Here is a 53,762-nt window from a genome sequence, read left to right as displayed (position 1 = left end):
GTAGCGGGCAATCAGGGCGAGGACTCGACCTACGGCGCGCTGCGGACACTGCGCGCGGCCGTCGTGCAGGACCTGAACAAGCGCGGCGCCGGGCTGGCGTCGATCGCGACATTCAACTTCAAGGCGAATCTTCCTGCGCTCGTGCTCGCGCAGCGTCTCTATCGCGACCCCAGCCGTGCGGACGAGCTCGTAGCGCAGGCTGATCCGGCGCACCCGGCATTCATGCCACAGACGTTCAAGGCGCTTTCTTCCTGACGATGGCTGATGATCTAACTTTGATGCTCGACGGTTCGAACGTATCGGGCTGGGAGCGCATTCGCGTAACACGCGGCATCGAACGACTGCCGAGCGAGTTCGAGATCGAGATGACGGACCTGTTCCCGGGCGACCTCGAATCGATCAGCGCGATACCCGGGCAGAAGTGTCAGGTGGCGCTCGGAGGGGACGTTGTGATCACCGGTTATGTCGATCGCGTCATTCCCGGTGTGGCGCCGGAACGCCACTACATTCGCGTGATCGGTCGCGGCAAATGCGAGGATCTGGTGGACTGCAGCGCGGTCTGGCCCGGCGGCCAGATCAGTGGTTCAAATGCGCTGCAGATCGCGCAGAAGCTTGCGAAGAGCTACGGCATTGAGGTGACGAGCGACGGCAACGAAGGGCTGAGTATCCCGCAGATCAATCTGATGATCGGCGAATCGGCCTTCGAGGTCATTGAGCGGGTTTCGCGATACGCTGGCCTGCTCGCCTATGACCTGCCGGACGGCAATCTGAGACTCGCGCGCGCCGGCGTCGATGCGCACACGTCGGGGTTCGTCTACGGTGAGAACGTCGAGGAAGCGGAGTTCGAGTGGGCGGCGGATCTCCGTTATTCACAGATCGATGTGTATCTGCTCACGATGCAGACGATGGGCGACGCGGGCGTGAATCTAGTGCCGGTCGCAACGGCCACCGACGCGACGGTGGATCGATTTCGCAATCTGTATATGGTCTCAGAGCAGGTGCAGGCGGGCCGAAACATTGCGCAGGAACGCGCGAACTGGGAGGCGGCGCGTCGGGCTGGGCGATCGCAGGCTGTTCGCGTGCTGACCGATAGCTGGCGAGACGGCAGCGGGACCCTCTGGACGCCGAACACCCTCGTTCCAGTAACGATCCCGCCGCTCAAGATTCCGGATGAGACCTTTATGTTGATTTCCGAGGTCACGTATTCGCTCGACGAAGAGGGTGGAACGCATGCGTCGCTTCTCCTGATGCCGCCAGAGGCATTTACGCCGGAACCGACAATCCTGCAGCCGTTGTCTCCGGACGTCGTGCGCGGTGCACCGGATGCCCCATGAGCAGCTATCTGAACCGCACAGCGCGGCGAGTATTGAACACGTTGGCCCGTGGCATTTTGCAACTCGTGGCGGACGGCGGCGACGTTCAGCGGATGCAGGTCAAGTTCAGTCCGCTCGAGACGACAGACAACATCCCTCGCTGCGCCGAATACGGCTTTGTGTCGAATCCGCCCGATGGGTCGGACGCGGTGGTGATATTTGGCGCCGGCGACCGCTCCAATGGTGTGGTCATCGCGACGGGAAACGCCACCTATCGTCTCAAGGCGCTCGCGAGCGGCGAGGTTGCGATTCACGACAGCCGCGGCCAGTACGTCTATCTGACCGAATCCGGCATCAAGGTCGATGGCGGCGGAAACCCGGTACTTTTCACGAATCTGACGAAGCTGCGAGTGGAAGCACCGATCGAAAGCACTGGCGATATCACCGACAACGTCGATACGACGGGACGCAGCATGTCCGCTGATCGTGTGATCTATGACGGTCATACGCACGACATCGTGAACATCCAGACCGGCGGCAGCACGCGCACGTCGAACGCCCCGAATCAGCCGGAGTAACCGATGTCCGACATCACTATCGTTTGGGACGTCGACAACAGCAGGGGAGACTGGCTGCTCGTCGGGCCCGCGCTCGCCACGGGTAATGATCTCGACAACGGCATTCTCATCAGCCTGTTCACAGATCGCACGGCGAACACCGACGACGCGATACCGGATGGCACAAACGATCCGCGCGGATGGTGGGGCGATATCGGGGAAGACGTGCCCATCGGATCGCGCCTCTGGCTTCTCAGCCGCGCGAAGCAAACGCAGGAAACGCTCAACAACGCCGTCGATTACACGCGCGAAGCGCTTGAATGGATGATCGACGACGGCGTGGCGGCGCGCATCGACGTGTTGGCGCAATGGGTCCGATCATCGTTTTTGGGCTTGCAGGTCACTCTCTATAAACAGGACGGCACCACGGTAGCTTCGAAGAGCTACGCATGGGCCTGGAACCAGATCTCCTGACATGCCATACGCACGCAAGACATTCGCGCAGATACGCTCTGACGCGATGGCCGATATCGCGGCCGCGCTCGAAGGATCGGACCCGCTGCTGCGCTTCGCCGCGCTGAAAATTATCGGCGTCGTGCTCGCGGGCATGACGAACGAGGAGTACGGCTATCTCGACTGGATTGCCAAGCAGACGAATCCTTTCACGGCCGAGGGCGAATACCTGCAGGCATGGGGTGCGCTGAAGAAGGTCTATCAGAAGGACGCGAGCGCAGCGCAGCTGTCGGCCACATTCCAAGGCACCAACGGCAAACCATTGAGCGCCGGCACCGCGATCGTTCGAGGCGACGGCGCCACATACACAGTGATGACGACGCAAACGGTGTCTGGCGGATCGGTGACCGTCACGATCGTCGCGGACGTCGCAGGCTCGGCCGGTAATGCGGATGCCGGCACGGTGGTTTCCCTCGATGTCGCGGTCGATGGCATCCAGTCGACGGGTGCGGTAGCGGGAACCGTGGCATCGGGTGCCGATATCGAAGATCAGGAAGAGTTCCGCGATCGTGTGCTCGAGGCGTATCAGCAGACGCCGCAGGGTGGGGCGGCGCCGGATTACGTGCAATGGGCCGAGGCTGTGGCTGGAGTGACACGGGCGTGGTGCGCGCCGAACGGATTCGGCGCCGGCACTGTCGTTGTCTATGTGATGCTGGACGAAGCTCAGGCGGCACATGGTGGATTCCCGCAGGGCACGAATGGCGTTTCCCAAAATGACAAGGGGCCTGGGGGCCTGCCACGCGCTACCGTTGCGACAGGCGATCAACTGGTGGTCGCCGACGTCATCGTATCGAAGGAACCGGTGACGGCTCTCGTATGGATCTGCTCGCCGATCGCGAACACACTTTCGTTCGTACTCTCGGGCACGTCGAGCTGGTCGACGGCGACCAGAACTGCAGTGGAAGCTGCGATCTCTGATGTGCTCTTCAGAAACGGTGATCCACGCGGAGGAACGATCGACAGATCAGATATCGATTCGGCGATCGCATCGGTTGCCGGCACAGCGGGCTTCGTGATCACTTCCGTCTCTGGAGTGATTAGCGGCGTCACGACGCCGTACCCGGGGAATATCACAGGCAGCTTCGGCTCGCTTCCCGTCCTCGGCGGCGTCACTTTCAACACCTGATCCATGCTCGCACCGATTCTTACCGACGCGGACTTTCTGACCGTATTGCAGGCGCTCATGCCGCGCGGCCGGGTCTGGCCGCGTGACGCCGACGCTGTCCAAACGAAGACGCTAGCCGGCTGTGCGCCCACTTTCACGCGACTGACGGCACGCGCTAATCAGTTGCTGGTCGATGGTTTTCCCGCATCGACATACGAGCTTCTACCCGAATGGGAATCGTCGCTCGGCTTGCCCGATCCGTGCGCAGGAGCGGCGCCGACGATCGCGCAACGTCAGCAGCAGGTCGTTGCCCGATTCGCAAATAGCGGCGGACAGTCGATCGAGTATTTCATCGAGTTCGCCGCCAATCTGGGTTACGCGATCACGATCGAGCAATACACGCAGGCGCGGGCAGGCATTCTCAAGGCGGGCGATCCGTGCTGCGGCTACGACTGGAATTTCGCATGGAAGATCACAGCGCCATTGAACACGGTCATCCGTGCGGTGGCGGGCGCTATGGCAGCCGGAGATCCACTCGCTGCATGGGGAAATGCAGTGCTCGAATGTGAAGTCAACGCCGTCAAACCGGCACATACCATCCCGATTTTCGCCTACGCATAAGAGGTCACATGTTTCGAATTGACGACGCTACAGCAGCCAATTCGCTTCCCGCGCCGGAAGCGGCGGGAGCGGAAGGCTATTTCACGGAAGGCAACCCGGCCACCGGAACACCCGCGACGAACGTGCGCGGATCATGGCTCAACATGATTCAGGAAGAATTGTGCGCGATCCTCGCAGCGGCCGGAATCGTCCGCGCGAAGACGACCTACAACCAGGTCAACGCGGCGCTGCAGAAGATGTATTCGCCTGTAGTCGGTACTGTGCGCAATATGGTAATGAACGTGAGCACAGCATCTGCGTCGGCAACGCTAACCGCTGATCAGATTGTTGTAGCGACTGCACTTAACGGACAGACGTTCATTCTGTCGAGCGTCAACAAGACGATCAATCTCGCGGGCACGAATGGCGCAGGCGCGATGGATACGGGTTCGGCGCCGGCGAGCGGCTATGTCGCGGTTTATTTGATCTACAACCCGACGACGCAGACCGCCGCATTGCTTGGTGTGAATGCGACGTCGACTGTGGTTTCAGAGATTTACAGTGGTAGCAACATGCCGAGCGGGTACACCGCCAGTGCGCTTGTTTCCGTTCGAGCGACGAACGGGTCGAGTCAGTTCGTCCCATCCTCGCAACGCGATCGAAAGGTATTTTTCCCGGGCGTTAGTCAGACTCTTGTCGTTGCGGCAAGCTATACGTCCAATACGATTGCGGGCTTCGTTCCGAAAAATGCGAAGCGAATTTCTGGTTACATCGGCGCGTCGGTCACTACGTCAGGTAATACGGTGACATTGAACATTGCAAGCGACGCGTTGGGCACTAATCAGAAGCAAATGTCATACGGCGGTGGTCCTACCGGCCTGTCGACACCATACGAGAACCTAGAATTGCTGACTGCTCAGACTTATTACTACCAGATGACTGCCGGGGGCGGTACTTTCACTGCGGCCTGTCCATTCGCCGTGAGCAGCTACGAGTTCTAACATTTATCTTTATGCTGCGAGAGTGCCGATGTTTTTCTTCCGTCCGAGCCTCATCGCCATGGATCTGCGCTCAACGAGGTAGTAGGAGGCTGCGGCGCTCGGTATCCCGACGCCGCAGTTGATAGCAAATACGCTCCAGCCGGTAAGCCCGTATTGCATTGCTGTAACTGCAACCGGGAAATGAAAGAGGTAGAACCCGTAGGAGATCATGCCAAGCCAAACTACGGTTTTGTTCCGAAGCACCGCCTGAACAATGCCACCTTGCGCATAGACGCAGTCGAGTATCAGGACGCACGTCAGTACATACACAGCCGTGTATGTAATGTAGAACCCTTCATGCGAGATCTCGCTCCCGGCGAGAGAGATGCCGATAAGTGCGAGCATGCTGGCTGGCGAGGCATACCTTAGCCAGTTGCATAGCTTGGTGATCGACGATTGATCTATGTGTATCGACGAAAGAACGACAGCAAGAAGCGCACCGCAAAGCAGCCCATCAGCACGCGTGTCGGACCCATTGTAGAGGCGATCAAACGTCGCCTCGTGCGCTGCCATCCAGCAGCGGGTAAACCATGATGCGCAGATCAGAACGCATATCGAAACGATCAGCCATTTACGCCGAAGCGCACGCGTTAGTACGAGAAGTGTCGTAGGCCAGATCATGTAAAACTGCTCTTCGAGGGACAGTGACCATGTGTGCCCGATGTATTTCGGAAAACCGTAGCCCAAGGCGCGCGTCCAATTCGACACATAAAAAAAAGCTGCCGCACTTTCGCGAAGAGCATCGTGCAAAGGAATTGGAACCCCAAATAACGCAGTAAACAGAAGGAAACCGGCGAGCATTATCACCAGCGGGGGGCCAAGCCGTAAAACGCGCTTAAGATAAAAACGCTTATAGTCAAATGAGCCTGTTTCCATCTGCTCACGGATTATGATCGAAGTGATCAGAAAACCACTCAGAACGAAGAACATGTCTACGCCTAACGTGGCGCCAGGAAAGAGGGCTCGGCCAGCGAATACAATGTTTGAGTGGAAGAGAACGACTAGCATCACCGCAAAGCCACGTAGGCCGGTGAGCCCCGGGAAATATCCAGCCGGGGCTGTGTATTTGTCCAGCATGCGCCCTCAGAAATTTCTTGTAAGTAAGGGCGACACTATACGATGAACCCAAGAAAGATGCCCCTACCTTGTTTGTTCAAAACGTGTAGTTGAGCGTGAGCATATGCGCGCCACTCCAGCCGGGCGGCACGTTCATCGCGTTGTAGGTATGTGTTTTCGCAAAGATGTAGTTGTAACGCAGGCTTACCGCGCCGTAAGAAACTGCCGCTCCGACTAGAGCGCCAGCCTCCCATTTCGGCGTATGGTGAAACGTCTCGACCTGGCCTGCGTTCCACCACTGGGAGTCGCTGATCGCCGTCGCGGTTGCATCGTATGTCGAGCGGAAAACGGTTGGGCCTGCCTCAATGCCGAAGCGCCACTTCCGATATGTCCAAAACGGCTCGACGGTCAGGGCGACGGCTTGCATAGTTCCGCCCGATACGAAGCTACGCAAAGGTCCGCAAGGCCCAACGCAAGAGTGTGCGGTGGGGCTGTAGTAGCCGTCATGACCGTTCGGGCCATAGTAACCATCACCTCCATCCGGCGCCGCGAGGCTGCGCACGCTCGCGCGCCCGAAGTTCAAATATGCAAGGTGCATCGCCAGACCCGGCACGAACGAGCCGGGCGTGTGGTCGATTGCGTTGAGCTGGACGCCCACGCGGTAGGCCGGCGCGGATAGATGGGAGTTGTGCGGTAGGCCTTTATTGACCCAGAGGCCGTCTTCGTCGCTATAGCGCGAAGCTCCGATGCCAGCTTCAAACTGGAACCATGACTCGGCGTGCGCAGCCGCAGCTGCGCAACCGAGCAACGTGGCTAGGGCTGCGGATCTCCATCGGAATCCGGGGCGGCGAGCGGATCGACCTTCGCGCCGACCCGGCGCATTTCGGCATACACGGCGTCGATCGTAATCGCGGTACCGCGCAGGGCTAGGATCCGTGCAGCCAGATAGAAGAGCATGTGAAAACTCATCTTCCGTCCGTTCTTCGGATCGTCGGCCAGGGAGGTATATCGGCGGAACTGACGGCCATTCGCCAACCCAACCAGATCTGCCATCTGATTGCTCGAGAAGTTGAGCTCGTCCTTCAGACGGATCAGATCGTCCGCCGTTACGGTTTTGAAATTCATCGAGGACGTTTCCAGGCGCGCGCGCACGACGCGCACGAAAGCACAGTTTCATGTTCATTCCTTTCGGAGTAGCGAACCGCGCGGGAGCGCAGCTCTATAAGACGAATAATGTACCCATCGGGTACGCGGGGTCAAGAAGTAAATGCGGACAAGACCAAGCCATCCATCGGGTGGCTTTTTTTATGCAGCCTTCATGGAGCTAGTTCGTCGATGGCGACTACCGAGGATTTTTCGCTGGTAAAGCTGCTGTCAGGTATATCGGCGTCGCTTGTTGTGTGTTCATCGATCCTGTCGGCCGGCTACATGCGGATGCGCAAGCAGCTCTCCGACCTCAAGAAAGACGAGTCGAGCAACCAGCTCGACATTCGGCGGGATGAAATCGAGGCGAAGAGCCTTGAGAGCCTTGACCGGGCATCGAAGGAATGGGAGTCGCAGTATCACAAGGCGATCGCCCGCGAGACGCGGTACCGTCGACTGCTCGCCGTGTCTGAGGCCCGCTATCGGAAGATGGTTCAGCAGGCGGCCGAAGATCGAATGCAGGACCGGCTAAAGATTGAGGCGCTCGTCGCCAGCCTCGCGGAGAAAGACCGCTTTATCGCGCAGCTGCAGTCTCAAATCGGAGGCCGTCAGCGGACGGATACCCAATGACGAAAGGCGAACACATCAAAGCGGTCTGGCACAGGTGGGACCTCTACGTGATCAACGTGCTGGTAGTGCTGCTCGCCGGAGCCGTCGGCGCGGCGATCATGAACTGGATGAACTCGACCGAGCGAACGTCGCTTGTCGCGCGTTTCCCCGTTGTGCGCGCCGAAGAGAGGGCTGCCTGCACGCGCGAGTTTTCTTCGCAGATCAGCGGTCTCAAGTCCACGCTGGCGGCGCGTGAAGAGATGGACAAGCGCACGGCGGCCGACGTCGCCGATATGAAAGGCCTGATGACGACCACGAATGAGCTCGCGGCTTACACACTTCGATTCCTGGGCGATCGCGCGCGCGTGAACGATCAGCGCACGGCCGCCATGCTCAAGCAAACGAAGGAAGCTGCGGCCGCTGCCACGGCCGCGCAGAAGAGCACGGCGACGGTCGAGCAGAAGGTAACCGACGTCGCCGTAAAGGCCGATGAGGCGGCGAGCACGGCAAAGGCCGTCGACCGCAAGCTGGATCGTGCAACACAACCGACCTTGCCCGCGAAGCCGTGGGCTGGTTACCGCCAGTAGTTCTTCAGTCTGAACTCGCGCGAGTCCTTCGCGCGGAGGATCCCAATGTCTCCCGAAACGCTCGCCTCGGCGCTGCAGATCTCGCTCGCCCGTGCAACCCAGTGGGCAGATCCGCTTAGCGCCGCGATGGCGCTGTATGACATCGATTCACCGATGCGTCAGGCCGCTTTTCTCGCGCAGTGCGGCCACGAATGCGGCCGCTTCGTCTGGCTACGCGAGATCTGGGGCCCCACGCCCGCGCAGCGTCTATATGAGCCGTTCACGCCGAAATCGAAGGCGCTAGGCAACAGCCAGCCCGGCGACGGTTTCCGGTACCGGGGCGGCGGTCTTATCCAGATCACGGGCCGATACAACTATCGGGTGACGGGGCAGAAGATCGGCGTCGACCTCGAGGGAAGTCCCGATCTGATCATCGAGCCGTCGACAGCCGCACTCGCGGCCGCGCAGTTCTGGAGCGACCGCAACTTCAACGCATACGCCGATGCCGGCGCGTTTCTGACGCTTTCGCGCGCGATCAACCTCGGCAATCCAAACAGCGCGGCGATGCCCGAAGGGATGGACGATCGAAATCTGCTCTACACGAGCTGCAAGCAGGCGCTCGGCATCTGATCACCCAATTCGCCGCCTTCATGCGGCTTTTTCACCTGGAGATTGACCTTGAACTCATCGATGTGGGCGAAGTTTCTGGCCGCCGTGCTTCTGTTCGCCATCTGGCTCGCGCTGGTGATTATGAAAATGGTGCCACCCGATCCGCTCGTGTTTGCCATCAGCCAGGCGCTCGTCGGTCTCGGCGTCTATCACGCCTCGACAGAATCGAAGTCGACTGTGGTGCCGGGCAAACTGCTTCGATTCGATCCGGAAAAGGAAGCACCGACAACCGCGACCCTCGGGGAAAAGATCGCGGGCGGATATCAACCGACGTCCGGTGTCATGTCGCCGCCGCCCACACCTAACCCGACGTCGCCGCCCGTGGCGACGCCGCCAACCGTCCAATGATCCGGCTCATGGTTGCGGCACTCATTGCCGCGAGCCTGTCCGGATGCGCGTCGCTCTGGTACGCGGGCATCGCGCGGTATGAGATCGAGCCTATCCCTGACAGTAATCCCCCCAGCTGTTGCGTGCTGCGCGTCTGGAATGGCAAGCAGATGGCCACCGTCGACGCCACGTTCACGCGCACCCCAGCTGGGGACTTCACCATCTCGCTCCGGGAAACAGACGTCGAAGCATTCCAGGGGCAGGCAACCGCCGCTGCTGCGGCATCAGACGTCGCTGCGGCCGCCGCTGGCGCGGCCGTGACGGCAATCAAAACCCTCAAGTAAGAGACCCACATGAAACGACTACGTATGCTGCTTGCGGCAGGCCTCCCCGCGTCCGTCGCCCTGCTCGCGGGCTGTCAGGGCACGGCTCCCTCACTGTCTTTCCAGCAGGCGACCGCGCTCGTCTGCGCAGACGCCAAAACGGCCGTCCAGATCATGACGGACGACGGCGTGTTCACGGGCGGCGCGCTGAACACGCTCAACAACGACTTCAAACCCGCGCTCGACAAGGTCTGCGCGTCGGGCGTGACGGTTACGAAACCGAATCTGCAGGCTCTCGTCGACGTGGGATTGCCGCTGCTGAAAACGCTCGTGGCTGCGTCGAGCCTGCAACAGCAGATGAAGAACAGTGCGAATGCAGCTATCGACGTGGCCACGCTCGCGGTCAATACGGCGATAGCGTTGCAACCAGCGACGACGAGCACGACACCGGCGCCGGATCCAGCTTCGGCGCCGGCGGCCGCGAGCACGGTCATCGCATCATGAAGAAACGGATCCGTGTTGCACTGAGCGGATCCGGCTTTCGCCTCGGCGCGCACCTCGGCGCGCTGCAGGCGATCGTCGATGCCGGCTACGAGATCATCGAGCTTGCGGGCACGTCGGGCGGATCGATCGTCGCGGCCATGTATGCGGGTGGCATGCGGCTGGGCGACATGCACGATCTGTGCATGCGGATGGACTGGTCTCCGATGATGCGCTTCTCGCCGTGGGCAGTACTACGGCATCAAGCGCTGTGCTCGGGGACTGCGCTCGAGGCGTTCCTGCGTGACGGGAGCAAGGGCAAGACGTTCGCGGATCTCGAGCTCGACCTCAAGATCATCGCGGCCGATCTGCTGACGGAGAAGGAATTCCAGTTCTCGCGCGAGACGACGCCGAAGGTGCCGATCGGGATGGCGGCGCGCGCGAGCGCATCGATTCCGATCGTGTTTCCGCCCGTCGACGTCGCCGGTGCGCTGCTCGTCGACGGCGGCACGGCCGACAATGTGCCTGTCAGCGATCTGACGGTCGACGAGGTGCCGCGGCTCGGGATCTATCTCGTATCGGATGACGCGCCGCTGCGGCCGGGCAGGTACGGGTTGCGGACGCTCGCGCCGCGGATCATCGATCTGATGTTGGCGGCGAACGAGACCGCGCACGTCGACCTCGACCAGCGCAGCGGCGCCACGATCGCGCGCATTCCGACGGGCTACGCGAGTTCGTTTGACCGCAACATGCCGCTCGCGACTCGGCGCAGGCTTTACGAGGACGGCTACACGAACACGCAGCTCGCGCTCTCCAGCCTCTAGTCCTTCGGCAGGCTTCCGCCCATCACGCCGAGCCGCACCTTCTCCTCGAGCATCGCGTCGATGACGTGCTGCAGCTTCGCCTTCAGCTCGCCGTCCTCCTTATGCCAGATCGCCAGCTGGGCATCGAGCGCATCCGCGTGCACCTGTCGCATGGCGGCGCGGGCGCGATGCACTTCGAGGATCAGTCGGCGCACGTCTGGATCCCGGAAACGGCGCCAAAGCTCCCTGAGTTCGTGGTCGCTGACGGTCGGAAAGTCGGTTGGGGTGAGGCGCATGGTCTGTCTAAAACACTGTGTTTTTATACAGTATAGCTGACGCTTTCCCGGCCCCGAATTTCGGAATGGGTCTCTGGAAACCCGCATTAAATGGTGGGGTGATCTGCTATATTCGTTCTGACGACCGGTTAGCCATGTCCAACAATGGCGGGGCTGCGCGGGAAATTGACGACTGGATTGTGATTCCTGTCGTCGTGGGTTCGAGTCCCATCAGCCACCCCAAAGAATTCAGCGGCATCGAGAAACGGCACGGCGAAAATCGCGGTGCCGTTTTTGTTTTGGGGGCCATGTTTTCGGGGCCCGTCGCATTCGATGCAGGGCGTCGAACTTGAACCATAGCGCGACGTCACACACGGCACAAAGCCGTTCACTTCTTCCTCAACGGCTCCAGCAAGCTCTTCAAGCCGTTGTGATCGATTTCATGCATCAACGCGAGCAGCCGCCCGATCTCGCCGGGCGGAAATCCTTCGCGCGCGAACCAGTTGAGGTAGTGCCCCGGCAAATCGGCGATCACGCGCCCTTTGTACTTGCCATACGGCATCACACGCGTCACAAGCAACTCGAACTGTTCGACATTCATCGCCAAATCGCATTCAAACAAAGACAAGGACAAAGCACACCGCTTACGTCCGCTTCCGCCGATACCCGCTCACATGCGCGCCCGCATCGCGCTCGAGACCGAACACATCGAAAATCGCGAGCAGCCCGACGACGGCCACCAGCAGGAACGCGACGCTGAAATCGGCCGTCGTCACCGACCGCGTACCGTGTCCATGCAGCCACGCGGCGAGCCGCATCGCGATCGCGCCGAGCGCGACACCCATGCCCATCGTCATCTGCGAGAGCGTGCTCGATAGCGTCGACGCGCCGCTCATCTGCGGCTTCGGCACATCGGCGAAGCTGAGCGTATTGACGGCCGTGAATTGTAGCGAGCGCGACAGGCCGCTCGCGAACAGCACGATACCCGTCAGCACGAGAGGCGTCGAGGCCGTCAGCAGACTCATCGCCGCAATGCTCAGCGCCGCGAGCGCGCCATTGACGAGCAGCACCGTTCGAAAACCGAAGCGCCGCATCACGGGTGTCGTCACGAGCTTCATCGACAGATTGCCCGCGAACACCACGAGCGTCAGCAGGCCCGACTGGAACGCGTTCATTCCGAAGCCCAACTGGAACATCAGCGGCAGCAGAAACGGCACCGCGCTGATCGATACGCGAAAGAGCGAACCGCCGCCCATCGCGACGGCGAACGTCTTCACGCGAAACGCCGACAGATCGACGACGGGATGAGGACTGCGGCGCAGATGAAGCAGCGCGGCCGCGCCCGACGCGAGGCCGCCCGCGAGAAACGCGAGCGCTTCGCGCCACGGCGCGTCCGAGCGGCCGAGCAGTTCCATCGCGTACATGACGGCCGTGCCCGCGATGCCGCACAGCACGAAGCCGGCGCTGTCGAACGGGCGCTTCTGCGTGTCGCGCGCCGCGCCGATGAAGCGCCACGCGAGCACGATGCCGACGATGCCGAGCGGCAGATTCAGAAAGAAGATCCAGCGCCACGACGAGTAAGTCGTGATGAAGCCGCCGAGCGGCGGTCCGATGACGGGCGCGACGAGCCCCGGCCACGTGATGATCGAAATCGCGCGCATCAGGTCGTCTTTGGACGTCGCGCGCAAAACGGCGAGGCGTCCGACGGGCACCATCATCGCTCCGCCGATGCCCTGCACGATGCGCGCCGCCGTGAATTCGACGAGCCCGTTGGTCATCCCGCACGCGACGGACGCCGCCGTGAACACCGCGAGCGCGGCCGTGAACACGTTGCGCACGCCGAAGCGGTCGGCGGCCCAGCCGCTGATCGGGATGAACACGGCAAGCGTCAGCAGATACGACGTGATGCCGATCGACAGATCGACGGCATGCACGCCGAACGAGCGCGCCATTTGCGGCAACGCGGTGGCGATGATCGTGCCGTCGAGGTTCTCCATGAAGAACGCCGCGGCCACGAGCGTGACGATCAGCGACTGCCGGCTATCCGCACGGCCGGATCGCGCAGTCGGCGTATCTGACATCGACATGACACTCCGAAGGTTGTAAGCGCATCGAAACCGGCCGCATCGGCGGCCAACCGACATTCTAGCCACGCACGCGTTTTGCGCGGACGTGGTAATTTCGCGCCTTGCCGTTTTGTCACTCGACAAGACCAGGAACATCAGAAAGAGGGGAACAGTTCGATGGAATATCGCAGACTCGGCGATACGGATGTGCAGGTCAGCCTGATCGGTCTCGGCACGATGACGTGGGGCGAGCAGAACACGGAACGCGACGCGCACGCGCAGATCGACTATGCGCTCGACCAGGGCATCACGCTGATCGACACCGCCGAAATGTACCCCGTGCCGCCGCGCGCTGAAACGCAGGGCTCGACGGAGCGCTACATCGGCACATGGCTCGCGCAGCATCGCAGCGCGCGCGACAGGATCGTGCTCGCGACGAAGATCGCCGGCCCCGCGCGCCAGCCGCACAATCCGCGTCACATTCGCGGCGAGGGCAACCAGTTCGATCGCAAGAATCTCACCGAGGCGCTGCACGACAGCCTCAAGCGCCTGCAGACGGACTACGTCGACCTGTATCAGCTGCACTGGCCCGATCGCAGCACGATGACGTTCGGCCGCCCCGCGTATCCGTGGATCGACGATGCGTACACCGTGCCCATCGAAGAGACGCTTTCCGTGCTCGCCGACTTCGTGAAGGAAGGGAAGGTGCGTCATGTCGGCGTGTCGAACGAAACGCCGTGGGGCGTCGCGCAGTTCCTGCGCGCGTCGGAGAAGCTCGGCTTGCCGCGCATCGTGTCGATCCAGAATCCGTATAGCCTGCTGAACCGCACGTTCGAAGCGGGGCTCTCGGAGTTCTCGCATCGCGAGCATGTCGGTCTGCTTGCGTATTCGCCGCTCGCGTTCGGCTGGCTGTCGGGCAAGTACGAAGGCGGCGCGCGTCCGGCGGGCGCGCGCATCTCGCTGTTCGAGCGCTTCCAGCGCTACAGCAAGCCGCAGGCCATCCAGGCGACGTCGCGTTACGTCGAACTGGCGAAGCGCCACGACCTGACGCCCGCGCAGTTCGCGCTCGCGTTCGTCAACAGCCGGCCGTTCGTCACAAGCAACCTGATCGGCGCGACCTCGCTCGATCAGCTGAAGGAGAACGTCGCAAGCATCGACGTGAAGCTGTCGCCGGAAGCGCTCGCCGAGATCGACGCGCTGCACGAACTGCAGCCGAATCCCGCGCCCTAAGCGTGTTTCGTGTGGTGCGCCGCGGCAAGCATGCCGCGGCGCGCTGATCGAGCGACCGTATGGCAAGACCCAAACGCAACGCTCGCAGGCAAGACTTCCCGGCAAGACACGCGCGGCGGCACATCGCCGTGCAAACTCGCGTACGATAGCGGGCTTACACATTTTCAAGCGCTTTCAAGCGCCTTCGGGACCCCGGCCGTCACAGCGGCCGCCGCGTCCGACCTCCGTTCGACAGCCACTTGCGCGCTCCGAGTGACGTGCGCGACGCCACGCACCCATTCCTGTGCATGGGCCGCGCGCGGCATACAATGCACGATGCTGACCTTGCATGCGCCGAACGGACGGGCACCGGCGCGACATTCAAGCGAAATCCAAGCGAACCGACCACGACGATGAATACCTCGCGCTCCACCACTTCGATCGCCGCCTCGACCTGGCCGATTTTCGTGCTGCTCGCCATTGCCGGGCTTTCCTACGTCAAATGGTTTCCGTATTACAACCGCGCGTTCACCGCGGCTTCGACGCATTCGATCGGCGCGTCGATCCTGATGGGCAGCGCGGCGAGCCCGCCCGCGCCGTCGTGGAGCGCCGCGCTCGGCTACGCGCTCGCGTACGGCAAGGCGATCTGGCAAGCGATGGTGCTCGGCCTGCTGCTCGGCTCGGCCGTACAGGCGCTGTTGCCCGCGCACTGGGTCGCGCGGCTGCTCGGCAAGACGGGGTTCGGCAGCGTCGCGGCAGGCGGCTTGCTCTCGTTGCCCGGCATGATGTGCACGTGCTGCGCGGCGCCCGTCGTCGCCGGATTGCGCGAGCGGCAGGCATCGCCGGGCGGCGCGATCGCCTTCTGGCTCGGCAATTCGGTGCTGAATCCGGCGACGCTCGTCTTCATGGGCTTCGTGCTCGGCTGGCAGTGGGCAGGGCTGCGCATCGTGCTCGGCGCCGCGATGGTGTTCGGGCTCGGCTATCTGGTGAACCGCCTCGTCACGCCGACCGAAGCGCAAGTGGCCGACGCGCGCCTCATCGAGCTCGTCGACGAGCAGCGCTCGGGCAGTCCGTTCGTCCGCTGGGTCACGATCTTCGCGCGGATGGCCGTGCGCCTCGTGCCGGAATACATCGTGCTCGTCCTGCTGCTGGGCGCGGCGCGTGCGTGGTTGTTCCCGCATGTCAGCCCGGAGATCGGCAACGACTTGGTGTGGATCGTCGCGCTGGCCGTCGCCGGCATGCTGTTCGTGATACCGACGGCGGGCGAAGTGCCCATCATTCAGGCGATGCTGTCGCTCGGCATGGGCGTCGGCCCCGCCGGCGCGCTGCTGATGACGCTCCCGCCCGTCAGCGTGCCGTCGCTGGCGATGCTCGCGCGCTCGTTCCGTCCGCGCGTGCTGACGATCGTGGCCGTTTCGGTGGTCGGGTTCGGTATCGTCGGCGGGCTGCTGGCCGTGGCGTTGCGGTTCTGACGAATCGCTTGCCATCAAACCCGGCTTCGCAGTGTCGAATCTCGACCTAAACTGGGGAAACAGGCGCGAGCTGGCACACGGCCTGCTGCACGGTAAGGCGCGTACCGCGCTGCGAGTGGTACGATGGCGCCCCTTGAAGCTGCCTAGCATGCCAATGCGCGTCAACGCGCGGCGACGGCGTGATAGTCGCGTGTCGATCGTGTGGCAAATCGAATGGCAAGTCGCGCCGCAGTGTAGCGCGGTAGCGCCCCAGCAACGCGGTGAACAACCGCCAATCAGTCAATCCAGGACATCGCATGGCCCAACAAAAGACCAATCCGAAGCTCGAGCAGGCGCTGACGCGCGGGGATCTCGCCATCCGTCAGGCCAACTCGGCGCGCGCGACGGCAGTGCTGCGTGCACTGGGCAAGATGATCATCGACGCATCGGCGACGATCGGCGTCGAGGCGCACACGTCGATTCCCGACGGCGACCGTATTTACGATCCCGTCGAGGGCCTGTGGCCGCAGGCGTTGCTGGTCTCGCTCGATGGCCCCGTCGAAGAAGCCGACCCCGAAGAATTGCGCACGATCCGCTTGCGCTCCGACGATCCGGGCACGATGTTTCGCGTTGAGTGGCATCGCGCGGACGGCAAGATCGGACGTCAGGAAGGCGGCCCGTTCGCGACCGTCGAGTTCATCTCCGACGTCGACGTGCCGTGGTCGGACGACGAGGAGTGATCTGATTCGTTCCGCCCGAGGGCGCCGCGTGTGGGTGAACCGCCTGCGCGCGGCGCCCTCAGCGCATCATCCGCCGGCGGAACAGCACCGCCGACACGCAGAACGGCACCACCACATACGCGGCCAGCACGGCCACATGCAATGCGGCATCGTCGAGCGGACGGGCGAGCATCGCCGACCGGATCAGATCCACGGCATGCGCGAGCGGCAGCAGTTGCGCCGCCAGTTGCGCGGCGGGCGGCAACTGCGAGAGCGGGAAGAACACGCCCGACAGCAGCAGCATCGGCGTCAACACCAGCGTCTGATAAAACATGAAGAAATCGTACGACGGCGCGAGCGCTGTCACGATCATCGCGGTGCTGGCGAACGCGAGACCCGCGAGCACGATGACGGGCAGCGCGAACAGCATCGACGGAAAGCTCGCGTAACCGAGCGCGCCCGCCACCAGCATGATCGCGACGCCGGACAGCACGGCTTTGCTGCCGGCCCAGACGATCTCGCCGAGCACGATGTCGCCGAGCGTGAGCGGTGTGTGCATGATCGCCTCCCACGTGCGCTGCACGTGCATCCGCGAAAAGCCCGAATACATCGACTCGAAGCTCGCCGACATCATCACGCTCGACGGGACCGTGCCCGCCGCGAGAAACGCGATGTACGACACGCCGTCGACATGCCCGACCATCAGCCCGAGCCCGAAGCCGAGCCCGAACAGGTAGATCATCGGATCGGCGAGGTTGCCGAACATCGACGCGAGCGCGAGCTTGCGCCACACCAGATAGTTGCGCCGCCACACGGCGATCCAGTTGACGGCGTTCGCCGGCAGCGCGGGGAAGCGCTCGCGCATCGGCTCGGTATGTCCGGGGGTGTCGTAGGTGCGTGCGTCCATTGTCGTGGTGTCGCCTGGTTGTGCGTTACGTTGCGATCGTGGCGTGAGCGTCAGTCTTGCATCTCGCGGCCGGTGAGACGCAAAAACACGTCTTCGAGATTCGCCGGCCGGTGCAGGTAACGCAGCCCCGCGCGCTGCTTCAGCCGCGCGTGAACCGGCTGCGGATCGTCGACATAGCAGAAGAGCGTCTCGCCGCTGATTTCCGTGCGCACCGAGAACGGCGCCAGTTCGTCGCGCAGCGCGATGGGATCGGGGCCATACACCTCGATCACGTCGCAGCCTATTTCGGAAGCAATCAGTTCATTCGGCGCACCTTCCGCAATCTTGCGTCCTTCTTCGATCACGCATAGCCGGTGACACAGACGCTCCGCTTCTTCCATGAAGTGCGTCGTAAGCAGAATCGTCTTGCCGCGTCCGAGCAGCGAGCGCAGCCGTTCCCAGATCAGATGACGCGCTTGCGGATCGAGGCCCGTGGTCGGCTCGTCCATGATGAGCACGTCGGGATCATTGATGAGCGCGCGAGCGAGCGTGAGACGCCGCTTCATGCCGCCCGAAAGTTCGCCGACGCGCGCATCCGCCTTGCTCTCCAGCCGCGCGAATTCGAGCAGCGACGGCACCATCTGGCGGCACTTCGCGGCGGACAGACCGAAGTAACGGCCGAAGACGAGCAGGTTTTCGCGGACTGTGAAGTCGGGATCGAGATTGTCGAATTGCGGCACGACGCCGACGCGTGCGCGCGCGAAACGCGAGCGGCCTGGAATCGGTTCGCCACATAGCCGGATCGTGCCGGCGTCGGGCGCGGCGATGCCGAGCAGCATGCGCAGCGTCGTCGTCTTGCCTGCGCCATTGGGACCCAGCAGTCCGAAACATTCGCCGGCGCGTACGTGAAACGACAAGCCGTCGACGACGGCTTTGCCGCCATAACGCTTCTCGACGCGATGAAACTCGATTGCAGCTTCAGACATACGAAGACGGATGCTCCATGAATGTGCGCGACGGCCGCACGATGTGGTGCAAGGCGCAAGCCGGCTGCCTATTTTAGGGCATCGGGCTCGACGCGTTTGGCGCGTGGATGCGCATCGCTTGCGGATCGTGCGCGATCTTGCGGTGCGTCATGCCCGACTGCGTGCTGCCGCGCACTTAGCGTTTTCCATCCCTTGCATGTCGAATTGCGGCGCACCATGATGCAAGAGAGACCGCGATGGTCGCGGAAGGGGGGAAGCGAAATGGCGAGCTACAAGAAGATTCTGCTGTGCTACGACGGCTCGCGTGAAGGCCGCAAGGCGCTGCGTTGCGGCGCGGATCTGGCGCTCGATCTGAACGCGGAAACGCACTTGCTGTCGGTCGTCGACATGCGTTCGAGCATTGCGCAAAGCGCAGGCCTGCTGACGGATGTCGCATGCGGCAGCTTCGAGAAGACGGCACGCGAGATATTGCAGGAAGGTGTCGACTGGCTCACACAGCGCGGCGTGCGGGCGACGGGGCATTTCGCGTTCGGTCATCCCATCGACGAAATCGCATCGCTCGCCGACGAGTTGCATGTCGACCTCGTCGTCGTCGGGCATCGCTGCCGTACGGGGCTGTCGCGCTGGTGGATGGGCGCGGGCAACACGCCGCTGCTCGATCGCGTGTCGTGCAGCATTCTTGTCGCGTGCTCGTCGCCTGCCGAAGAGGCGCAAGCGGCAGCCTGAAGCGCCGCTCGTGATTCGGTTGAATGGATGCGCGTCAGCCGTTCAGATCGACGGCTGACAGCTTCCAGTTGAAGAGTCCCTGGCGACGTAAGATCGCGGAATAGCGCGTATCGCCGACGCCATGCCGATACGTGACGACGAACTCGTTGATACCGCGATAGCCTGCGCTGGTTTCCGGCGGCTGAGGCGGGGGCGCGCCGTTGGCTGCATTGTTGGCCGCGCTATTTGCTGTGTTCGAACCCGGCGCGGGATGCTGCGCTGAATTGTCGGGCGGCGCGGCGGACGGCGCACCATGTGGCGGGGGCGGGCGCTCGCCCGGCTCGCCGCGCGGCGGCATGCCGTTGAGCAATGCCGCGACGCCATCGGGTGTCGCATACGCATCGACGAGTGGACCGATCAACGCCACGCCGATCATCGCGCCGATTGCGGCAAGCGGATTGCCGTTGTGCCGCACATCGAGCCGGCGCGTCAGCAGTCCCGTCACCTGCAGCTTCAGGCTTTCACGCAGCGCCGGATAATCGACATACTCGTTGACCGTTTCGACATCGCGCGCATCGGCGGCACGTTTGAGCCGATCGAGCGCGATATACGGCGACGCGTACGCGAAGCCCAACGCGACGACGATGACGATCACGATCAGCGTGATCAGCAGCGGCCGGCTTACCCGGCCGTTCATGCGTACCAGACCTGCCATTGTGCGGGACTCTCCGTTTTCAGTGTCGATCTGATGTGGACCCGATCGACGTCAAAACGATCCCGCAAAGTTGAACGTTCGACCGCGTGTTCTGCGGCTTTAACCTTCTACACGCAGCGCATGCATCGCGATTGAGAGTTCGCAATGGTCACACACCAGCTAGCGACTACGCGACGACGACAACGTCACTTGCGCGCATCAAGCCGCTTGCCTCGCCAGACGATCGTCTTCCTCGGCAATCGCGCTATCGATCATCTGGCACACGGCTTCCATCGTGCCCACCATGATCGTGCGCGACGGACCGTGATAGACCCGCACCGGCGCGCGCCGCGCGGGCTCCGCATTGAGCGCGGAGTTCAGCGACACGCGTGCGAACGCCGGTTGCGCGGACGGCAGCGGCTGAGTTTCTTCATCGAACAGCGATGCCGTGCGGCCCTTGATGCTGGATGCGGCATTCGACGCCAACGCGGCGAGCGGCGCGCAAGGGACGAGGCTGCGCAGATGACGCAGACGGCCGAACTGGCGAAAAGGCAGCAAGCGGGCAAGACGGTCCATGAGTCTCTCCAGACAGTGTTCAGATAATTAGAATTCCGTCGGCCGGATCAGCCCGACCGCGATGCCTTCCAGCGCAAATTCCGCGCTACCGGCCTGAACAAAAATATTTTCGTAATCGGGGTTCTCGGCGATCAATTCGATGCCGTTCGGACGGCGCTTGAGGCGCTTCACGGTCACGTCGTCGCCCAGCCGCGCGACGATGATCTGGCCGTCTTTCGCTTCGCTCTTTTTCTGCACCGCGAGCAGGTCGCCGTCGAAGATGCCTGCGTCGCGCATCGACAGGCCGCGCACTTTCAGCAGGTAATCGGGCTTGCTCGAAAAGAGCGCCGGGTCGCAGGTGAAGGTCTGCGAAATATGTTCTTGCGCGAGGATCGGGCTACCCGCCGCGACACGGCCGATTAGCGGCAGCGACAACTGCATGATGCTCGCGTGCGGCAGCGTGAATTGATGCGGCGAGTCGTCCGAGCCCGCGATGAGCCGGATGCCGCGCGACGCGCCTGCCGCCAGTTCGATCACGCCTTTGCGCGCCAATGCCCTCAGATGTTCTTCCGCCGAGTTGGCAGAGCTGAAGCCGAGTTCTGCCGCGATTTCGGCGCGGGTGGGCGGAAAGCCCGTGCGCTCGATGGCGCGGCGGATCAGATCGAAAACCTGCTGCTGTCGTGCGGTGAGTTTGGTCATAGCGCCACTGTATGGATAGACAGGTGACTGTATTTTTATACAGTATTCGGCGCATTTCAAGCTTTACTTTAAGTTCGTCGCGGCGGATGACGTGTGAACGCCGAAAACCGGAGTTGTGGCAACGCACCTCGCGTCGCGGCGAACGGCGAGCAGTTCTTTACCACGTTTGCATATTAAAAAATGAAGAAACATTATTTTTAATGATGAAAGCCCTTCGATAGACTGGCTTCCACTGATGCAACAGCATCGCAGAAGCCGCGCCAAAGCCGCTTCCAGCTTGCGAAGCGGCGAATTTCGGCAGACAGCGGAAGCGCCGGACGAGCGAAATCAAACCAACAAGACGGAGAAGGTCGATGGACAATCGGAATACGGGGTTCGCGAATGCGGTGACGACGGTGCAGGTGCTGCGCGCGACGCTGCACGTGGAGAAAGGCGGCGGCGCGAAGCGGTTCATCGCGGCGCTCGCGCTGGGTGTGGCGTCGGCTGTCGGCATGATCTCGCAGGCGCAGGCTGACACGACGCTGCTGAACGTGTCGTACGACCCGTCCCGCGAGCTGTATCAGGACGTCAATCAGGCGTTCGGCAAGGAATGGAAAGCGAAGACGGGCGAATCGGTCACGTTCAAGCAGTCGCACGGCGGCTCGGGCGCGCAGGCGCGCTCGGTGCTCGACGGCCTGCAGGCTGACGTCGTCACGCTGGCGCTCGCCTACGACATCGACGCGCTCGCCGCCAAGGGCATCGTCGACAAAAACTGGCAGAAGCGTCTGCCCGACAACGCGTCGCCGTACACGTCGACGATCGTGTTTCTCGTGCGCAAGGGCAACCCGAAGCACATCAAGGACTGGGACGATCTCGTGAAGCCGGGCGTGTCGATTGTGACGCCGAATCCGAAGACTTCGGGCGGCGCGCGCTGGAACTATCTGGCCGCGTGGGCGTATGCGGCGCATCAGCCGGGCGGCAACGACCAGAAGGCGAAGGACTTTGTGTCGAAGCTGTACAGGAATGCCGGCGTGCTCGATTCCGGCGCGCGCGGCGCGACGACGAGCTTCGTGCAGCGTGGCATCGGCGATGTGCTGATCGCCTGGGAAAACGAAGCGTTCCTGTCGGTCAAGGAATTCGGCACGGACAAGTTCGAGATCGTCGTGCCGTCGGCGAGCATTCTGGCTGAGCCGCCCGTGGCCGTGGTCGACAAGGTGGTCGACAGGCACGGCACGCGCAAGCTCGCGGAAGCGTATCTGAACTTCCTGTATAGCGACGAAGGCCAGGAGATCGCAGCGAAGAATTTCTACCGTCCGCGCTCGAACAAGGTGCCCGCCGCGCTGACCGCGAAGTTTCCGAAGCTGAAGCTGTACACGGTGGACGACTCGTTTGGCGGCTGGGCGAATGCGCAGAAGACGCACTTTGCCGACGGCGGCGTGTTCGATTCGATTTACCAGCCGCAATGACGTAGCGCGCATTCACGTCGCGTAGCGATGTTGGAACGGGGCGTGCCCGCGAGGCGCGCTTTCGACCGCGTTTCGGCCGCTTTTCGGCATCACGCGGGCAATGAGCAACGAGATGCACGGGCTATCCACCCGCCGCGACGCACAACCCTGAAGGGCATGGAGCATGACGACGTTTAACTTGCGCAAGCCGGGCGCGATTCCTGGCTTTGGCGTGACGCTCGGTATCACGGTGGCGTATCTGAGCCTCGTGGTACTGATTCCACTGGCGGCTACTTTCCTCAAGACAGCGACGCTCGACTGGAGCCATTTCGTGCGCGCCGTCACGTCGCCGCGCGTGCTCGCGTCGTACCGGCTGACGTTTTTCGCGGCGCTCGGCGGCGCGCTGATCAACGCGCTGTTCGGCTTTCTCGTCGCGTGGGTGCTGGTGCGCTACCCGTTTCCGTTGAAGCGGATCGTCGATGCCGTCGTCGATCTACCTTTCGCGCTGCCGACCTCCGTCGCCGGCATTTCGCTCGCGGCGATCTATTCGGGCAACGGCTGGATCGGCCAGTTTCTCGAGCCGCTCGGCATCAAGATCGCGTTCACGCCTGCCGGCGTGCTCGTTGCGCTGACGTTCATCGGCTTGCCGTTCGTCGTGCGCACCGTGCAACCCGTGCTCGAAGAGTTCGAGCGCGAGCAGGAAGAGGCGGCCGCGTGCCTGGGCGCATCGCGCTGGCTGACGTTCCGGCGCGTCGTGTTGCCCGCCGTGTTTCCCGCGATGCTGACGGGCTTCGCACTGGCGTTCGCGCGCGCGCTCGGCGAATACGGCTCGGTGATCTTCATCGCGGGCAACGTGCCGATGAAATCGGAGATCACGTCGCTGCTGATCATCACGAAGCTCGAACAATATGACTACGCAGGCGCGACGGCGCTCGCCGTCGTGATGCTGGTGGTGTCGTTCGTGATGCTGCTGCTGATCAACACGCTGCAATGGTATCTGCAGCGGCGCACGAGCCGCGCGCGCACGGCGCCTTCCGTGCCGGGCGCTGCGACGCATGCCGCCGCGCTGACGGGAGGTGCGCAATGAGCCGGAATTCCGCGGTGATTTCGCGCGCGGCCGTGGGCAACGCGAATGCCGCGCGCCGTCCCGATCCGGTGACGGAGCCGCGCGCCGTGCGATGGCTGCTGACGGGCATCGCGCTGCTGTTTCTCGCGCTCTTTCTCGTGCTGCCGCTCGTCGCCGTGTTCTATCAGGCGCTCGCCAAAGGCGTCGCGTTCTATTTCGAATCGCTCGCCGATCCCGATGCCGTGTCCGCGATCAGGCTCACGCTGCTGACGGCCGCGATCGCCGTGCCGCTCAATCTCGCGTTCGGTCTCGCGGCGTCGTGGTGCATCGCGAAGTTCGAGTTTCGCGGCAAGACGCTGCTGACCACGCTGATCGATTTGCCGTTCTCGGTGTCGCCCGTGATCTCCGGCCTGATCTACGTGCTGATGTTCGGCGCGCAAGGCTGGTTCGGCCCGTGGCTTGCGAATCACGACGTGCAGATCATCTTCGCCGTGCCGGGCATCGTGCTCGCGACGATCTTCGTCACGTTTCCGTTCGTCGCGCGCGAGCTGATTCCGTTGATGCAGGCGCAAGGCAACGACGAGGAAGAGGCGGCGCATGTGCTCGGCGCGTCGGGCTGGCAGATGTTCCGGCGCGTCACGCTGCCGAACGTCAAATGGGGCCTGCTGTATGGCGTGATCCTGTGCAACGCGCGGGCGATGGGCGAGTTCGGCGCGGTGTCGGTGGTGTCCGGGCACATTCGCGGACAGACGGACACGATGCCGCTGCACGTCGAGATTCTCTACAACGAATACAACTTTTCGGCGGCGTTTGCCGTGGCGTCGCTGCTCGCATTGCTCGCGCTCGTGACGCTCGGACTCAAGCTGCTCGCCGGGCGTCATCTGTCGGCGGAACTGTCGAGCGCGCGCGACGCGCCCGCGCAGGCCGGTCCCGTTCAGTCCTCCAGCGCGGCGGCGCCGCACGCGCGGGCGGCACATTCGGTTCAGTAAGGAGAGTGGTCGAAGATGGGCATCACCGTACGCAATCTGCAAAAACGCTTTGGCGACTTCACCGCGCTCGACAACGTCTCGCTCGATTTTCCGCCGGGCGAACTCGTCGCGCTGCTGGGACCCTCGGGCTGCGGCAAGACCACGCTGCTGCGCGTGATCGCGGGCCTCGAATACGCGGATGCGGGCGAGGTCATGCTGCAAGGCCAGGACGTCGCGGAAGTGGGCGCGCGCGAGCGCAACGTCGGTTTTGTGTTCCAGCACTACGCGCTGTTCCGTCATATGACGGTGTTCGAGAACGTCGCATTCGGCTTGCGCGTGAAGCAGCGCAAGGAGCGTCCTTCGGAAGCCGCGATTCGCGAGAAGGTGCACGAGCTGCTGAAGCTCGTGCAGCTCGACTGGCTCGCGCAACGCTATCCGTCGGAGCTGTCGGGCGGGCAACGGCAGCGGATTGCACTGGCGCGCGCGCTGGCCGTCGAGCCGAAAGTGCTGTTGCTCGACGAACCGTTCGGCGCGCTCGATGCAAAGGTGCGCAAGGAACTGCGCAGTTGGCTGCGACGTCTGCACGACGATCTGCATATCTCGACGATCTTCGTCACGCATGACCAGGAGGAAGCGCTCGAAGTCGCGGACTGCATCGTCGTGCTGAATCACGGACACGTCGAGCAGGTCGGCAGCCCGCAAGACGTGTACGATCATCCGCAGACGTCGTTCGTCTACGAGTTTCTCGGCGCGGCGAACCGGCTGCATGGCAGCGTCGACGGCAAGGGCTTCGTCGTCGATGGCGCCGCGCAGCCGATTGCGATCGACGCGCATTTTCAGGGGCCGGCCTTCGCGTATGTGCGTCCGCACGATCTCGCGCTGTATCCGCAGTCGGCGGGGCATCGCGAGGGCATCGTCGTCGGCGTGCGGCGCGTGGTGACGCTGGGCGGCTCGGTGCGCGTCGAGCTCGAAGCGCGCGAAGGCCATGTGCTCGAAGCGGAACTCGATCGCGAAGCATGGCGCGGCCTGCAACTGGCCGTCGGCGATGGCGCGACGGCCGTGCCGCGCGCGTTGCGCGTGTTTCCCGCGCAGTGATTTGCGCATTTGTTTCCCATGATGCAGCTAACAACACATTGACTCTGGCCGAACCGGACACTTCAACATGAATTTCCAGCAATTGCGTTTCGTGCGCGAAGCCGTGCGGCAGAACATGAACCTGACGGAAGTGGCGAATGTGCTGTACACGTCGCAGTCGGGCGTATCGAAGCAGATCAAGGACCTCGAAGACGAACTGGGCGTCGACATCTTCATCCGGCGCGGCAAGCGCCTGACGGGCCTCACGGAACCCGGCAAGGCCGTGCATCAGCTGATCGAGCGGATGCTGCTCGATGCGGAGAACCTGCGCCGCGTCGCGCGTCAATACGCGGACCAGGACAATGGCCATCTCGTCGTCGCGACGACGCACACGCAGGCCCGCTACGCGCTGCCGAAAGTGGTGCGCCAGTTCACCGAGGTCTATCCGAAGGTGCACCTCGCGCTGCGCCAGGGCAGTCCGCAGCAGATCGCGCAGATGATCATCAACGGCGAAGCGGACATCGGCATTTCGACGGAAGCGCTCGACCGTTATCCCGACATCCTGACGTTCCCGTGCTATTCGTGGCATCACGTCGTGGTCGTGCCGAAGGATCACCCGCTCGTGGGCCGCGAGAACCTGACACTCGAAGAGATCGCGGAGTACCCCATCGTCACGTATGACCAGGACTTCACGGGCCGCTCGCATATCGACCAGGCGTTCGCGAAGGCGGGCGCGCTGCCCGACGTCGTGCTGACGGCCATCGACGCCGACGTGATCAAGACCTACGTCGAGCTCGGCATGGGCATCGGCATCGTCGCGGCGATGGCGTTCGATCCGAAGCGCGACATCGAGCTCGTCGCGCTCGACACGCAGCATCTGTTCGAGGCGAGCACGACGCGTGTCGGCTTGCGCAAGGGCGCTTTCCTGCGCGGCTACGCGTATCGTCTGATCGAGATGTTTGCGCCGCAACTGCACGAAGCGGACATCGCGAGCCAGCTGCGCGAAGCGGCATAGGCGTTGCAGGCGTCGCGAGCCTCACACGAACGCTCGCGTTTTCATCGATGGCGGCAGCGGGCGCATCGCTTACAATCGCCGCCATGAATACTTCCACGACTACCTCTACATCGTCCGCGCTGCCGCGCATCGCCGTGCTCGCCACGGGCGGCACGATCGCGGGCGCGGCGCCCGATGCGACCAATACGTCGGGCTATCAGGCGGGCGTCGTCGGCGTCGGGCAACTGCTTGCGGCCGTGCCGTCGCTGGCGACGGTGGCGAACGTGCAGGCCGAGCAGGTCGCGAGCGTCGACAGCAAGGACATGGCGCTCGCGCTGTGGACGAAGCTCGCGCAGCGCGTCGACGAACTGCTGGCCTCCTCCGGGATCGACGGCGTCGTCATCACGCACGGCACCGACACGCTCGAAGAAACCGCGTATCTGCTGCACCTCACCGTGAAGAGCGACAAGCCCGTCGTGGTGACGGCGGCGATGCGGCCGTCGTCGGCGTTGTCGGCCGATGGTCCGCTGAATCTGCTCAATGCGGTGACGGTCGCGGGCAGCGCGCATGCCAAAGGGCAGGGCGTGCTCGTTGCGTTCAACAACCGCATCCATAGCGCGCGCGATGTCGTGAAGACCAGCACCTATGCCGTCGATGCCTTTCACTCGCCGGAAATCGGCGCGCTCGGCTGGGTGCAGGACGGACGCGTCGAGTTTCAGCGTGCCGTCGTGCGGCCGCATACGACGGCGACGCCCTTCGCGATCGCATCGACCGGCGCGCAATGGCCCGTCGTCGAAGTGGTGACGAGCTATGCGGGCGCGTCGCGCATCGCCGTCGATGCGCTCGTGGCCGCGGGCGTGAAGGGCATCGTCGTGGCGGGCACGGGCAACGGCTCGATCCACGCGACCGTGCAGACGGCGCTCGCCGAGGCCGCGGCAAAGGGCGTGGCGATCGTGCGCTCGTCGCGCGTCGGCTCGGGGCACGTGATGCGCAACGGCGCCGCGTCCGACGATACGCTCGGTTTCGTGACGGCGGGCGCGCTCAATCCGTACAAGGCGCGCGTGCTGCTGATGCTCGCGCTGGCGGCGGGACACGCGACGCCCGTTGCATTGCAGCAGGTGTTCGACACTTACTGAACTCCATTTCCCGCAGGGGCATCGCAGGGAGTCGCTCGCCTTTGTGAGGTAAGTAACGGTCCCCGGAATCGGGAGCGGCTACGCTCATGCCATTGATCCGAGACACGTCCGGTCTTGTCCGCAATGAGCGCATCGAAGCTTCAGTCATGGGGGCGTTATCCGTACGCACCCCAACGCAGCAGCTCGCCCCTATGGCGAGATGCCGTACAGTCGGTGCTTGCCCGCGCCCGGGCGGAAAACGTCACCACGTTGCCGTATGGCAATGGGCGCAGTTACGGAGACAGTTGCCTCGGCGCGACCGACCATGTGCTGCATCTTCGCGGCCTCGACCGTTTCATCAGCGCCGACTGGGAGCGCGGCGTGCTGCGCGCGGAGGCGGGCGTCACACTTGGGGAAGTGCTGGACGTCGCGGTGCCGCGCGGCTGGATGCTGCCCGTCACGCCGGGCACGCAGTTTGCCACGCTTGCGGGCGCGATGGCGAACGACGTGCACGGCAAGAACCATCACGTTCGTGGCACGTTCGGCCGTCACGTCAGATGCTTTTCGCTACTGCGCTCCGACGGCACGGCGACCGAGTGCGCGCCCGACAGGAACACGGCGCTCTTTCGCGCAACGATTGGCGGACTCGGCCTGACGGGCGTGATCGAATGGGTCGAGATCCAGTTGATGCGCGTGCGTTCGAGCCGTCTGTCCGTCGTCAGCGCGCGCTTCGAGAATCTCGACGAGTTCTTTCGGCTCTCTTCTGAACTCGATGCCCGTCACGAGTATTGCGTCGCCTGGGTGGATTGCCTGAGCACGGGCGCGTCGCTCGGACGAGGCATCTACATGTCGGGCGATCACGCTCACGACGGCGATCTGTCGCTGACAAGAAAGCGAACGCGAAACGTGCCGTTCGTCCTGCCGTGGTCGCCCGTCAATCAGTACACGCTCAAGGCCTTCAACACGCTTTATTTCAAAAGGCACAGGCAAGAGATCCGGTACAGCGAAACCGACTTGCAGACTTTCTTCTATCCGCTCGACGCCGTTCACAACTGGAATCGTCTTTACGGGCGGCGCGGTTTTCAGCAGCACCAGTGCGTGATTCCCGATGCCGTCGCGCGCGATGCAATGAAGGAGATACTGCGGACGATTTCGCAAAGCGGCTCGGGTTCGTTCCTCGCCGTGCTCAAGCGGTGCGGCACGCTCGAATCGCCGGGTCTGCTGTCGTTTCCGCTGCCCGGCGTTTCGCTTGCGCTCGACTTCCCTCAGCGCGAATCGAAGAACGCCGCGCTTTTTGCGCGGCTCGATGCCGTCGTGCGCGAAGCGGGCGGGCGCCAGTACCCCGCGAAAGACGCGCATATGAGCGGCGCTGATTTTCGCGCGGCTTATCCACGGTGGGAAGAACTCGAAAGGTATCGCGACCCTGCGTTGATGTCGCGTTTCTGGAGGCGGACGACACGATCATGAAGAACATTCTCGTGGTAGGCGGATCATCGGCAATCGCGATTGCGTGCGCGCGTTGCTGGCTGCAGAAGGACTCGGGGGACGGTGTCGGCTTCTTCATCACGGGCCGCAACGCAGCCCGGCTCGAAGCGGTCGCGCGCGATCTCTTCGCTCGCGGCGCGCGAAAGGTCGAAACCTGTGTGCTCGACGTGAACGATCATGGTCAGCATCGCGCGATGCTCGAAGCGTGCAGCACGGCGTTGGGGCGCATCGACATCGCGTTGTTCGCGCATGGTTCGCTGCCCGATCAGGCGCTCTGCGAGCGCGATGCCGACGCGGCCGTGCGCGAGATCGACACGAACGCGGTGTCGACGATCGCACTGCTCACGCGCGTCGCCGATATGTTCGATACGCAGCGGCACGGGATGATTGCCGTGATCTCGTCGGTGGCGGGCGACAGGGGCCGGCCTTCGAACTATGTGTATGGGGCGGCCAAGGCAGCCGTGACGACGTTTTGCGAAGGCTTGCGCGCGCGCCTCTTCAAGCGCGGCGTGGGACTTCTGATCGTGAAGCCCGGCTTCGTCGATACGCCGATGACGGCCGGCCTGTCGCTGCCGGGCGCGCTGGTCGCCACGCCCGACAGGGTGGCCGGCGACATCGTGCGTGCAATCGAAAGTCGCAAGGACACGCTTTATACGCCGTGGTTCTGGAGTGCCATCATGCTGGTGATCCGGGCGCTGCCGCAATTCGTCTTCAAGCGGGCATCGTTGTGAGCGACGGCGCACTGGAAGCACCGCCGGGCGGAGCGCGGCTTGTCGCGTGGTATGCCGCCTTTGCCGCAATTTCGATCGTCGCCAACCTGGGCAGCCAGAAGATCGCGCTGTGTCTCTATCGTGGACCGTACACGGTTGCGCTGTCCGTGTGCGTGGGGACGGCAGTCGGGCTCGTCGTCAAATACGTGCTCGACAAGTCACACATCTTTCGTCACGAAGACCGCAGCCTTGGACACGGCATTCGCACGTTCGTGCTGTACGTCGTCATGGGGATCGGCACGACATTCGTATTCTGGATCTTCGAGTTCGGTGCGGACGCAATCTTCCATACGGAAGCGGCGCGCTTCATGGGCGGCGCGATCGGACTCACGGCCGGCTACTTCACGAAATATCAGCTCGACAAGCGATTCGTGTTCGCATGACGGGGTGCGTTGGCGCACAGAACGCGTAGACCGCGTTCGCTAGCATCCGCTGTGATCGTCGCGTACCGCGCGCAGGCGCGACGCGGCGGTATCCATGACTTTGCGGAGAGTGCTATGGCGAACGCGGCGGTTCCATTGTGCGTCGATCTGGACGGCACGCTGACGCGCACCGATGTTCTCCTCGAAGGTTTTCTGGTTCTGCTCAAGCAACGTCCGTGGGCGATTTTTCTGTGCATCGCCTGGATGCTGCGCGGCAAGGCCTATCTGAAGGAACAGATCGCGCAGCGCGTGACCATCGACGTCGGCCTGCTGCCGTACAACACCCAACTGGTGGACTATCTTCGCGACGAGCGTTCGTCGGGCCGTCCGCTTTACCTGTGCACGGCATCCAATCAGCGTTTCGCCGATCAGGTCGCGAGTCACTTCGGCATGTTCGAAGGGGTATTCGCGAGCAACGGCGAGCGCAATCTGCTGGGCCGCACGAAGGCCAAGGAACTGGTCGACCGCTTCGGCGATGGCGGCTTCGACTATTGTGGCGACGCGCTGGCCGACGTGCCCGTCTGGCGTCAGGCGCGCAGGGCGATTGTGGTCGGTGATCGCCACATTGCGGCGGCGGCGCGAAAGGTCAACGACGCGATCATCTTCTTCGAAAACAGGCGCCGGTTTTTGCCGCTCGTGCTCAAGGAAATGCGCGTGCACCAGTGGGTCAAGAACCTGCTGATCTTCGTGCCGCTGCTGACTGCGCATCGCTTCACCGATGTCCATTCGATCGTCGCGTCGCTGATCGCGTTTGCGTCGTTCAGCCTGTGCGCGTCTTCCGTGTATCTCGTGAACGACATGCTCGATCTCGACGCGGACCGCAGACATGAACGCAAACGCAGCCGGCCCTTTGCGTCGGGCAACCTGTCGCTGTCGTTCGGCATTGTGCTCGCGAGCGTTCTGCTGGTGGGCTCCGCGGGGCTCGCGGCGTTTTTGCCGTTGCAGTTCGCCGCCGTCCTCGTCGCGTACTTCGCCACGACGGTCGCGTATTCGTTCAACCTCAAACGGATCGCACTCGTCGATGTGTTCACGCTTTCGTGCCTCTACACGGTACGCGTGGTGGCAGGCGGCGCGGCGACGGGCATCTTTCTCTCTTACTGGTTGAGCCTCTTTTGCGTGCCGATTTTCCTGAGCCTTGCGATGGTCAAGCGCTACGTCGAACTGGACAGTATCCGGCGCACAGGAAAAATGAAAGCGGCGGGCCGCGGTTACATCACGCAGGACATGTCGATCCTGCGCTCATTCGGCACCGCTTCGGCTTACCTCGCGGTGCTCGTGCTGGCGCTGTATCTGAACTCGCCGGAACTCAAGCTGCTGTACCGTCATCCGAAGGCGCTGTGGGTGATGTTCGCATTGACGCTCTTCTGGGTAAGCCGGATCTGGATGATCGCGTTTCGCGGCCAGATGCACGACGACCCCATCGTCTTCGCTTTCAAGGACAAGGTCAGTTGCGCCGTGATCGGACTTTGCGCAACGACGATGCTGCTGGCCATCTAGCTCTTCCCCTCTCTCGCGGGGCGAGGCGCCTGTCACGTCCCGTTTTCGCGGCGCGTCGAAGCACTGCCTTCACCGATTTCTCATTTTTTCCATTTTGCAAAGGCCGGTTTGCGCCCGTCTTTGCATGCCGCCTTTGCTTGCATCGAGCCGATGGACATTTGTTCGTCGTTTGCTGCGACATCGCCTATAACAGTCAATAGCCAGACGATTGAGGCACGCAGACCTTCATCACCTGAAGCGCCCGAAACGTTCATGTCTTTCCAGTAGTTGCAATTCCAACAAACGACATCACGAACAGTGGGGACATCACGATGAACGCAATTCCGAGGCTTCTGCCGCTCGTCGTCAGCGCGGCGCTCGCGGTTCTGCCCGCTGCGCATGCGGCTCAGGACAACCTCCAGGCGTTGTCGAACTTCAAGACGACGGGCAATACCAGGCCGGCCGAAGTCGTGCCGCAGACAGGCGCGCGCGCCGATGCGCTGCGCGAGAACCTGAAGGCGATCAAGCTGCCGCCCGGCTTCAGGATCGAGCTGTATGCCGTCGTGCCCGAGGCGCGTGCGATGGCGATCGAGCCGTCGACGGGCGTGGTCTTTGTCGGCACATACAAGGATCATGTGTGGCAGGTGACGGACCGGACGAAGCGGCGGGTCGCCGACGATGTCGTGCAGTTCGCGAGTTCCATCAACTTCAAGGTGCCCAACGGCGTGTGCTTCTCGGCAGACGGCGTGCTGTACATCGTCGAGCAGAACCGCGTGCTGGCGTTTCCCGCCGCGCAGTTCTTCGGCGAACGCGGGCCCGACGTCGCGGCCGCCGTCGTCGTGCCGCAAGGCAAGCTGATTCCGACGCAGTTCGAAAGCTTCAACCACGGCGCGCGCTACTGCCGGGTCGGGCCGGACAAGAAGCTGTATATCGCGCTCGGCCAGCCCTGGAACGTGCCGCCGAAGGACAAGCTCGCCGAGCTCGACAGGAACGGTCTCGCAGGCATCATCCGCATGGACCAGAACGGCAAGAACCGCGAGGTCTATGCGCACGGCGTGCGCAATTCGGTGGGCCTCGATTTCAGCCCTAAAGACAAGACGCTCTGGTTCACCGACAACCAGGTGGACGGCATGGGCGACGACATCCCGCCCGGCGAACTCAACCACGCGACGAAGGCAGGCGAGAACTTCGGCTTTCCGTGGTACGGCGGCGGCAAGGTGCGCACGGAAGAGTACAGGAAGGACACGCCGCCCGCCGGCGTCGTGTTCCCCGTGGTCGAATACGCGGCGCACGCGGCCGACCTCGGCATGACGTTCTACACGGGCAAGATGTTCCCGGCGAAGTACCAGGGCGGCATTTTCGACGCCGAGCACGGCTCATGGAACCGGACGAAGCCGATCGGCGCGCGCATCATGTTCACGTCTGTCAAGGATGATGGCACCGTCGGCGAGACGGAGGTGTTTGCGGAAGGCTGGCTCACGCCGAACGGCGAGTACATGGGACGTCCCGTCGACGTGCAGCAGTTGCAGGACGGATCGCTGCTCGTCTCCGACGACTACGCGGGCGCGATCTATCGGATCTCGTACGCGAAATGAAGGCCTCGCCGTGCGGAACGAGGGCGATCTGATCGAAGCGCTGCGGGAGTTCAAAACGGGCGCGTGGCAGAACGGCATGATGTCGATGGTCGCCGATATCGCGTAGCCGGGCGCGTTCTGTCACAGCGTTAGCCTTTGACCATCATGTAGTGCGACAGCCAATCCGACAACAATCGGCTGGATAAGCGGTTCGACAATCCGACAGCAGGACACCCGACGATGACGTCTGACCGACCAAGGCTTCCCCGGCATCGCCGGGTGCCGCTGCGGACCCCACTTGCCGCCCTCAGCCCAGAGCGGCATGATTTGCCCAATCCGATGCGTGCCGCGCGCCGGACCGGGCGCCCCACCTGTGCGCTGCCGTGAATATCGACACGGCAGCTTGCGTTGCCTGCTTCTACCCGGTAAAGGAGGCCCTGACTCAGGCCGCTTTCTGATCGGCAGCGGGCGCCTGCGCGACTTCGAAGTTCGCCATGATTTCGAGCGCGCGGACCATCGCCGAGTGATCCCATGCCTTGCCGCCGTTCGCCGCGCATACGCTGAAGAGTTGCTGCGCGCTCGCCGTGTGCGGCAACGCGATGCCCAGCTTGCGCGCGCCGTCAAGCGCGAGGTTCAGGTCCTTCTGGTGCAGCTCGATACGGAAGCCTGGATTGAATGTGCGCTTCGTCATGCGCTCGCCGTGCACTTCGAGAATGCGCGACGATGCGAAGCCGCCCATCAGCGCCTTGCGCACGCGCTCAGGATCGGCGCCCGAACGCGCTGCGAAGAGCAGGGCTTCCGCGACGGCTTCGATGTTCAGCGCGACGATGATCTGGTTCGCGACCTTGCAGGTCTGGCCCGCGCCGTTGTCGCCGATCAGCGAGACGTTCTTGCCCATCAGGTCGAAGAGCGGCTTGGCGAGATCGAAAGCCTTTTGCGGACCGCCGACCATGATCGTCAGCGTCGCATCGCGCGCGCCGATTTCGCCGCCGGAAACGGGCGCATCCAGATAGTCGCAGCCCAGTTCGTTGATCTTCTTCGCGAACGCCTGCGTGTCGAGCGGGGAGATCGAGCTCATGTCGATCACGAGCTTGCCCTTCGTCAGACCCTTCGCGACGCCGTCATCGGCGAACAGCACGTTCGAGACATCGGGCGTGTCCGGCACCATGACCACGACGATATCGGCAGCCTGAGCAACAGCCGTCGAATCGGCGACGACCGTGGTCGTCTTGGCGAGATCTTCGGGCACCGGGTACGCGCCGTTGACGAACAGCGAATGGCCGCCCTTGATGAGGTTGCGCGCCATGTGCGAGCCCATGATGCCGAGGCCGATGAATCCGATCTTTGCCATTGAATAAGTCTCCAGAAATGAGGTTCGAAAAATGTGCCCGTGTGCTGACGTGGTCAGGCTGCGATTTCAGGCAGACGCATGCGCGCGCTTCACGCCCGCGATGCTTTGCAGCCAGCCGAGGCCTTCCGTGGTCGTCGTGCGCGGCTTGTACTCGCAGCCGACGTAGCCCTGATAGCCGAGCGAATCGAGCAGATCGAACAGGAACCGATAGTTGATTTCGCCCGTGCCCGGCTCGTTGCGGCCCGGGTTGTCGGCGAGCTGGATGTGGGCGATGCGCGCGAACTGTTTCTTGATCGTCGCGGCGAGTTCGCCTTCCATCCGTTGCATGTGATAGATGTCGTATTGCAGGAACAGATTGTCGGAGCCGACGGCGTCGATCACATCGAGCGTTTGCGCCGAGCGGTTCAGCGCGAAGCCCGGAATGTCGTACGAGTTGCACGGCTCGACGAGCAGCCTGATGCTTTCCTTCTTGAGTTCGGCAGCGGCGAAGCGCAGGTTGTCGACGATCGTCGCGCGCGCCTTGTCGGCGTCGACGCCCTTCGGAATGCCGACGAGGCAGTTCAGTTGCGGCACCTTCAGCGTCTTCGCGTATTCGAGCGCGCGGCTCACGCCTTCCTGGAACTCGCCGACGCGGTCCGGCAGCGAAGCGATGCCACGTTCGCCCGCTTCCCAGTTGCCCGCGGGCAGGTTGTGCAGCACGAGCTTCAGCTTGTTCTGCTCGAGACGCTCCGACAGTTCGTTGATCTGATAAGGATAGGGGAACAGAAACTCGACAGCGTCGAAGCCCGCATCCGCGGCCGCGGCAAAGCGGTCGAGGAACGGCACTTCGTTGAACAGCATCGTGAGATTGGCGGCAAATTTCGGCATGTTGCTTTTTCTCTCTGGTCGGTCAAATTGAACAACGTGAACTGCGTGGTAACGATGGACGCGCTTCTTTCGAAGCGCATCCATCCAGGTGAAGCGATGCAGCAGGTACGGCGATCAGTCGAGCAGGCTGACGGCGCTCGGCGCATCGGCGCGCGTCAGGGCGAGATCTTCGAACTCGTTGATCGCGTCGATCTCGGCGCCCATCGAGATGTTCGTCACGCGCTCGAGGATCACTTCGACGATCACGGGCACGTTGAACTCCGAGAGCATCGACTGCGCTTTTTCCAGCGCGGGCTTGATGTCTTCCGGCTTGAAGACGCGGATCGCCTTGCAACCGAGGCCCTCTGCCACGGCGACGTGATCGACGCCATAGCCTTCGATTTCCGGCGCGTTGATGTTGTCGAACGCGAGCTGCACGCAGTAGTCCATGTCGAACGCGCGCTGTGCCTGGCGGATCAGGCCCAGATACGAGTTGTTCACGACGACGTGCACGTACGGCAGCTTGAATTGCGCGCCCACGGCCAGCTCTTCGATCATGAACTGGAAGTCGTAGTCACCCGACAGCGCGACGATCGGGCGCTGCGGATCGGCAGCACGCACGCCGAGCGCAGCCGGAATCGTCCAGCCGAGCGGGCCCGCCTGGCCGCAGTTGATCCAGTTGCGCGCCTTGAACACGTGCAGGAACTGCGCAGCGGCGATCTGCGACAGGCCGATCGTGCTCACGTAGCAGGTGTCGCGGCCGAACACCTGGTTCATCTCTTCGTACACGCGCTGCGGCTTGATCGGCACGTTGTCGAAGTGCGTCTTGCGTTGCAGCGTGCGCTTGCGCGCCTGGCACTCCTCGACCCATGCGCCGCGGTCTTTCAGCTTGCCGGCGGCCTTCCATTCCTTCGCGACTTCGACGAACAGTTCGAGCGCGGCCTTCGCATCGGACACGATGCCGAGATCCGGGCCGAACACGCGGCCGATCTGCGTCGGTTCGATATCGACGTGCACGAACTTGCGGCCCTTCGTGTAGACGTCGATGCTGCCCGTGTGACGGTTCGCCCAGCGGTTGCCGATGCCGAGCACGAAGTCGGATGCGAGCATCGTTGCGTTGCCGTAGCGATGCGACGTCTGCAGGCCGACCATGCCGGCCATCAGCGGGTGATCGTCGGGAATCGCGCCCCACGACATCAGCGTCGGGATCACGGGCACCCCAACCGTTTCCGCGAACTGCACGAGCAGGTCTTCAGCGGCTGCGTTCAGCACGCCGCCGCCCGAGACGATCAACGGCTTTGCGGAATCGTTGAGCATCGCGAGCGCCGCTTCGATCTGCTTGCGCGTCGCCGCAGGCTTGTAGACGGGCAGCGGCTCATACGTGTCGATATCGAACTCGATTTCGGCGAGCTGCACGTCGATCGGGAGATCGACCAGCACCGGGCCCGGACGGCCCGAGCGCATCAGGTGAAAGGCCTGCTGGAACACGCGCGGCACGAGCGCCGGCTCGCGCACGGTGACGGCCCACTTCGTGACGGGCTTCGCGATCGATTCGATATCGACGGCCTGGAAGTCTTCCTTGTACAGACGCGCGCGCGGTGCCTGGCCCGTGATCGCGAGGATGGGAATCGAATCGGCGGACGCGGAATAGAGGCCCGTGATCATGTCGGTGCCCGCGGGGCCAGACGTGCCGATGCACACGCCGATATTGCCCGGCGCGGCGCGCGTATAGCCCTCCGCCATGTGCGATGCGCCTTCGACGTGGCGCGCCAGCACGTGACTGATATTGCCCGCCTTGCGCATGGCCGAGTACAACGGATTGATGGCGGCGCCCGGAACGCCGAAAGCCGTGTCGATGCCTTCTTTTTCGAGCACGAGCACTGCTGCGTCGACGGCTCTCATCTTGGCCATGTGTGTCTCCTGAAGTCTGTCTTGCCGATGTGTCAAAGGGTGTTGGACACACTTTAAAACTGCGTCCAAGGTTTGATAAGATCATTCACGGTCGCTTATTCCAAAACAAAAAGTATGGAATGTGGATGGGGTGCCGGTTGGGTGGGGCGCCGGGGAATGGCCGTGGCATGTGGGCGTGCAGCCGGGCTGCATGGGAGGAGCGTTGCGTGGGGCGGGAGTGAGCGCTGAAGCGCTAACTCCGGCCGACTCGCGTTGCGTGGGGCGGGAGTAAGCGCTAAAGCGCTAACTCCCGCCGACAGGAGAAACGACAATGGACCGCTTCAAACAGATCGAAACGTTCGTGCGCGTCGCCGACGCGGGCAGCCTCGCGTCGGCGGCGCTCGAAGAGGGCGTGTCACCCGTGATTCTCGGGCGGCGCATCGACGCGCTCGAAAAACGGCTCGGCGTGAAGCTGATGTACCGCTCGACGCGGCGGCTCGTCGTCAGCGAAGAGGGCGCCGCGTTTCTCGAGCGCTGCCGCGGACTGCTCAGCGAATGGGATCAGGCGGAAAACGAGCTGATGGCGGGGCGGCGCTCGGTCAACGGACATCTGATCGTGTCGGCGCCCGCAGCGTTCGGACGCAAGCATGTCGCGCCGCTCGCGCCCGTATTCCTGAAGGACAAGCCGGAACTGCAGATATCGTTCAATCTCACCGACCGCGTCGTCGATCTGGTGCGAGAGGGCTATGACCTGTCGATCCGCATCGGCGGCGCCGTCGATCCGAACTTCGTCGCGGTGAAGCTCGCGACGAACCGGCGCGTGGTGTGCGGCACGCCCGAATACTTCCGCAAGCACGGCAAGCCGAAGACGCTAGAAGACCTGCCCAAGCACAACTGCCTCGCGTTCAACTTGCAGGGCGGCCAGAACCGCGGCTGGTATTTCCGGCGCAATGGCAAGCTGACGACGGTGCGCGTCGGCGGCACGCTCGATTGCAACGACGGCGAGCTGCTGCACCGCTGGGTGTCGGAAGGGCTCGGGCTCGGCTGGCGCTCGACGTGGGAAATCGATCAGCAGCTCGCGCGCGGCGAACTCGAAACCGTGCTCGACGAATACGCGCTGCCCGATTACGACATCCTCGCCGTGTATCCGCAGCAGCGCTACGTGCCCGCGAAAGTGCGCTACTTCATCGACTATCTGAAAGAGGTGTACGCGCGGCCCGACTACTGGGCCAACGCGTAGGGCCAACGCGTAGGGCCAATGCATCGGGCCAGCGCGTAGGGCCAACGCGTAGGGCCAATGCATCGGGCCAGCGCGTAGCGATCTAGCCGACGACGATCATCCCGTTCATCGTCTCGTGTCCCGATCCGCAGAAGATATCGCACAGAAAATCGACGTTGCCCGCCGGCCCCGCCTGCGCCGGCACACGCACGACGGCGCCCGGCGGCACGTCGGCGCGCACGTTGTACTGCGGGATCGAGAATCCCATCACCGTGTCCTGTGCGGTCAGCTCGAACACGACCTTCTCATTCGGCGCGAGCTTGATCTGATTGGGCGTGAAGACGAACCTGCGCGCGTGAATCCTGATCACGCGCGGCTCGGCGGCGCGGGCGTCGAAGCGGCCCGAGACGGCGAGCACCACGCCCATGCCGATCAGTGTGAAGAGGCGTCGTCGTTTTCCGTCGATGGCATGCGATTGCATGGTGGTCTCCTCTTTATGTCGTCCTGATGGGCATCTCGTTGAGCGCGAGCGCGCCGGATTGCGGCGCCACTTCCACGCGCCGCCAGCCCAGCCCGCGATACGGTTCCGACGCATCCCACGGCACGGGCAGCCTCTTCGCTTGCGACATCGCGGGCGGCAGCGGGAACATCAGCGAGCGCGCCGCGTGATGTGCAATGCCGCCCGTCATCATGTGATGCTCCTGATGGATGTGCCCGTAGAACACGGTCACGTACTTGCGCCGGCTCAGCACGTCGATCACCTGCGCGCCGTCGCGCGTCGCCCAGTCCCACTGCGGCGCGAGATCGAAGAGCGGCCGGTGCGTGAAGAGAACGATGCGCGCATCCTGCGGCTGGCGGTCGATATCGGCGGCGAGCCACGCGATCTGTTCCGCGCCGACGCGGCCCGCCGGGTCCGACACGTTGTCGAGCGTGATGAAGTGCACGCCCTTGTGATCGAACGTGTAGTGCGTTTGCCCGAAGTGCTCCTTGTACGCGGCGCCCGCATCGAGGCTCGCGTCGTGTTCGCCCGGCATCAGATAGAGCGGCTTCACTTTTAGTTGCGCGACGATCTGCTGGAACTGGCGCATGCGCTCGTGGCGCACGGCGGTGTCGTCGGTGGTGTGCGTGAGGTCGCCCGTGAAGATCACAAAATCGGGCGGCGAGGGCAGCGCGTTCACGGCGGCGATCGCCTTGGGCAGCGTGCCCTTCGGATCGGGGTTGACGGCAGGGCCTTCGAAACCCCAGTGGGCGTCGGAAAGCTGGACAAAGTAGAAATCGTCGTCGCGTCCGTAGGTGAAGCCGGGCAGCCCCGACGCGAATGCGGCGCCGCCGACGGCCGAAAGCCGCAGGAAATCACGTCGGCTGAGGCCTTTCAGCCGGTTTGGGTCTTTCAGACTGTTCTTCATGGGAAACCTCGCGAGTTAGGGACTCGTCTGCAGTACCGCGAGGCCACGCTTTCTATTCCCGGTTTCATTTTTTTCGGCGCGTGCGAAAGCCGGGAATAAACTGGATTGAAGGCTGGTATTGCAGCCGTGAAGTCTGGGCGAGCCTGGAGGAGATCGGTGACTGAGACGGGAAAACCTGCTGCCGCGGGCGATGCCGGTGACGCGCGCGCCGAGGCGGCGCGCAGTCTGCGCTTTCAGCAGATGGCGCTGCCGCATCTCGATGCCGCGTACAACCTGGCGCGCTGGCTATGCGGCAACCCGAACGACGCCGACGACGTCGTCCAGGAAGCGTTCATGCGCGCGTTTCGCTTCTTCGACACGTTCCACGGCGAGACGGCGCGGCCCTGGCTGCTCGCGATCGTGCGGCGCACCTGGTACACGGAATGGCGGCGGCGCTCGGGCGTGCACGCGACGGTCGAATTCGACGAAAACCTCGACGACGAGACGTTCGAAGGCTGGAGCGCGAGTTCGCCCGATCCGGAAACGCTGATGCTCCGCGACGAGGACACTCGGCTCGTGCATCAAGCGCTCGAGCAATTGCCCGTCGAATATCGCGAGGTGCTGATTTTGCGCGAACTGGAGGAGTTGAGTTACCGCGAGATCGCGACGATTGCGGACTTGCCTGTGGGCACCGTGATGTCGCGGCTCGCGCGAGGGCGGCGGAAGCTCGCGACGGCGTTGACGTCATTGCTTGCGCAGGGGAGCGCGCGGACGGCGAGCGGCAAGCGCGACGGCGGCGCGCGGCGTGCGCCGGACGGCGCAGGCGATGTGCCGGGGGCGCGGCCCGCGGTGCGCTCGTCGGCTCAGCCGGCGGGTCCGGCGCAAGGCGGAGCTTCCGGCGGCGTACCCGACGGCCCACGCAAAACCGAACGCCGCTGGTTGCCGCGCACCCCCGGCGCGTTGCCCGGCGGAATCGCAAAGGAGGCGCCAGATGGACTGTAACGAAGCGCGGCCGCTTCTCGATGCGAATGCGGACCATGAACTCACGCCGCCACAATCGCTTGACGTGCAGCGGCATATCGAAAGCTGCGAGGCTTGCCGGAGGGAAAGCGAAATGGTGCGGGCGATGAAGGGCGCGGTGCGCACGGCGGCCTATCACCGCGCGCCCGACGAGTTGCGCGCCAGGATCATGGCGGCGCTGCCTCCCGTGGATGTCGCCGAGCCGCAATGGCGGGCGCACGCGAGCGACGGGCAGACCGAGCCGCGCGCGAGGCACCGCAAAGGCTGGCTCGACTGGCTGCGGTTGCCGCAGGGCGGCGGCTTCGGGACGCTGGCGGGCGAGGGCGGTGTCAGCGGGGCGGATAACGGTGCCGGAAGCGCAGCCGGGTGGCACGCGGGCACGGCTTGGCGCGGCGGTCTCGCGCTCGCGCTGTGCGCGCTCGTCGCGGCAGGAATTGCGGTGACGCTGCATCGCGCGGGCGAACCGGCGCCGTTCGTCGATCAACTGGTCGCGAGCCATGTGCGCGCGCAACTGTCGGGGCACGACATCGACGTCGTATCGTCGGATCAGCACACGGTGAAGCCGTGGTTCAACGGCAAGCTCGACTATGCGCCGCCCGTCGAGGATCTGACGGCGAGCGGGTTTCCGCTGGCGGGCGGACGGCTCGACTACGTCGGGCATCGGCGGGTGGCGGTGCTCACATACCGTCACGCGAAGCACGTGATCGACGTCTATGTGTTTCCCGAGGACGATCCGGCGGCGGGCAAGCCCGGCCCGGCGCTCGTGCGCGACGGGTATGCGCTCGCCCGCTGGCGCGACGATGGCATGATGTGGTGGGCCGTCACCGACGCCGCACCCGAATCGCTGACGGCGCTGCAGGCCGCGCTGAGCGCGCGGCTGCGCGGGGAAGCGCCCGGCGCGCCGTATCCGGGCAGTTGAGCGACGACCGAGCGGGCCGGTCGAGCGACGACTGAGCGTGCAGCCGAGAACTGCCCGATTCCCTAAGCCCTTGAAAACACGCCCGAATCGACCGTGCGGCGCACGTTTTGTGTTGCAAACAGTGTCGATTCAGGTTATAGTTTCCGGCTTCTCACTTGCCACACCGGTTCCGACGCCCGGGTGGCTTCAATCCACAAGGAGTGTGTAATGCGTCATTACGAAATCGTCTTTATCGTGCACCCCGATCAGAGCGAGCAAGTGCCCGCAATGATCGAGCGCTACAAGTCCACGATCACGTCGCACGGTGGCCAGATCCACCGCATCGAAGACTGGGGCCGTCGCCAGCTGGCCTACATGATCGAGAAACTCGCGAAGGCTCACTACGTCTGCATGAACATCGAATGCGACCAGACCACGCTCGACGAGCTGGAACACGCGTTCAAGTTCAACGACGCCGTTCTGCGTCACCTCATCGTCAAGATGAAGAAGGCCGAAACCGGCCCGTCGCCGATGATGAAGGAAGTGCAGCGCGAAGAAGCCAAGAAGGCGGCTGCAGCGCAGTCGACCGAAGCGCAGGCTTAAAGCAGAACCGTTAAGCCATCAGAGTCGCGCGCCGTTTTCGCAAACAAGGTCCGTAAAAGGAATCGATGAATCGGCTGCAACTCACGGCAAGCGTCGTCGAACGCGAACCGGTGCGGTACACCCCCGCCGGCGTTCCGATTGCAGGCTGTACGTTGCAACACCGCACGCAGGTCGTCGAAGCGGGCATTGCCCGAACCGTTGAGCTGACCATGCAGGCGGTAGCGGCCGGCGAGGCGAGCGGCAAGCTGGAGCGGGTTGAGATGGGCGTCGATACGCTCTTCACCGGCTTCCTGGCGAAGAAAAGCCGCAACGCGAGAACTCTGGTGTTTCACATCACAGAATTGCAGGACATTGGAAAGGACTGAACATGGCCCGCCCCACTGGTAAGAAATTCGACAAGCGTCGTCAGCAACAAAACCCGCTCTTCAAGCGCAAGAAGTTCTGCCGCTTCACGGCAGCTGGCGTCGAACAGATCGACTACAAGGACATCGATACGCTGAAGGACTTCATCGGCGAAAACGGCAAGATCACGCCGGCGCGTCTCACGGGTACCAAGGCCCACTATCAACGCCAGTTGGACACGGCTATCAAGCGCGCGCGTTTCCTCGCGCTGATGCCGTACACCGACCAGCACAAGGCCTAACCCGACGACGCCATAAGGAGCATCCGAATGCAAATCATTCTTCTCGAAAAAGTCGCGAACGTCGGCAACCTGGGCGACATCGTCAAGGTGAAGGACGGCTATGCACGTAACTTCCTGATCCCGAACAAGAAGGCTCGCCGCGCAACGAAGGAAGCGATCGCCGAATTCGAAGTTCGCCGCGCGGAACTGGAAAAGAGCGCTGCTGAAAAGCTGGCTGCTGCCCAGGCTCAAGGCGAAAAGCTGGCTGGGCTGACGCTGCAGATCGCACAGAAGGCTGGTGTCGACGGCCGCCTGTTCGGCTCGGTGACGAACGCCGACATCGCCGACGCGCTGACCAAGCAAGGCTTCGTCGTGGAAAAGGCGCAAGTGCGTCTGCCGGAAGGCCCGCTGAAGCTGGTGGGCGACCACCCCGTGCACGTTTCGCTGCACACGGATGTCACCGTCGACGTCACGGTGTCGGTGCTGGGCGAGCACGTCTAAGCTGCACGCGTAGACAAGGATGTGGGATCGCCGGGAAGTTTCCGGCGATAAGGGCAGGGGCCGGGAAACCGGCCTCTGCCTTTTTTATTGTCCGCAATCGTTGTTTACGAGCCCGGGTACTTGCGCTGCCTAACGCTTTGCCGCTGTCCTCTATTTGCTTGATAATTCCACCCCATGAACGCACCGTCGAAAGATCCTCAACTCGAGTCGCTGAAAGTCCCGCCCCATTCCATCGAGGCCGAGCAATCGGTTTTGGGCGGTCTGCTGCTCGACAACGGCGCATGGGACCGCATCGCCGACTTCCTCGCGCAAAGCGACTTTTACCGCTACGACCACCGCATCATCTTCGAGCACATCGGCCGGCTGATCGCGGCGACGCGTCCCGCCGACGTCGTGACCGTCTATGAAGCGCTGACCACGTCGGGCAAGGCGGAAGAGGTCGGCGGGCTCGCGTATCTGAACGCGCTCGCGCAAAACACGCCAAGCGCCGCGAACATCCGTCGCTATGCCGAAATCGTGCGCGACCGCGCGGTGCTGCGCCGGCTCGTGTCGGTGGCGGACGAGATTTCCGCCGACGCCTTCAACCCGCAAGGCAAGGAGGTCCGCCAGTTGCTGGACGAGGCGGAATCGAAGGTGTTCTCGATCGCGGAAGACGGCGCGCGCGGCACGCAGGGCTTCCTGGAAATCGGGCCGCTGCTCACGCAGGTCGTCGAGCGCATCGACACGCTGTATCACACGGCGAATCCGAGCGACGTGACGGGTACGCCGACGGGTTTCGTCGATCTCGACCGGATGACCTCCGGCATGCACGGCGGCGAACTGATCATCGTGGCGGGGCGTCCGTCGATGGGTAAGACGGCGTTTTCGATGAACATCGGCGAATACGTGGCCGTCGAGTACGGGCTGCCCGTCGCGGTGTTCTCGATGGAAATGCCGGGCACGCAGTTGATCATGCGTATGCTCGGCTCGGTCGGCCGGCTCGATCAGCATCGCATGCGGACCGGGCGCCTGACCGACGAAGACTGGCCGAAGCTCACGCACGCGGTGCAGAAAATGAGCGAGGCGCAGATCTTCATCGACGAAACGGGCGGCCTGAATCCGATGGAACTGCGCTCGCGCGCGCGGCGTCTGTCGCGCCAGTGCGGCAAGCTCGGCCTGATCATCATCGACTACCTGCAGCTGATGAGCGGATCGTCGACGGGCGAAAACCGCGCGACCGAAATCTCGGAAATCTCGCGTTCGCTGAAGAGCCTCGCGAAGGAGCTCGACGTGCCCGTGGTCGCACTGTCGCAGTTGAACCGCGGCCTGGAGCAGCGTCCGAACAAGCGCCCCGTGATGTCGGACCTGCGCGAATCGGGTGCAATCGAGCAGGACGCGGACGTGATCCTCTTCATCTACCGCGACGAAGTGTACAACCCGGACAGCCCCGACAAGGGCACCGCCGAGATCATCATCGGCAAGCAGCGTAACGGTCCGATCGGCCCGGTTCGGCTCACGTTCCACGGTCAATATACGAAGTTCGACAATTTTGCGGGTCCGCAGAACTTCTACGGCGGCGAGTAGCACAACTTCGCGCGGGCGGGAAAACCGGGTTGCACTTCCCGTTGCGCGCGCGCCTAAAACGCGGCGACGCGCCGCACCGAAAGTGGTCCCTAACGGTACAATATTGCCGTTTTATGACAGCCTCACCGTGACCACTTTCCGGGGACCCAATGTTTGGTCGATTCATGCCCACCGAGGGCAAATTTTTTGAAATTTTCAACGCTCACGCGAAGCACATCGTCTCGGGTAGCCGGGAACTCGAACTCCTGATCGATAACCTCGGCGACGCCGAGATCCACAAGCAAAACGTGCAGACGGCCGAGAAAGCGGCCGACAAACTGACGCACGAATGCGTCGATCTGCTCCATAAGACTTTTATCACGCCGCTCGACCGCGACGAGATTCACAAGCTGATCACCACGATGGACGACATCCTCGACCTGATGGAGGACGTCGCCACGGCCATTTCGCTGTATGACGTGCAGGCCGTCACGTCGGAGGCGAGCCAGCTCGCACACATCTCGACGGCGACCTGCGAGCGCGTGCAGGCGGCCGTCGGCATGCTGTCGGACATGAAGCAGGCGCGCGAAATCCTGAAGGCCTGCGAAGACATCGACCGTCTGGAATCGGAAGCCGACCGCGTGCTGCGCTCGGCGATGTCGAAGCTTTTCCGTGAAGAAGACGACGTCAAGACGCTGATCAAACTGAAGGCGATCTACGAGTTGCTCGAGTCGATCACCGACAAGTGCGAGGACGTGGCGAACATCATCGAAGGCATCGTGCTGGAAAACGCGTAATGCATTCGATACAACTCGCCATCTGGGCGGTCGCGACGCTCGTCGTCGTCGCGCTCGTCTTCGACTTCATGAACGGCTTTCACGACGCGGCGAACTCGATCGCCACCGTGGTCTCGACGGGCGTGCTGAAACCGCAACAGGCCGTCGCGTTCGCGGCCGCGTTCAACGTCATCGCCTATTTCATCTTTCACCTGAAAGTCGCGCAGACGGTCGGCAAGGGCACGATCGATCCCGCGATCGTCGATCACTACGTCGTGTTCGGCGCGCTGGTCGGCGCGATCGGGTGGAACATCGTCACGTGGTACTACGGCATTCCGTCGAGTTCGTCGCACGCGCTGATCGGCGGGCTGGTCGGCTCGGCGCTCGCGAAATCGGGCTGGGGCGCGCTCAACTGGGACGGGCTGCTCAAGACCATCACGTTCATCATCTTGTCGCCGCTGCTTGGCTTCGTGCTCGGCTCGTTCTTCATGCTGATGGTGTCGTGGCTCTATTTCCGCACGCCGCCCAGCAAGGTCGACCGGCGTTTCCGCCGTCTGCAGCTACTGTCGGCGGGGCTCTACAGCCTCGGCCACGGCGGCAACGACGCGCAGAAGACGATCGGCATCATCTGGATGCTGCTGATCGCAACGGGCTACGCATCGGCGACGGGCGACGCGCCGCCGCTGTGGGTGATCGGCGCGTGCTATCTGTCGATGGGTCTCGGCACGCTGTTCGGCGGCTGGCGCATCGTCCGGACGATGGGCCAGAAGATCACGAAGCTCAAGCCCGTCGGTGGCTTTTGCGCGGAGGCGGGTGGTGCGATCACGCTGTTTCTCGCTTCGTTCCTCGGCATTCCCGTTTCAACCACGCATACGATCACGGGCGCGATCGTCGGCGTCGGCGCGACGCAGAAGCTGTCGGCCGTGCGCTGGGGCGTGGCGGGCAATATCGTCTGGGCATGGGTGCTGACGATTCCGGCGTCGGCCGTGCTCGCGGCGGCCGGCTGGTGGCTCGGCCATCGTTTCCTGTAAGCCTTCACACAAGGCAATGCGCGCCGCGTTTAGATCAGCGGCGCGCTGCCACCATCCATCGGGACGATCGCGCCTGTCACATAGCTCGCGCGGCGGCTCGCCAGAAAGAGCACAACGTCAGCAATTTCCTCCGGCTTCGCAAAGCGCCCGAGCGGCACGCGCGCTTCGCCGCGCGACAGCGCCTCGGCGGGCTGGATGCCTTCGCGCGACGCTTCCAGTTTCAGCGCTTCCTCGACGCGGTCTGTCAGCGTCGCGCCCGGATTGATCGCGTTGATGCGTATGCCGTAGCGCGCGTAATAGTGCGCGAGGCCGACGGTAGCGAGCATCAGCGCCGCGTTCGCCGCGCCGCCGGCGATGTGAATGTCGCTCGCGATCTTGCCGCCCATGCCGATGATATTGACGATCGTGCCAGGCTCTTTCGCCGCGCCGGATTTCACGCGTTCGGCCATGCGCTTCAGCACTTCCTGCTGCGGGTAGATGTAAGGGAAGTATTTGGCTTCCATCGTTGCCTTGAACGCGTCGGCGTCGAGCGTTTCGGGATCGTAGCGGCGCGCGGCGCCCGCGCTGTTGACCAGAATGTCGATCGGGCCGACGGCGCTCGTCGCTTCGTCGACGACATCGATGGCACTGTGCGGTTCGTGCAGGTCGGCGCGCGTCAGGTGGATGTGCAGCCCTTCGCTCGCAAGCTGCTCGCGGGCGCGGGCGAGATTGGCCGGATCGCGAGAAACGATCGCGACTTTCGCGCCCTCCATCGCGAACGCGCGCGCGCATGCGAGACCAATGCCCTTGCTGCCGCCCGTTACCAGGACCACTTTGTCTTTGAGTCCGAGATCCATCGTCGCCACCCGCCATCAGAGGAATATCGGGAACGATAGCAGAGGTGCGGCCGGGCTGGTGGCCAATCGGCCGGCGGGGCGGCTTTGTCGCAGTGTGGGATTCGCGATGAATCGTGCGTGTGCGGCGGCTGGTGGGCGTCGGCCCGACACGCATTCAAAAGTGATCAGTAGCTGTCGTTGGCGAAGCCCGCGATCGGGTCGTCGTTCGTGCGGGTCGTGGCGGGAATGGGACGCGAAGCCGTCGACGCGCGCATGATCTGCACGCCGCCCGAATCCGTCGATGGCTGCGTCTCGCGGGCCTGACGGGCCTGGCGTGCCGCGACGGTGGCGGGCGGAGGCGGCTCGTAGGCATCGGCGGCGGCGTCGATCGCGTCGGGAGCTTGCGCGTCGGCGGGCGACGGCGAAGCGGCAACAGCCGGCGATACCGCGCCCGCAGCGCGCGCCTGCATCCGCGCGGCGCTCAGCCCCGGGGGCGGCGGTTCGAATGGATCGGCGGAAGCGGCGGCCGTCGTGCTCACGGACGCCGAGGGCCGCTGGACCGATTGCGCGGCATACGTGTTGCCTTGCTTGTATCCATTGGCAGTCGAGGCGTTGGCGCTCGCTGGTTCACGCTGCGTGCCGGCGGTGTCGTAAGTCGCCGCCGGTTTCGGTGGCGCGACAGTCGCAACGGCGGGCGCAGTGGGCGCAGGCGCCGCCGCCTGATAGCTCGGCTTGTCGAACGGCGTCGTCGGCTTGCTCAACGCCGGCGCGACACGCCGTATGCCGTCGAACCGCTTCGCCCAGTACGGATTGGTCAGATAGTCGAGCCGCACGGTCCCGCCCGTCGACGGCGCGTTCACGAAGCGCAGCTTGCCGACATAGATCCCGACGTGCGAATGCGGCCGCCCCGTCGTGTTGAAGAAAATCAGGTCGCCGGGCGCGATCTCATCCGGTTCGACGGATTCGCCTCGCGAGCTCATGTCGGCCGTCGTGCGCGGCAGATTCACGGATGCCGCGCGCTGCACCACATAGTGGACGAGACCGCTGCAATCGAAGCCGCTGTCGGGCGTATTGCCGCCCCAGCGGTACGGCACGCCCACGAGGCCCATCGCCTGAATCGAAATTTCCTCGCGTCCGATGCTGTGATCGACGAAATGGGGGAGGCCCGGCGGCGTGGTCCGATACGCATCGCCGGACGACGCATACGACCCGCCCGGGCCGCGCGCGGTCTTCTGCGGCGCGCCCGAGCAGGCGGCCAGCAGGGCGACGATGAGCAGTGACAGCGCGAGGCGGAGCATGAAAGCGGAGCCGGGCGAAGACGCCCGGCAATGGCCGACGATGCCCGATGGTAGCCCTTGCTGCGGGCCTCCCGCAAGAATTGTTGAGAAATGACTTGAAGTTTTCGCGCTAAATGTTGCGTCGCGCGGACGGCACGCGCGCATATTGCCCAACATTCGGGGATGCAACGCGATAACCCGCGCAGGCAACGCGCACAGAAAAGGAAAGAAAAAGCCGCTTCCGGCGATAACCGGAAGCGGCTTCGAAAGCGGCTTTAACCCTGCGGCTTCGAAATCCAGCGAAGCGCGTCAGAGAATATCGGAGGCGTAGTCGGCGAGCCGCGAGCGCTCGCCGCGCGCGAGCGTCACGTGGCCGCTGTGCGCCCAGCCCTTGAAGCGGTCGACGACATACGTGAGGCCCGAGCTGCCTTCCGTCAGATACGGCGTATCGATCTGAGCGATGTTGCCGAGGCAGATGATCTTCGTGCCCGGACCCGCGCGCGTGACGAGCGTTTTCATCTGCTTGGGCGTCAGGTTCTGCGCCTCGTCGATGATCAGATACTTGTCGACGAACGTGCGTCCGCGCATGAAGTTCATGCTCTTGATCTTCAGGCGCGAGCGGATCAGCTCCTGTGTGGCCGCGCGGCCCCATTCGCCTGCCGCGTCGTCGGTCTTCTGCAGCACTTCGAGGTTGTCGTCGAATGCGCCCATCCACGGCTGCATCTTTTCCTCTTCGGTGCCGGGCAGGAAACCGATGTCTTCGCCGACGGGCACCGTCGCGCGCGTCACGATGATCTCGTTGTAGCGCTTGTCGTCGAGCACTTGCGCGAGACCCGCCGCCAGCGCGACCAGCGTCTTGCCCGTGCCGGCCTGGCCGAGCAGCGTGACGAAGTCGATTTCCGGGTTCATCAGCAGGTTCAGCGCGAAGTTCTGCTCGCGGTTGCGCGCCGTGATGCCCCACACGTTGTTCTTGTGGTGGCCGTAGTCGCGCAGCGTCTGCAAGAGCGCCGTCTTGCCGTTCAGTTCGCGCACGAGCGCGTGGAACGCCGGCTCGCCGTTCTGCGGCTCCAGATAGACGAACTCGTTGACGAGCATGGACGCGCACAGCGGACCCGTCACGCGGTAGTACGTGGTGCCCGTCTTCGTGTCCTGCCAGCTTTCCATGCCCTTCGCGTGCTTCGTCCAGAAGTCCTGCGGCAGCTGACGGATGCCCGAGTAGAGCAGGTCCTTGTCTTCGAGAACCTGGTCGTTGAAGTAGTCTTCAGCGGGCAGGCCGAGCGCGTGCGCCTTGATGCGCATGTTGATGTCTTTCGACACCAGCACGACCTGGCGGTCTTGCCGGTCGCGCTGCAGCGCGCGCACGACGCCGAGGATCTGGTTGTCGGCCTTGCCTTGCGGCAGGCCTTCGACGGGCTCGATGTCCGTGAGCTTGGTCTGGAAATACAGCCGTCCCAACGCTTCGAGGCTGCCCAGGCGCGCGAGGGGGATGCCTTCCGCCATCTCGCCCGCGTTCGCGACGAGCGAATCCAGCGTGCGGCTCACCTGGCGCGCGTTGCGCGCGACTTCCGACATCCCCTTCTTGTGATTGTCGAGTTCCTCCAACGTCATCATGGGCAGATAGACGTCGTGTTCCTCGAAGCGGAAGAGGCACGTCGGGTCGTGCATCAGCACGTTGGTATCGAGCACGAACAGCTTGCGAACCTCGGCTTCCGCGCCACGCGTCGAGCGTTTTTTCGTGCCGGCGCGCGTCGGCGTGGCGGGCGCGGCGGTTTCCGCTTCGGCTTCGGCGGAACCCTTGCCGCGGCGCGCGACGACGGGCGCGATCGCCTCGTCTTCGGCGGACACGGACGGCACCGGCTGCAGCAACGCGGCCGTCTGCTTCGCCTTGCGGCTGCGCGACGGCGCGGCCTCGGGCAACGCGGAGGCGGACGACGTGGCGATCGGCGGGACGGGACGCAGGGTGGTCGCGGCGTTGGCGGCGTGCGTCATCGGTGTGGCGACATTGGCGCGGCCGAATTCGGCCGATGCGGCTTGCTCCCCTTCATGCGCCTGTTTTCGAGCAGGTTTGGCAGGCTTGGCCTTGTATTCATCAGGCGGCAACAGATTGCCGAGCTTGCTGGGTGGGGTAGGCAAAGGCATGGTTTCCCTCAAGTAAAGCGGGTCACAGTTCTTCGCCGCCTGCCGCAAACTGTCGTGCGTCGTGTGCTCGCAATTTGCGTCCGGTGGCGCGTGTCGGATTAGTAATGCCGGTTCGCCTGGTTTTCGATCGGCTCCTTGACGAAAGTGCGCTGCGAACGCCGCGAACTGATGCGCGCAATTAAAAAAGCCGCCGCCCCGGCAAACGGGGCAAGCGGCTCGACTTGGGTGATCGCATCACGCCTGATGACTCGCCTCCTTGCCGTGCCGTCAGCGACGACAAAGACGCGATCTGCAGCGCAACTGCGCGAAAAATTAGATGAACAGGCACTCATTGCGGCCCAATATAACGCGCCTCAAAGCGCTTGTACAGCCTCCAGGATCTCGTCGACGTGACCCGGCACCTTCACGCCGCGCCATTCTCGGCGCAACACGCCTTCACCGTCGACGACGAATGTGGAGCGCTCAATACCCCGTACTTCTTTGCCATACATTTTCTTCATTTTCATGACGCCGAAGAGCGTGCACAGCGTTTCGTCAGGGTCCGATACCAAGGTAAACGGCAGTTCGAGCTTGGCCTTGAAGTTATCGTGCGAACGCACGCTGTCGCGCGACACGCCGACTATCTCCGCGCCCGCCTTCTTGAACTTCGGATACAGGTCGCGGAACTGCAGGCCTTCCGTCGTGCAGCCCGGCGTGTTGTCTTTCGGATAGAAATACACGACAACCTTCTTTCCGCGCAGGCTGGACAGCGTGAAGTCGCCACCCGTTGCGGGGGCGGTGAAGTCGGGTACGGGTTGATCGACTGCGATGGGCACGTGGTCCTCCGGTTGTTATCGTGATCGGCAGCCGCGATGGCGGTCTGCCTGAACGCTTTGTTCTGGGTTGCTTGGGTGCTTCGGGGCGGCTCCCGGACAGGAGCGCTGCGGCCCGACGTGCCGGCTGCTGCTGGCTTGTAAGACGGGCTCGCAAACGGGTGCGCAATCGGCAGACGACAAACGTGCGCGCGTCGTCGCATCGCTAGTCGGGCTGAACGATCAGCTCGCCGGAGCGGCCCGGGATCTCGCCCCACGTCACAGGGTACGACGGCAGTGTGTCACGGTCTAGCGCGGCGTGATAATCGCCCATCGTCGCGAACGTGTGGCCTTGCGCGCGCCAGCCGGCGAGCAGTTGCTCGAACACGGGCGCGAGCTTCTGGCCTTCGAGTTCCGCGTGCAGCGTGAACACCTGATCATGCGGATTGTTCTCGGTGCGCTTGAGCAGCCACGCGGCGACGTTGTCCGTGTCGATGCCGTCGATGCCCAGCACTTCGTCGAGCGTCGGCAGCGTGGTCGGCATCTGCACATGCGAGAGCGTGCGGCCGCCGACGACCGGGAAGTACGGCGTATGTCCGCGCCCATCGGACGCGTAGTGCATGCCCCATGCGTCGATCTGCTCGAACGCGTGGCCGTTCATCTGCCAGCCGGCCGCGCCGTGCGTGACGGGCGGCATGCCGAAGATGTCGACGAAACGGTCGTGGCTCTTCTGCATCTGCGCGACGGTCCAGTCGCGCGGACGCGAGCGCACGTTGTCCTGCCAGTAGACGTGATCCCACGTATGGATGCCGCATTCGAAGCCGGCTTCGTGGATCGCGCGCATCTCCGAGCGGGCGCGCGCGCCGATGTCCGGTCCGGGCAAGAGCACGCCGTACATCAGTTGCTTCACGCCATAGTGCTCGACGACGGACGTGCGCGACACCTTCTTCAGAAAGCCCGGCCGCAGCACGCGCCGCATCGCCCAGCCGGTGTGGTCGGGGCCGAGGCTGAAGAGGAATGTGGCGCGCGCCTTGTAGCGGTCGAAGATGCGCGCGAGATTCGGCACGCCTTCACGCGTGCCGCGCAGCGTATCGACGTCGATCTTCAGGACGATCAAGGCCAAGAGCGGCAGCCCTTACTGTTGTTCGACGAGCGCGCGAGCCTCGGCGACATGGCCGCGGTACGCTTCGAAAATCTTGCGCAGTGCTTCGTCGAACGTCGACTTCGGCGCCCAGCCGAGTTCCTGCATCGTGTTGTCGATCTTCGGCACGCGGTTCTGCACGTCCTGATAGCCCGCGCCGTAGTACGCACCCGACGACGTCTCGACGAGCTGCACCTT

Annotated in this window: 62 protein-coding genes and 1 tRNA gene (2 of these 63 running past the window's edge); 40 read left to right on the top strand and 23 right to left on the bottom strand. The window is 63.4% G+C overall.

The genetic code is table 11. From position 1 onward, the window contains the following. The 7 genes in view from BN2476_RS19995 to BN2476_RS19965 are tightly spaced (at most 8 nt apart) and all read left to right on the top strand, a layout consistent with a single transcriptional unit that may run on beyond the window. Positions 1-255: the end of a DNA circularization protein gene (locus BN2476_RS19995; RefSeq protein ID WP_087735877.1), read on the top strand. 1,170 nt of this gene lie to the left of the window's left edge; 255 of the gene's 1,425 nt are visible here — the last part of the coding sequence; the start codon falls outside the window, past its left edge; the stop codon is at positions 253-255. Positions 256-257: 2 nt separating this feature from the next. After that, entirely contained in the window at positions 258-1,334 is a 1,077-nt protein-coding gene (locus tag BN2476_RS19990) for a phage baseplate assembly protein (RefSeq protein ID WP_087735876.1), read from the top strand. Next, the gene (locus BN2476_RS19985) at positions 1,331-1,891 is read left to right on the top strand and encodes a phage baseplate assembly protein domain-containing protein (RefSeq protein WP_235850888.1); all 561 of its coding nucleotides are present in this window, start codon (positions 1,331-1,333) and stop codon (positions 1,889-1,891) included. Before BN2476_RS19990 ends, BN2476_RS19985 begins: the two co-directional genes overlap by 4 nt. 3 nt (positions 1,892-1,894) lie before the next feature. Beyond that, entirely contained in the window at positions 1,895-2,344 is a 450-nt protein-coding gene (locus BN2476_RS19980; protein ID WP_087735875.1) for a phage GP46 family protein, read from the top strand. A gap of 1 nt (position 2,345) precedes the next feature. Further along, positions 2,346-3,509, top strand: a complete 1,164-nt coding sequence (locus BN2476_RS19975) for a baseplate J/gp47 family protein (protein ID WP_087735874.1) — start codon at positions 2,346-2,348, stop codon at positions 3,507-3,509. A 3-nt stretch (positions 3,510-3,512) separates the two neighbouring features. Then, a complete protein-coding gene (locus BN2476_RS19970) occupies positions 3,513-4,109 on the top strand; it encodes a YmfQ family protein (RefSeq protein WP_087735873.1) in 597 nt (198 codons plus the stop codon). 8 nt (positions 4,110-4,117) lie between these two features. After that, complete coding sequence (locus BN2476_RS19965; RefSeq protein ID WP_087735872.1) at positions 4,118-5,089, top strand: hypothetical protein; 972 nt, start codon at positions 4,118-4,120, stop codon at positions 5,087-5,089. 9 nt (positions 5,090-5,098) lie between these two features. Here BN2476_RS19965 and BN2476_RS19960 read toward each other — a convergent pair whose 3' ends face one another. The 3 genes from BN2476_RS19960 to BN2476_RS19950 all read right to left on the bottom strand — a co-directional run bounded on the left by BN2476_RS19960 (position 5,099) and on the right by BN2476_RS19950 (position 7,309). Continuing rightward, positions 5,099-6,205 (bottom strand): acyltransferase family protein, encoded by a 1,107-nt coding sequence (locus BN2476_RS19960; protein WP_087735871.1) that lies wholly within the window; start codon positions 6,203-6,205, stop codon positions 5,099-5,101. A gap of 76 nt (positions 6,206-6,281) precedes the next feature. Continuing rightward, entirely contained in the window at positions 6,282-6,842 is a 561-nt protein-coding gene (locus BN2476_RS45575) for a hypothetical protein (RefSeq protein ID WP_143810996.1), read from the bottom strand. Between the two features lie 155 nt (positions 6,843-6,997). Then, positions 6,998-7,309 carry a transcriptional regulator gene (locus BN2476_RS19950; protein ID WP_087735975.1) on the bottom strand — a complete coding sequence of 104 codons (312 nt, stop codon included), beginning with the start codon at positions 7,307-7,309 and terminating at the stop codon, positions 6,998-7,000. Positions 7,310-7,519: 210 nt separating this feature from the next. Between BN2476_RS19950 and BN2476_RS19945 the strand changes: the two genes are divergently transcribed. From BN2476_RS19945 to BN2476_RS49535, 7 genes are read left to right on the top strand one after another with little or no spacing between them, the layout of a single operon-like run. Next, positions 7,520-7,957 carry a hypothetical protein gene (locus BN2476_RS19945; RefSeq protein ID WP_087735869.1) on the top strand — a complete coding sequence of 146 codons (438 nt, stop codon included), beginning with the start codon at positions 7,520-7,522 and terminating at the stop codon, positions 7,955-7,957. Next, positions 7,954-8,523, top strand: a complete 570-nt coding sequence (locus BN2476_RS19940) for a hypothetical protein (RefSeq protein ID WP_087735868.1) — start codon at positions 7,954-7,956, stop codon at positions 8,521-8,523. Before BN2476_RS19945 ends, BN2476_RS19940 begins: the two co-directional genes overlap by 4 nt. A gap of 45 nt (positions 8,524-8,568) precedes the next feature. After that, positions 8,569-9,132, top strand: coding sequence for a glycoside hydrolase family 19 protein (locus tag BN2476_RS19935; protein WP_087735867.1), 564 nt, complete (start codon positions 8,569-8,571; stop codon positions 9,130-9,132). A gap of 48 nt (positions 9,133-9,180) precedes the next feature. Further along, a complete protein-coding gene (locus BN2476_RS19930) occupies positions 9,181-9,519 on the top strand; it encodes a hypothetical protein (protein WP_143810995.1) in 339 nt (112 codons plus the stop codon). 8 nt (positions 9,520-9,527) lie between these two features. Further along, the gene (locus BN2476_RS19925) at positions 9,528-9,842 is read left to right on the top strand and encodes a hypothetical protein (RefSeq protein ID WP_143810994.1); all 315 of its coding nucleotides are present in this window, start codon (positions 9,528-9,530) and stop codon (positions 9,840-9,842) included. A gap of 9 nt (positions 9,843-9,851) precedes the next feature. Continuing rightward, positions 9,852-10,325: a hypothetical protein gene (locus BN2476_RS19920; RefSeq protein ID WP_087735864.1), complete on the top strand. Its 474-nt coding sequence runs from the start codon at positions 9,852-9,854 to the stop codon at positions 10,323-10,325. Next, positions 10,322-11,125, top strand: a complete 804-nt coding sequence (locus tag BN2476_RS49535) for a patatin-like phospholipase family protein (protein ID WP_087735863.1) — start codon at positions 10,322-10,324, stop codon at positions 11,123-11,125. Before BN2476_RS19920 ends, BN2476_RS49535 begins: the two co-directional genes overlap by 4 nt. On the opposite strand, the gene BN2476_RS19910 is transcribed toward BN2476_RS49535, so the two are convergent. Then, positions 11,122-11,400 carry a hypothetical protein gene (locus BN2476_RS19910; protein WP_087735862.1) on the bottom strand — a complete coding sequence of 93 codons (279 nt, stop codon included), beginning with the start codon at positions 11,398-11,400 and terminating at the stop codon, positions 11,122-11,124. The two genes, BN2476_RS49535 and BN2476_RS19910, sit on opposite strands and share 4 nt — an antisense overlap. Positions 11,401-11,549: 149 nt before the next feature. On the opposite strand from BN2476_RS19910, the gene BN2476_RS19905 reads away from it, so the two are divergent. Beyond that, a tRNA-His gene (locus BN2476_RS19905) sits at positions 11,550-11,622 on the top strand. 145 nt (positions 11,623-11,767) lie between these two features. On the opposite strand, the gene BN2476_RS19900 is transcribed toward BN2476_RS19905, so the two are convergent. Beyond that, a complete protein-coding gene (locus tag BN2476_RS19900; protein WP_087735861.1) occupies positions 11,768-11,980 on the bottom strand; it encodes a DUF3820 family protein in 213 nt (70 codons plus the stop codon). 43 nt (positions 11,981-12,023) lie between these two features. Further along, positions 12,024-13,466, bottom strand: a complete 1,443-nt coding sequence (locus BN2476_RS19895; RefSeq protein WP_087735860.1) for an MFS transporter — start codon at positions 13,464-13,466, stop codon at positions 12,024-12,026. 156 nt (positions 13,467-13,622) lie between these two features. Between BN2476_RS19895 and BN2476_RS19890 the strand changes: the two genes are divergently transcribed. From BN2476_RS19890 to BN2476_RS19880, 3 genes are all read left to right on the top strand, one after another. Continuing rightward, entirely contained in the window at positions 13,623-14,675 is a 1,053-nt protein-coding gene (locus BN2476_RS19890) for an NADP(H)-dependent aldo-keto reductase (RefSeq protein ID WP_087735859.1), read from the top strand. Between the two features lie 392 nt (positions 14,676-15,067). Then, entirely contained in the window at positions 15,068-16,126 is a 1,059-nt protein-coding gene (locus BN2476_RS19885) for a permease (RefSeq protein WP_087735974.1), read from the top strand. A gap of 296 nt (positions 16,127-16,422) precedes the next feature. After that, positions 16,423-16,845, top strand: coding sequence for a hypothetical protein (locus BN2476_RS19880; RefSeq protein WP_087735858.1), 423 nt, complete (start codon positions 16,423-16,425; stop codon positions 16,843-16,845). 58 nt (positions 16,846-16,903) lie between these two features. On the opposite strand, the gene BN2476_RS19875 is transcribed toward BN2476_RS19880, so the two are convergent. Further along, positions 16,904-17,731: an ABC transporter permease gene (locus BN2476_RS19875; protein WP_087735857.1), complete on the bottom strand. Its 828-nt coding sequence runs from the start codon at positions 17,729-17,731 to the stop codon at positions 16,904-16,906. A gap of 50 nt (positions 17,732-17,781) precedes the next feature. After that, the gene (nodI, locus tag BN2476_RS19870) at positions 17,782-18,696 is read right to left on the bottom strand and encodes a nodulation factor ABC transporter ATP-binding protein NodI (protein WP_087735856.1); all 915 of its coding nucleotides are present in this window, start codon (positions 18,694-18,696) and stop codon (positions 17,782-17,784) included. A 261-nt stretch (positions 18,697-18,957) separates the two neighbouring features. On the opposite strand from nodI, the gene BN2476_RS19865 reads away from it, so the two are divergent. Further along, positions 18,958-19,422 (top strand): universal stress protein, encoded by a 465-nt coding sequence (locus BN2476_RS19865; protein WP_087735855.1) that lies wholly within the window; start codon positions 18,958-18,960, stop codon positions 19,420-19,422. 34 nt (positions 19,423-19,456) lie between these two features. Here BN2476_RS19865 and BN2476_RS19860 read toward each other — a convergent pair whose 3' ends face one another. The 3 genes from BN2476_RS19860 to lexA all read right to left on the bottom strand — a co-directional run bounded on the left by BN2476_RS19860 (position 19,457) and on the right by lexA (position 21,349). Continuing rightward, positions 19,457-20,116: a DUF2939 domain-containing protein gene (locus tag BN2476_RS19860; protein WP_087735854.1), complete on the bottom strand. Its 660-nt coding sequence runs from the start codon at positions 20,114-20,116 to the stop codon at positions 19,457-19,459. 198 nt (positions 20,117-20,314) lie between these two features. Then, positions 20,315-20,671 (bottom strand): hypothetical protein, encoded by a 357-nt coding sequence (locus BN2476_RS19855; protein ID WP_087735853.1) that lies wholly within the window; start codon positions 20,669-20,671, stop codon positions 20,315-20,317. Between the two features lie 27 nt (positions 20,672-20,698). After that, entirely contained in the window at positions 20,699-21,349 is a 651-nt protein-coding gene (gene lexA / locus BN2476_RS19850) for a transcriptional repressor LexA (protein ID WP_087735852.1), read from the bottom strand. Positions 21,350-21,702: 353 nt separating this feature from the next. Here lexA and BN2476_RS19845 point away from each other — a divergent pair, with 353 nt between their 5' ends. The 10 genes from BN2476_RS19845 (at position 21,703) to BN2476_RS19800 (ending at position 32,164) form a co-directional block, all read left to right on the top strand. After that, positions 21,703-22,794, top strand: a complete 1,092-nt coding sequence (locus tag BN2476_RS19845; RefSeq protein WP_268957917.1) for a sulfate ABC transporter substrate-binding protein — start codon at positions 21,703-21,705, stop codon at positions 22,792-22,794. 163 nt (positions 22,795-22,957) lie between these two features. Beyond that, the gene (gene cysT, locus BN2476_RS19840; RefSeq protein ID WP_087735851.1) at positions 22,958-23,860 is read left to right on the top strand and encodes a sulfate ABC transporter permease subunit CysT; all 903 of its coding nucleotides are present in this window, start codon (positions 22,958-22,960) and stop codon (positions 23,858-23,860) included. Then, positions 23,857-24,828 (top strand): sulfate ABC transporter permease subunit CysW, encoded by a 972-nt coding sequence (cysW, locus tag BN2476_RS19835; RefSeq protein WP_087735850.1) that lies wholly within the window; start codon positions 23,857-23,859, stop codon positions 24,826-24,828. The genes cysT and cysW overlap by 4 nt, the downstream gene beginning before the upstream one ends. Before the next feature lie 15 nt (positions 24,829-24,843). Next, a complete protein-coding gene (locus BN2476_RS19830; RefSeq protein ID WP_087735849.1) occupies positions 24,844-25,902 on the top strand; it encodes a sulfate/molybdate ABC transporter ATP-binding protein in 1,059 nt (352 codons plus the stop codon). Between the two features lie 67 nt (positions 25,903-25,969). Next, the gene (locus BN2476_RS19825) at positions 25,970-26,896 is read left to right on the top strand and encodes a CysB family HTH-type transcriptional regulator (protein WP_087735848.1); all 927 of its coding nucleotides are present in this window, start codon (positions 25,970-25,972) and stop codon (positions 26,894-26,896) included. Between the two features lie 47 nt (positions 26,897-26,943). Continuing rightward, positions 26,944-28,011, top strand: coding sequence for an asparaginase (locus BN2476_RS19820; RefSeq protein ID WP_087735847.1), 1,068 nt, complete (start codon positions 26,944-26,946; stop codon positions 28,009-28,011). 123 nt (positions 28,012-28,134) lie between these two features. Continuing rightward, positions 28,135-29,457, top strand: coding sequence for an FAD-binding oxidoreductase (locus BN2476_RS19815; RefSeq protein WP_087735846.1), 1,323 nt, complete (start codon positions 28,135-28,137; stop codon positions 29,455-29,457). Further along, a complete protein-coding gene (locus tag BN2476_RS19810) occupies positions 29,454-30,206 on the top strand; it encodes an SDR family oxidoreductase (RefSeq protein WP_087735845.1) in 753 nt (250 codons plus the stop codon). Before BN2476_RS19815 ends, BN2476_RS19810 begins: the two co-directional genes overlap by 4 nt. Beyond that, positions 30,203-30,628, top strand: a complete 426-nt coding sequence (locus BN2476_RS19805; RefSeq protein ID WP_235850886.1) for a GtrA family protein — start codon at positions 30,203-30,205, stop codon at positions 30,626-30,628. The genes BN2476_RS19810 and BN2476_RS19805 overlap by 4 nt, the downstream gene beginning before the upstream one ends. 114 nt (positions 30,629-30,742) lie before the next feature. After that, complete coding sequence (locus BN2476_RS19800; RefSeq protein WP_087735971.1) at positions 30,743-32,164, top strand: UbiA family prenyltransferase; 1,422 nt, start codon at positions 30,743-30,745, stop codon at positions 32,162-32,164. An 80-nt stretch (positions 32,165-32,244) separates the two neighbouring features. On the opposite strand, the gene BN2476_RS46510 is transcribed toward BN2476_RS19800, so the two are convergent. Beyond that, positions 32,245-32,418 (bottom strand): hypothetical protein, encoded by a 174-nt coding sequence (locus BN2476_RS46510; protein WP_160111729.1) that lies wholly within the window; start codon positions 32,416-32,418, stop codon positions 32,245-32,247. Between the two features lie 57 nt (positions 32,419-32,475). On the opposite strand from BN2476_RS46510, the gene BN2476_RS19795 reads away from it, so the two are divergent. After that, positions 32,476-33,738: a PQQ-dependent sugar dehydrogenase gene (locus BN2476_RS19795; RefSeq protein ID WP_087735844.1), complete on the top strand. Its 1,263-nt coding sequence runs from the start codon at positions 32,476-32,478 to the stop codon at positions 33,736-33,738. Between the two features lie 421 nt (positions 33,739-34,159). On the opposite strand, the gene BN2476_RS19790 is transcribed toward BN2476_RS19795, so the two are convergent. The 3 genes from BN2476_RS19790 to gcl form a co-directional block, all read right to left on the bottom strand. Then, positions 34,160-35,068 (bottom strand): 2-hydroxy-3-oxopropionate reductase, encoded by a 909-nt coding sequence (locus tag BN2476_RS19790; protein WP_087735843.1) that lies wholly within the window; start codon positions 35,066-35,068, stop codon positions 34,160-34,162. Between the two features lie 66 nt (positions 35,069-35,134). Next, entirely contained in the window at positions 35,135-35,935 is an 801-nt protein-coding gene (hyi, locus tag BN2476_RS19785) for a hydroxypyruvate isomerase (RefSeq protein WP_087735842.1), read from the bottom strand. A 114-nt stretch (positions 35,936-36,049) separates the two neighbouring features. Continuing rightward, positions 36,050-37,825, bottom strand: a complete 1,776-nt coding sequence (gene gcl / locus BN2476_RS19780) for a glyoxylate carboligase (protein ID WP_087735841.1) — start codon at positions 37,823-37,825, stop codon at positions 36,050-36,052. 310 nt (positions 37,826-38,135) lie between these two features. On the opposite strand from gcl, the gene BN2476_RS19775 reads away from it, so the two are divergent. After that, entirely contained in the window at positions 38,136-39,044 is a 909-nt protein-coding gene (locus BN2476_RS19775) for a LysR family transcriptional regulator (RefSeq protein ID WP_087735840.1), read from the top strand. An 82-nt stretch (positions 39,045-39,126) separates the two neighbouring features. Here BN2476_RS19775 and BN2476_RS19770 read toward each other — a convergent pair whose 3' ends face one another. After that, entirely contained in the window at positions 39,127-39,450 is a 324-nt protein-coding gene (locus tag BN2476_RS19770; protein ID WP_235850902.1) for a cupredoxin domain-containing protein, read from the bottom strand. A 67-nt stretch (positions 39,451-39,517) separates the two neighbouring features. Continuing rightward, positions 39,518-40,429 carry a metallophosphoesterase gene (locus BN2476_RS19765; protein WP_087735838.1) on the bottom strand — a complete coding sequence of 304 codons (912 nt, stop codon included), beginning with the start codon at positions 40,427-40,429 and terminating at the stop codon, positions 39,518-39,520. Positions 40,430-40,585: 156 nt separating this feature from the next. On the opposite strand from BN2476_RS19765, the gene BN2476_RS19760 reads away from it, so the two are divergent. The 9 genes from BN2476_RS19760 (at position 40,586) to BN2476_RS19720 (ending at position 47,401) form a co-directional block, all read left to right on the top strand. Further along, positions 40,586-41,410, top strand: a complete 825-nt coding sequence (locus BN2476_RS19760) for an RNA polymerase sigma factor (RefSeq protein WP_087735837.1) — start codon at positions 40,586-40,588, stop codon at positions 41,408-41,410. Beyond that, entirely contained in the window at positions 41,400-42,347 is a 948-nt protein-coding gene (locus tag BN2476_RS19755; RefSeq protein ID WP_087735836.1) for an anti-sigma factor family protein, read from the top strand. The genes BN2476_RS19760 and BN2476_RS19755 overlap by 11 nt, the downstream gene beginning before the upstream one ends. A gap of 207 nt (positions 42,348-42,554) precedes the next feature. Next, entirely contained in the window at positions 42,555-42,929 is a 375-nt protein-coding gene (gene rpsF, locus BN2476_RS19750) for a 30S ribosomal protein S6 (protein ID WP_087735835.1), read from the top strand. A 65-nt stretch (positions 42,930-42,994) separates the two neighbouring features. Then, a complete protein-coding gene (priB, locus tag BN2476_RS19745) occupies positions 42,995-43,294 on the top strand; it encodes a primosomal replication protein N (RefSeq protein ID WP_087735834.1) in 300 nt (99 codons plus the stop codon). Positions 43,295-43,296: 2 nt separating this feature from the next. Then, positions 43,297-43,572, top strand: a complete 276-nt coding sequence (rpsR, locus tag BN2476_RS19740; protein ID WP_087735833.1) for a 30S ribosomal protein S18 — start codon at positions 43,297-43,299, stop codon at positions 43,570-43,572. A gap of 27 nt (positions 43,573-43,599) precedes the next feature. Continuing rightward, positions 43,600-44,052 (top strand): 50S ribosomal protein L9, encoded by a 453-nt coding sequence (rplI, locus tag BN2476_RS19735; protein ID WP_087735832.1) that lies wholly within the window; start codon positions 43,600-43,602, stop codon positions 44,050-44,052. Positions 44,053-44,226: 174 nt separating this feature from the next. Then, positions 44,227-45,615: a replicative DNA helicase gene (locus BN2476_RS19730; RefSeq protein ID WP_087735831.1), complete on the top strand. Its 1,389-nt coding sequence runs from the start codon at positions 44,227-44,229 to the stop codon at positions 45,613-45,615. Between the two features lie 149 nt (positions 45,616-45,764). Continuing rightward, complete coding sequence (locus BN2476_RS19725) at positions 45,765-46,391, top strand: DUF47 domain-containing protein (protein WP_087735830.1); 627 nt, start codon at positions 45,765-45,767, stop codon at positions 46,389-46,391. Next, positions 46,391-47,401: an inorganic phosphate transporter gene (locus BN2476_RS19720; protein WP_087735829.1), complete on the top strand. Its 1,011-nt coding sequence runs from the start codon at positions 46,391-46,393 to the stop codon at positions 47,399-47,401. Before BN2476_RS19725 ends, BN2476_RS19720 begins: the two co-directional genes overlap by 1 nt. 29 nt (positions 47,402-47,430) lie before the next feature. On the opposite strand, the gene BN2476_RS19715 is transcribed toward BN2476_RS19720, so the two are convergent. From BN2476_RS19715 to BN2476_RS19690, 6 genes are all read right to left on the bottom strand, one after another. Next, positions 47,431-48,237: an SDR family NAD(P)-dependent oxidoreductase gene (locus BN2476_RS19715; RefSeq protein ID WP_087735828.1), complete on the bottom strand. Its 807-nt coding sequence runs from the start codon at positions 48,235-48,237 to the stop codon at positions 47,431-47,433. 164 nt (positions 48,238-48,401) lie between these two features. Continuing rightward, positions 48,402-49,514, bottom strand: a complete 1,113-nt coding sequence (locus tag BN2476_RS19710; protein ID WP_087735827.1) for a C40 family peptidase — start codon at positions 49,512-49,514, stop codon at positions 48,402-48,404. Between the two features lie 288 nt (positions 49,515-49,802). Then, entirely contained in the window at positions 49,803-51,632 is a 1,830-nt protein-coding gene (locus BN2476_RS19705; protein ID WP_087735826.1) for a PhoH family protein, read from the bottom strand. 353 nt (positions 51,633-51,985) lie between these two features. After that, on the bottom strand, positions 51,986-52,447 hold the full coding sequence (locus tag BN2476_RS19700) for a peroxiredoxin (RefSeq protein WP_087735825.1): 462 nt from the start codon (positions 52,445-52,447) through the stop codon (positions 51,986-51,988). 202 nt (positions 52,448-52,649) lie between these two features. Next, positions 52,650-53,546: a polysaccharide deacetylase family protein gene (locus BN2476_RS19695; RefSeq protein WP_087735824.1), complete on the bottom strand. Its 897-nt coding sequence runs from the start codon at positions 53,544-53,546 to the stop codon at positions 52,650-52,652. 12 nt (positions 53,547-53,558) lie between these two features. Continuing rightward, positions 53,559-53,762 carry the end of a bifunctional UDP-4-keto-pentose/UDP-xylose synthase gene (locus tag BN2476_RS19690; protein ID WP_087735823.1) on the bottom strand. The gene runs 843 nt beyond the window's last position, so only the last 204 of its 1,047 coding nucleotides appear in the window; its start codon lies beyond the right edge, outside the window; its stop codon occupies positions 53,559-53,561.

The organism is Paraburkholderia piptadeniae, from assembly GCF_900007165.1.
GTDB lineage: Bacteria > Pseudomonadota > Gammaproteobacteria > Burkholderiales > Burkholderiaceae > Paraburkholderia > Paraburkholderia piptadeniae.
Note: the sequence above shows the minus strand (reverse complement) of the source record. Positions and strands in the feature narration are given on the sequence as shown.

Excerpts from the sequence above, each read along its gene's own strand:
- BN2476_RS19800 (WP_087735971.1), top strand. The coding sequence starts at position 30,743 with ATGGCGAACGCGGCGGTTCCATTGTGCGTCGATCTGGACGGCACGCTG.
- BN2476_RS49535 (WP_087735863.1), top strand. The coding sequence starts at position 10,322 with ATGAAGAAACGGATCCGTGTTGCACTGAGCGGATCCGGCTTTCGCCTC.
- BN2476_RS19815 (WP_087735846.1), top strand. The coding sequence starts at position 28,135 with ATGAGCGCATCGAAGCTTCAGTCATGGGGGCGTTATCCGTACGCACCC.
- BN2476_RS19975 (WP_087735874.1), top strand. The coding sequence starts at position 2,346 with ATGCCATACGCACGCAAGACATTCGCGCAGATACGCTCTGACGCGATG.
- BN2476_RS19900 (WP_087735861.1), bottom strand. The coding sequence starts at position 11,980 with ATGAATGTCGAACAGTTCGAGTTGCTTGTGACGCGTGTGATGCCGTAT.
- nodI (WP_087735856.1), bottom strand. The coding sequence starts at position 18,696 with ATGTCTGAAGCTGCAATCGAGTTTCATCGCGTCGAGAAGCGTTATGGC.
- BN2476_RS19965 (WP_087735872.1), top strand. The coding sequence starts at position 4,118 with ATGTTTCGAATTGACGACGCTACAGCAGCCAATTCGCTTCCCGCGCCG.
- BN2476_RS19810 (WP_087735845.1), top strand. The coding sequence starts at position 29,454 with ATGAAGAACATTCTCGTGGTAGGCGGATCATCGGCAATCGCGATTGCG.
- BN2476_RS19720 (WP_087735829.1), top strand. The coding sequence starts at position 46,391 with ATGCATTCGATACAACTCGCCATCTGGGCGGTCGCGACGCTCGTCGTC.
- rpsF (WP_087735835.1), top strand. The coding sequence starts at position 42,555 with ATGCGTCATTACGAAATCGTCTTTATCGTGCACCCCGATCAGAGCGAG.
- BN2476_RS19940 (WP_087735868.1), top strand. The coding sequence starts at position 7,954 with ATGACGAAAGGCGAACACATCAAAGCGGTCTGGCACAGGTGGGACCTC.
- BN2476_RS19790 (WP_087735843.1), bottom strand. The coding sequence starts at position 35,068 with ATGGCAAAGATCGGATTCATCGGCCTCGGCATCATGGGCTCGCACATG.
- priB (WP_087735834.1), top strand. The coding sequence starts at position 42,995 with ATGAATCGGCTGCAACTCACGGCAAGCGTCGTCGAACGCGAACCGGTG.
- BN2476_RS19925 (WP_143810994.1), top strand. The coding sequence starts at position 9,528 with ATGGTTGCGGCACTCATTGCCGCGAGCCTGTCCGGATGCGCGTCGCTC.
- BN2476_RS19705 (WP_087735826.1), bottom strand. The coding sequence starts at position 51,632 with ATGCCTTTGCCTACCCCACCCAGCAAGCTCGGCAATCTGTTGCCGCCT.
- cysT (WP_087735851.1), top strand. The coding sequence starts at position 22,958 with ATGACGACGTTTAACTTGCGCAAGCCGGGCGCGATTCCTGGCTTTGGC.
- gcl (WP_087735841.1), bottom strand. The coding sequence starts at position 37,825 with ATGGCCAAGATGAGAGCCGTCGACGCAGCAGTGCTCGTGCTCGAAAAA.
- rplI (WP_087735832.1), top strand. The coding sequence starts at position 43,600 with ATGCAAATCATTCTTCTCGAAAAAGTCGCGAACGTCGGCAACCTGGGC.
- BN2476_RS19885 (WP_087735974.1), top strand. The coding sequence starts at position 15,068 with ATGAATACCTCGCGCTCCACCACTTCGATCGCCGCCTCGACCTGGCCG.
- BN2476_RS19820 (WP_087735847.1), top strand. The coding sequence starts at position 26,944 with ATGGCGGCAGCGGGCGCATCGCTTACAATCGCCGCCATGAATACTTCC.
- BN2476_RS19725 (WP_087735830.1), top strand. The coding sequence starts at position 45,765 with ATGTTTGGTCGATTCATGCCCACCGAGGGCAAATTTTTTGAAATTTTC.
- BN2476_RS19880 (WP_087735858.1), top strand. The coding sequence starts at position 16,423 with ATGGCCCAACAAAAGACCAATCCGAAGCTCGAGCAGGCGCTGACGCGC.
- BN2476_RS19960 (WP_087735871.1), bottom strand. The coding sequence starts at position 6,205 with ATGCTGGACAAATACACAGCCCCGGCTGGATATTTCCCGGGGCTCACC.
- BN2476_RS19980 (WP_087735875.1), top strand. The coding sequence starts at position 1,895 with ATGTCCGACATCACTATCGTTTGGGACGTCGACAACAGCAGGGGAGAC.
- BN2476_RS19865 (WP_087735855.1), top strand. The coding sequence starts at position 18,958 with ATGGCGAGCTACAAGAAGATTCTGCTGTGCTACGACGGCTCGCGTGAA.
- BN2476_RS19945 (WP_087735869.1), top strand. The coding sequence starts at position 7,520 with ATGGCGACTACCGAGGATTTTTCGCTGGTAAAGCTGCTGTCAGGTATA.
- BN2476_RS19770 (WP_235850902.1), bottom strand. The coding sequence starts at position 39,450 with ATGGGCGTGGTGCTCGCCGTCTCGGGCCGCTTCGACGCCCGCGCCGCC.
- BN2476_RS19730 (WP_087735831.1), top strand. The coding sequence starts at position 44,227 with ATGAACGCACCGTCGAAAGATCCTCAACTCGAGTCGCTGAAAGTCCCG.
- BN2476_RS19985 (WP_235850888.1), top strand. The coding sequence starts at position 1,331 with ATGAGCAGCTATCTGAACCGCACAGCGCGGCGAGTATTGAACACGTTG.
- hyi (WP_087735842.1), bottom strand. The coding sequence starts at position 35,935 with ATGCCGAAATTTGCCGCCAATCTCACGATGCTGTTCAACGAAGTGCCG.
- BN2476_RS19935 (WP_087735867.1), top strand. The coding sequence starts at position 8,569 with ATGTCTCCCGAAACGCTCGCCTCGGCGCTGCAGATCTCGCTCGCCCGT.
- BN2476_RS19830 (WP_087735849.1), top strand. The coding sequence starts at position 24,844 with ATGGGCATCACCGTACGCAATCTGCAAAAACGCTTTGGCGACTTCACC.
- BN2476_RS19910 (WP_087735862.1), bottom strand. The coding sequence starts at position 11,400 with ATGCGCCTCACCCCAACCGACTTTCCGACCGTCAGCGACCACGAACTC.
- BN2476_RS19890 (WP_087735859.1), top strand. The coding sequence starts at position 13,623 with ATGGAATATCGCAGACTCGGCGATACGGATGTGCAGGTCAGCCTGATC.
- rpsR (WP_087735833.1), top strand. The coding sequence starts at position 43,297 with ATGGCCCGCCCCACTGGTAAGAAATTCGACAAGCGTCGTCAGCAACAA.
- BN2476_RS46510 (WP_160111729.1), bottom strand. The coding sequence starts at position 32,418 with ATGAACGTTTCGGGCGCTTCAGGTGATGAAGGTCTGCGTGCCTCAATC.
- BN2476_RS19845 (WP_268957917.1), top strand. The coding sequence starts at position 21,703 with ATGGACAATCGGAATACGGGGTTCGCGAATGCGGTGACGACGGTGCAG.
- BN2476_RS19970 (WP_087735873.1), top strand. The coding sequence starts at position 3,513 with ATGCTCGCACCGATTCTTACCGACGCGGACTTTCTGACCGTATTGCAG.
- BN2476_RS19895 (WP_087735860.1), bottom strand. The coding sequence starts at position 13,466 with ATGTCGATGTCAGATACGCCGACTGCGCGATCCGGCCGTGCGGATAGC.
- BN2476_RS19920 (WP_087735864.1), top strand. The coding sequence starts at position 9,852 with ATGAAACGACTACGTATGCTGCTTGCGGCAGGCCTCCCCGCGTCCGTC.
- BN2476_RS19710 (WP_087735827.1), bottom strand. The coding sequence starts at position 49,514 with ATGCTCCGCCTCGCGCTGTCACTGCTCATCGTCGCCCTGCTGGCCGCC.
- BN2476_RS19860 (WP_087735854.1), bottom strand. The coding sequence starts at position 20,116 with ATGGCAGGTCTGGTACGCATGAACGGCCGGGTAAGCCGGCCGCTGCTG.
- BN2476_RS19950 (WP_087735975.1), bottom strand. The coding sequence starts at position 7,309 with ATGAATTTCAAAACCGTAACGGCGGACGATCTGATCCGTCTGAAGGAC.
- BN2476_RS19875 (WP_087735857.1), bottom strand. The coding sequence starts at position 17,731 with ATGGACGCACGCACCTACGACACCCCCGGACATACCGAGCCGATGCGC.
- BN2476_RS19715 (WP_087735828.1), bottom strand. The coding sequence starts at position 48,237 with ATGGATCTCGGACTCAAAGACAAAGTGGTCCTGGTAACGGGCGGCAGC.
- BN2476_RS19855 (WP_087735853.1), bottom strand. The coding sequence starts at position 20,671 with ATGGACCGTCTTGCCCGCTTGCTGCCTTTTCGCCAGTTCGGCCGTCTG.
- BN2476_RS19795 (WP_087735844.1), top strand. The coding sequence starts at position 32,476 with ATGAACGCAATTCCGAGGCTTCTGCCGCTCGTCGTCAGCGCGGCGCTC.
- BN2476_RS19825 (WP_087735848.1), top strand. The coding sequence starts at position 25,970 with ATGAATTTCCAGCAATTGCGTTTCGTGCGCGAAGCCGTGCGGCAGAAC.
- BN2476_RS19775 (WP_087735840.1), top strand. The coding sequence starts at position 38,136 with ATGGACCGCTTCAAACAGATCGAAACGTTCGTGCGCGTCGCCGACGCG.
- cysW (WP_087735850.1), top strand. The coding sequence starts at position 23,857 with ATGAGCCGGAATTCCGCGGTGATTTCGCGCGCGGCCGTGGGCAACGCG.
- BN2476_RS19755 (WP_087735836.1), top strand. The coding sequence starts at position 41,400 with ATGGACTGTAACGAAGCGCGGCCGCTTCTCGATGCGAATGCGGACCAT.
- lexA (WP_087735852.1), bottom strand. The coding sequence starts at position 21,349 with ATGACCAAACTCACCGCACGACAGCAGCAGGTTTTCGATCTGATCCGC.
- BN2476_RS19990 (WP_087735876.1), top strand. The coding sequence starts at position 258 with ATGGCTGATGATCTAACTTTGATGCTCGACGGTTCGAACGTATCGGGC.
- BN2476_RS19765 (WP_087735838.1), bottom strand. The coding sequence starts at position 40,429 with ATGAAGAACAGTCTGAAAGACCCAAACCGGCTGAAAGGCCTCAGCCGA.